Genomic DNA, 57,671 nt, shown 5'->3' on the forward strand with positions numbered 1-57,671 from the left:
TTTTAGTTCAAAGAGGCTGGTTGATTCGCATCAAACGAGGGGTTTATGCTGTTGCCAATCTTGAGTCTCACAGCTTCTCAAATATTTCCCCCTTGGTGGTCTCTCAAGTTCTTGTTCCCAATTCCTATGTGTCGTTTGAGTTTTCCCTGAATTACTACGGGCTTTTTGATCAGTTACCTCGCAAGGTGACGGCGGTATCTACCGCAAACCCCAAGATGTATAATTTCCAAAACCTTGAATACCAATTCGTAAAAACAAAACCTGAAATGCTGACCGGCTTTATCCAAATAACGGTTGATAATCAGCAAGCGAAAGTTGCTGAGCTTGAAAAGGCCTTGCTTGATTTTCTTCAGTTTAGAAAGGATAGCTATACAGTCGACCTGATCCTGGAGAAATTAAAAGAAGCTAATGGCGAAATCAATCCCCAAAAAATGGCCGACTATGCAAGTCTCTATCCGATCACCATTCAAAGAAGAATCGGTTTTCTTTTGGACATCTCAGGCATTGATTCAAGCCGGCTTTTCGAGAATATAAAAAACACGCCTGGGTTTGCAAAGCTCACAAAGAATTCTACCAAATTTAATTCCAAATGGAGACTCTACTATGAAGATCGATTTGTTAAGTAAATCCCAGCTCTCCATTGCAAATAAGAATAACTTTCGCTATCCCTTAGCCATTGCCGAAAAGGATTATCTTTTGGCGGTTGTTTTGCAAATAATCTACAATTCACCACTCAAAGACACGCTCATCTTTAAAGGCGGCACGGCGATTCACCATCTCTACCTTAACCAGCTGAGGTTCTCCGAAGACCTTGACTTTGCGACAGCTCAAGCTTTAACTATCGACGATATAAAAGAGGTTTTTGAGCCATATGATTTTTTGGAGGTCGTGAAATTCTATCATTCAGATTTTGCCTTAAAGATTGAGCGATTAAAGTTTACCGGTCCTCTGGAGCAGCCCAACTCAATAAAAATCGACATCGACTTAACGCAAAGACTCATTCTGCCAGCTCAAAAAAGAGCGTACCGAAATATTTATGGGGTGTCGGCCACGGTTTTAAGCATGGATTTAAAAGAAATTTGTGCCGAGAAAGTGCGGGCCATTAATGAGCGGGCAAGATATCGAGATTTTTATGACCTGGCTTTAGTTTTAAAAGAACACAATATTGAAGCAAAAGAGATCGTTGAGATACTAAAGCAAAAAGAACTAAGAAAGCCATTAAGTAAAAACTCGATTCTAGGGAATCTGCAAATAACCGAAGAAGCAAGGCAATCCGGCGCTGAGAATCTTTATTATAGGGAAGAGATTGCTTTGAATGAGATAAAGAAGGCATTGGATGGGCTTCTTTATCGTCTTTAGACAAGACACCCCCATGCATTACCGGTATCCATGCTTAAAGAAAGGGTTTTAGGACATGCAAATATCTATCAACGACTTGGAAAGTCTGATAGATCCGACAATCCTTCAAAGAGGCAAGGATTATTTTAGGCGGGGCCTGGTGACAGACCTAGAAGAGGTTGAAGAAGATAGATGGTCGGCTTTGGTTGAGGGCACCGAAACCTATGAGGTTGCTGGTCGGCTCATCGAGCACGAGTATCTTCGGGTTCATAAAATAAATCTTCCTCTGCCTGCTTTATTGGCGGCACTGTCTGTCAAACCGAATAGTAGTGATCTCAACACTTTTTCAGACCCTTTCTCATTTGCTATACTTGATGGAAAACGGTGTCCTCTGTTATGAAAAAATTTCGGTCGCTTTTATCGAAAAAACGTGTTTGCGAGCCATTGGTGAACCTGCAGGGTTCGCATGTCAGGAAATACCGAGCTTTTAGAATATTTCTTGACCATAACCATACCGCGCTTTCCGCCATTGCGGATCTCGAACAGGCCTACTACAGCGGCAAGCCTTTTTCCTTATCCTGGGCAGGCTCGCGCTATGAAGCCCTGCTGGAAGCGGCTCTCGGCGTTGTGTACGCGCTTGCGTCGCTCGAGGGCAGGTCGGTTTCGGTGCTCGAAACGACTCTTTCCGGAATCGACACGCTGATCACGAAAGAACTCACTTCCCGATACTCCGCCGGGCCAAGTGACCCGGTCATCCCCTTTGAGCGAATCAAAAGGGATGATGTTCGCATAACGGGCGCAAAGGCCGCGAATCTGGCAAGGATCGGTAATAAGCTTAGCCTACCGGTTCCGGTCGGCTTCAGTATTACGACTGTCGCCGCCGAGAGGTTCCTATCGGAAAACGGCCTCAATCAACTTATCGCGAAAAACCTCGCGCAGGTGTCACCGGACCAGCCTGAGGCGTTCGAGCGTCATGCGGAGACCATCCGTGCCGCGATCATCGCAGCGGACGTTCCCCCGGACATTGCCGACCAGATCATCCGGGCCTACCGGGATCTGGAAAAAAAGACCCAGCCCGGGGTTCGCGTCGCGGTGAGGAGCAGCGCCATAGGAGAAGATACCGAGGCCACGTTTGCCGGCCAGTATGAGACCGTGCTGAATGTAGCGGAAGGCGACATTCTCGATGCCTACAAGCGCGTGCTCGCGAGCAAGTACTCCTCCCACGCCGTCGCCTACCGCCTGCGCTACGGTCTTTCCGACCGGGAAACCCCCATGGCTGCCGGCGTTGTGGCCATGATCAATCCTAAGGTCAGCGGCGTAATGTACACCAACTCGCTTTTCGGCGGCATCGGCGATATCGGCATCAGCGCGGTACGCGGTCTTGCCGGACGGCTTGTCGACGGCAGCGCCTCGCCCGACCTTTTTGTTGTTGATCGCGAATCGCGGCGGATCAAGGAGCGTAGGTTGACGAGACAGGAAATCCGTATGGTGAACCTTGAAGCAGGCGGCACCGCTCTTCAGTCGGTACCCGAACCCGAACAGAACGTTTCATCGCTCGACGATGATGCCGTGCAAAGGCTCGCGGAGTACGGCGTCAAGCTCGAAGCGCTTTTCGGAGTTGCCCAGGATGTGGAATGGGCCCTCGATCAATCGGGAGACATACTTATCCTTCAGTCGCGGCCCCTCGGTGGAAGCCCTTTATCCGGCTCCGTCGCGCCGGCCGGGGAAATCAGCGGTTACTCAGTCCTGTTATCCACCGGAAAAACCGCCTGTCCCGGTATGGCCGCGGGCCCGGTCTTTGTCCTGCGTGAGGGCGTTCCCGCCGAAAGCGTTCCGGAGGGGGCGGTGCTCGTGGCGCGGACCGCCTCGCCGAACCTCGCGAAGCTCGTCGGCAAAGTAGCCGCGATCATCACCGACATCGGCAGCGCCGCAAGTCATCTTGCGTCGGTCGCGCGTGAGTTCGGGATACCCATGATTGCGGACGCGGGAAATGCCTCTACGACTCTGAAGACCGGGGACTTAGTAACCCTGACAGCGGAGCCTCCGAGGGTTTATGCAGGCATCGTCGAAGAGTTGACCGCACTGATACGGCCCACGAAGAAGCAGGTCTTCGACAGCCCCATACACCGCAAGATGCGCCGCGTTCTCGACTCGATCTCTCCGCTCAATCTTACCGACCCCGCCGACCCTTCCTTTTCTCCCGAGGGGTGCAAAACAGTCCACGACGTCATCCGGTATACCCATGAGCAAGCCGTCCGATCGATGTTCGGCTTGACTGACGAGGCTAAAGTAGTGCGTTCGATCGAACTCAAGGCGAAAAGTCCCTTTGAACTGCGGCTGATCGACTTGGGTGGCGGGTTGAAACAGGGGCTTACCACCTGTCATGAGGTCACGCCCGACGATGTCGAGTCCTTCCCGTTTAGGGCGATCTGGAAGGGATTCACCCATCCGGGCGTGAGCTGGGAGGGTTCTATCGGCCTGAACATGAGCAAAACGCTGACGCTCCTGTCTGCGAGCATGACATCGGAATTCGGCCCTTCTTTGGGAGTGGTCAGCTACGCCGTCCTTACCGGGGAGTACATGAACCTCGCCGCGAAGTTCGGCTACCATTTCGCGACGGTCGATGCCCTGGTCGGCGACAACAGCAGCCAGAATTACATATCGCTCCAGTTCTCCGGTGGCGCGGGGAGCTACTACGGCAAGTCGCTCCGTATTGCCTTCCTCGGCAGCGTCCTCGGAAAACTTGGCTTCCAGGTCAAGATGCGCGGCGACCTGATCGAGGGGTCGATCACGGGCTATGACCGGCCGTCGCTTGAGGAAAAACTCGACCAGACAGGACGCCTATTTGCGTCCTCGCGCCTTTTGGATATGGCGCTTTCGAATCGGTCCGACGTGGAGCGATTAACCGAGGCATTCTTCAAAGCCGATTACGACTTCCTCGAGTCCGGGCGGGACAAAGGATTAGCAAATTTCTATACGCATGGCGGATCATGGAAAGAAGCAAACGAGGCCGGCCGGCAGGTCTGTATACAGGACGGCTCTCGCGCCGGGTTCACGATCTCATCAGGCGTGGCGGGCGCCATGAACAGGCTTGTGGGGCAGGCGTTGCAGGAGTTTCTCGACAACGTCGAGGCCTACTACTACTTCCCTTTGGCAATCGCGAAGGACATTCAACTGTCGAACGGCGCGGTGCGCGTCCGCGTGAGGCCGGTGAGCGGCAACATCGATCGGGCAGGGGGGCTCGTCTTTGGTATGAGAAACGTGAGCAATTATTTCGTCTTCCGGATCAACGCTCTGGAGGACAACGCCATCCTCTTCGAGTTCATCAACGACAAGCGCGTAGAGCGGGCAAGCGCCCGTGAAAAGATTACCCCGGGCCGATGGCGCGATCTCCGCGTCGAGGTCAAGGGGCACGGCATTCGCTGTTTTCTGGACGACCGTGTAGTGCTGGAATATGAGGCCGATAAACCGGTCCAGGGCTATGTCGGCTTCTGGGCCAAGGCGGATTCCGTAACGCTCTTCGACGGACTGGCCATTGAGACCGAAACCGGTTCAACGAAGATCGGCTGCTGAGGGATGACAGAGAAGGGAAGTTCAATGCGCGCGGTATGGAAGACGGACAAGGGGAGACGCAAGAGGGTGAACGAGGACGCCGTTCTTGTCGATGAGGACGCCGGTCTTTTTCTTCTTGCCGACGGCATGAGCGTTCCCCGTGCCGGGCGTGTAGCAAGCCGCCTGGCTGTACGAAAAGCCCATGCGTTCTTAAAGGAACGGCTTGCAAAAATGCCTGGTGCCGATATCCCGCCCCTGCTGAGCCAGGCTGTCGAGTATGCCCATGAGGCTGTGCGGGAAGCGTCCGCGCGGCGTCATCTGCTCTGGGGCATGGGAACGACGCTCCTGGTCCAGCATATCAGGGGTGAAACGGCCTGTATCGGCCATGTCGGCGATAGCAGGGCGTATCTCCTCCGGAAGGGGCTGGAACTTATCACGAAAGACCATATCTTGGAGATCCGGGTTGACCAGGACGTGATGATACGCGAGCTTTTCTTCTTCCATAGGACACGCGTGCTCAGCCGGTCTCTCGGGTCGTCGGAGGGCGTCGTCGGCGATATACATGTTCGCGAGCTACAGCCGGGCGACATAATGCTCCTCTGCTCCGACGGACTGACCGATATGTTGTCTGATGAGACGATCGGGGAGATTATGGTGAGCTTTGGAAGTGATATAAATGCTTCCGCCGAGGCTCTGATCGACGCGGCTAACCGCATGGGTGGCCGCGACAATATTTCAGTCGTGCTAATCATGGTATAAGAGGAATCCGATAAAGGGTGGGTGCGGTGAATGCTTTAGGGATACCCCGGCAAACCATCAGGGGATTTCTTAGTACGGCACTCGTCATATTGACATAAGCATGTAACCAATCGAGCCCGCAAGCAGGATATTGCGTAAGTTAAAAATTACTTAAAGAATTTACGGAAGAATTGAGGCTTGACCGTGCGCGCACTATCGAAAATTCCGCGTTATTGGACTGACACTATTGACCGATGGCCCCGTTTTAGATATTATATCAATGTTTATTGATATAATATCCATTGATATGAGGAACCTATGGAAAAGTGCTGCCTTGAAGGGTCTAAAGAATTCAGCAGGCTCGAACAACTTTCAGACTATTTAAAGATTATCGCCGACACCAATCGCCTGCAGATTCTCTGCCTGCTGAAGAAGGGTGAGCGATGTGTCTGCAATATCCACGAACCGCTGGGTATGCCGCAAAATCTTGCCTCGCACCACTTAAAGATCTTGCGTGACGCCGGCCTGGTTATCTCCCGCAGGGAGGGCAAGTGGGTTCACTATCGTATTGATGTCGAGAAGTTCGACTACTTGACCAGTCTATATAACGAAGTAATCCTGGGCGGCTTAGACGAAGAACAGAGTACCGAGTTTTTTAAGAATAATTTAGGCTAATTGGAGACATGGGATGGAGACCGATATTAAGACCTGCAATCCGGCGCGAAGCGGGCTTTCTTTTCTCGATAGGTTTCTGACTCTTTGGATATTCTTAGCGATGGCCGTCGGCGTCGCCATGTTTTTTGTAGCACCGGGCGTCATAGACGTCATTACCAGATTCCAGGTGGGGACGACCTCGATTCCGATTGCCGCCGGCCTCATCCTTATGATGTATCCGCCGCTTGCCAAGGTGAAGTATGAAGAGTTAGGCGAGGTTTTTCGAAACCGAAAAGTTCTTGGTCTATCGCTGGTTCAAAATTGGGTCGTCGGGCCTATTCTTATGTTCGCGTTGGCGATAATATTCCTGCGCGGCTATCCCGAGTATATGGTCGGCCTCATCATGATCGGGCTGGCGCGCTGCATCGCTATGGTCATCGTCTGGAACGAACTGGCTAAAGGCGATACCGAGTACGCGGCGGGCCTCGTAGCCCTTAATTCTATCTTTCAGGTTCTTTTCTATTCGGTCTACGCGTACGTCTTCATAACCGTCCTGCCGCCGTTCTTCGGCCTTGAGGGCATCGCGGTCGACGTCGGCATCGGACAAATCGCCGAGAGCGTCTTTGTATACCTCGGTATTCCGTTTATCGCCGGTATGCTGACACGCTTCGCGCTCCTTCGGGTAAAGGGAAGCCGGTGGTATGAGACGAAGTTTATTCCGGCGATTAGTCCGATAACCCTGATTGCGCTGCTCTTTACGATAGTGGTCATGTTCTCGCTCAAGGGCGAGACGATCGTTCGTATCCCGCTCGATGTCGTGCGCATAGCCATACCGCTCTTTATCTACTTCGTCCTCATGTTTCTCGTCTCGTTTTACATGGGCAAGAAAGTCGGCGCCGACTATTCGAAGAGCTGCACGCTCTCGTTCACGGCGTCCGGCAACAATTTTGAGCTGGCGATAGCGGTAGCGATTGCGGTCTTCGGTATCGACTCAGGAGCCGCTTTTGCGGCCGTTATCGGGCCATTGGTCGAGGTACCGGTCCTCATCGGCCTCGTAAATGTCGCGCTCTATTTTCAGAAGCGCTACTTTACGGTAGACGAGGTATGCCCGGTTAAGTAGTCCAGCCCCACAAAAAGACCGCGCCGCGCTAACAATACCGCGCAAGTAACCACTTAGCGTATTTTACCAAAAGGCGATAACTCACGCGCGAAAAGTGAGGCGGGTTCGGCTCATGTTGCATCGACGGGCCGTTGGGGAATTGCCCAACCACCTTAACCCTGGTAATATTCGAGTAGGGCGGGAAACCCGCCAAGGCATAGAAACCATAACCGGTTTGACACGCTCTTGGATGTAAGGCAATGGGCGCTAATGGGTATGACGATTGGCCAAAAGAATAAATTTTATAGCCTGGTCGCAAGCGTGCTTGCGGTAGTCATCGGCTTGGTGGCCTCTGTCGACCTGCCCGAAGGTTTTGAGAACGCGCTCCAGTCTAAGCAGCGAGTCGTGGTCGATCGCCCTCAGGGCTCAATCTTATTTGGGCGGCAAGACGCGCTCGCCAGAGCAGACAGCGTTTTTATCGGCGCAATAAAACGCAAAAAAGCGTTTTATGATGAAGATTTTATTATTTTCTCACTCGGCGTTTCTCGGCCCGGCCCGTCGCTTATACAGCGTATCAACGATGCCTCGGCCGGCAAATATCGTTCCTTTTACAGCCGGGGTACTTTAAGCCGTCGTCATCTTGTTCTTACGAAATACCGCGATTTTGTCGACCTCAACACCCAGCAATACGGACGTTCCCTCCATTGATACGCGTTTGCTTTTTGAAACGTCATATCGAAGGAGGAGAAGATGGAGTTATTTTCTGTCGCCGGAAGGCGCAAGTATATCATGCCCGTGGCCATTATTCTACTGGTGGTGCTTGGTTTTATTGCGTATAAGGCGACGACGAAGCAATCCCCTGAATACACGGAAAACGTTGAACAGATAAAGCGCACAATTGCTTTTGGATGGCCGATAAAAAACCTGGCGAGGGTAGAAGGCAATAAGGAAGACGTTCTGGAATGGCGGAAAAAATTATCGGAAATTTACAGCAATGAGGAACAAGAACTAACGAAACAGCAACGTTTTATAACGATTGCGCTCGATAATAAGGCAGAACCAGGGGCTGTGCCGGAAATCTATACAAAATACTATACCGATGACAACGTGGCCGTTGTCGGCTTTAATGTTACGGGGTTTGAGTTTGAAGAAGCTCAGATCAAGCAGGACAGGGCCACTGTCAAGGGTGAAGTCGAGTATTCGATCAGGCGACGCACTCTCGCGCAGGAATATGGAACGCTGGGATCGAATAGGTATGAATGGCAACTCGTTAAGACCAAGGGAAAATGGCTGATCGTTAAAGAGACCATACTCACAGAGGACGAGCAGTAACACGGGCGAGTGTCTTTCGTGTCGAGGGGCTATCCGGACAGCGGGAAGTCCTTATTGCTTTCAGCCACGAGCGAAACGACGAGACCGTAAATCGGGGGGAGCTTACCGCTTCCCCCGACCTTTTACTCTAGGGTTTCGTGGTCGTTTTTGTGGATATTTCAGTTTCCGCACGTAAGATAGGAACTTCTAATTATTGGGTAGCATATTGTCGATATATCCGATGTTATCTTTGCTGAAATGGTGGTTTTAGGTTGAATAATTGTACTAACTTATATCCAAGAATAAAAAAGCATCCGTTTAAGATCATCGCGTTCGACTGGGACGGTACGGCTGTGGCCAACCGCGAAGTCGATGCGCGGCCCGTCGCCGACATCCTCGAAGAGCTGATGAGGTTCGGCGTCCAAATCGTCGTCATAACCGGAACGAACTTCGGCAATATCGACCGCCAGTTCTCTTCTCTCATCAGCGGGCCGCACAAACAGAATCTGTATGTCTGCACCGATAGGGGTTCCGAGGCCCATGGTTTCGATGAGGACTCGAAACCGGTACTCTTATACGGACGCAAAGCCACCGACAAAGAAGAGGCTCTTCTAAGCAAAGTAGCCGAAGCGGTCAAAAACGATATCGAGTCTCGCTCGAACGTTGCGATAGATATTGTGTACAAGCGCCTCAACCGGAGAAAAATCGACCTTATACCCGAATGGGAGAATCCTCCGAAATCACAAATCGGCGAACTTTTAGAGAAGACCGAAGCGCGCCTGGCGGAAGGCGGTTTCACCGGCGGGATAAAGGGCGCGTTCGCTATGACCATCGAGTATTCGAAAGAACTCGGTCTTGACGATGTCAGACTGACCACCGATGTCAAGCATATCGAGGTCGGGCTTACCGATAAGTCGGATTCCATCGACTGGGTATTGGAGGAGCTTTCACACAAGCGAAACGTACCCTATACGGATATCCTGGTTCTAGGCGATGAGTTCGGGCCTATAGCCGGTTTTGAGGGGAGCGACTTTCTGACCTATAAGCAGGACGCGGAAGGTATCGATTATGTCTCCGTCGGCAAGGAGCCCAACGGGGTGCCGGAGGGCGTTATACACGTCGGCGGCGGTCCTGATTGTTTTCTGCGGCTAATGAAGGAACAAGCCAAGATTTATCGAAAACTCGCGCTCACCGAGGACCCCACGTTTCTTTTGGTTAGAGAAGGATTCGATGATATTCGCGAACGCGAGGTGGAATCGTTGCTAACGGTGGGCAACGGCTATCTCGGCGTAAGGGGCTCTATCGAAGAGCGGGTGCCGGGCTCGGAGCCCGCAACGCTCGTAGCCGGCGTCTACGACCGCGCGAAAGAGGGCGAGATTGAAGAGCTGGTCATAGTTCCAGACTGGCTCCATACACGAATATTCGTCGGCGACGAACAGCTCCGCCTGGACACCGGACACATCGTCGAGCACCGGCGCGTGCTCGATATGAAAAAAGGCATTTTGCGGCGGGAATGGCGCCACCGTGATGAGAGGGGCCGGATAACATCCGTTAAGTTCATGCGGTTCGCGTCGCTGGCCGACCAGCATGTGCTGGCGCTCAAAATATCGATAACCCCCGAGAACCACCAGGGCGAGATTCGCGTAGAGACCGGAATCGAGTTATGCCGGAAGATGGCGCTGGCGGCCATACCCGCCGATAGACGTGAGATCGAGGGTGATACCGGCGTGGTCGCGGTCTCGAAGACCAATTTTAGCGACATCACCATTGCGCAGGCGCAACGGAGTCGCATATCGACGGGAATCGTCAAGCCGGATTATCATACTCACATAGAGGAGTGCGGCGCCGGAGAATACTTGAGCTGGCAGGCGGAGGCCGGTCAGACGGTCGATATTGAAAAAATCGTCAGTATATATACTTCGAGGGATACCGATGACCCTGAGCATAAGGCGGTCGATGCGCTCGGGGATTGTTGCGCGCGCGGTTTCAACGAGCTTCTGCTCGGGAATATCGATGCCTGGCGCGCGCGGTGGGATATCGCGGCGATAGCTGTCGAAGGCGACGCAGAGGTACAGAGTTGGCTGAATTTTGCCGCTTATCATTTGATTATAGCGGGCAATCCTCACGATGAGCGGGTCTCGATAAGTGCGCGAACGCTTACGGGCACTATCTATAAGGGGCATGTCTTCTGGGATGCGGACATGTTCATGCTGCCGTTCTTTGTCTACGCGCATCCACAGACGGCGCGCGCGATGCTCATGTATCGCTATTACACACTGCCGGGGGCGCGCAAAGAGGCGCAAGACTTGAGCCTCAAGGGCGCGCTCTATGCCTGGGAGTCGACGGTCACCGGCGAGGAGATGACGCCGGAATTCGTCATAACGCCGACCGGAGAGGTCATCCTGATTCTTACCGGCAAGATGGAGCAGCACATCAATACCTCGGTCTCCTACGGTGTTTGGTCGTACTGGACGGCCACCCGCGACGAGGATTTCTTTGTCAACGCCGGTGTCGAGATACTCATTGAGACGGCTCGCTTCTGGGTGAGCCGGGCCGAGGAGAAAGACGGTGAATTCCATATATATAATGTCTGCGGACCCGATGAGTATCACGAAATCGTCAACGACAGCATTTATACGAACCTTAAAGCGGTATGGAGTATCGAGCGCGCCGCCGATTCGGTGGCGTATTTGAAAGACGCTCATGCCGAGAGGTGGTCGGCCTTGAAAGAGAGAATCGGCTTTGACGACAGCGAGTTGCCGGAATGGGATAAAGTCGCTACACATATGTATAGGGACGCGCATCACGGGAACAATCTAATCGAGCAGTTTGCGGGATATTTCGCCCTCGAAGATATCGATGTCTATGAGTACGAGCCGCGTACCGTACCGCTGGACATGCTGCTAGGCAGGGAGGAGACGGCCCTGACGCAACTCGTCAAGCAGGCCGATGTCGTAATGCTTCTTTACTTGTTGGAGAGCGATTTTACTCCTGAAGCAATCGAGGAGAACTATAAATATTATGAGCGGCGGACCGGTCACGGCAGCTCGCTTTCGCCGAGCATGTATGGGTTGGTCGCGGCGCGTCTGGGACTTGAACAGCTTGCCCGGCGCTATCTGCGCCAGGCGGGCACTATCGATTTGGCCAACAATATGGGCAACGCGTCCGGCGGTGTCCATGCCGCGGCTCTCGGCGGTCTATGGCAACAGGTTGTTATGGGGTTTGCGGGCGTGCGCGTTCAGGCCGGCGGAATTTATGTTTATCCGAAACTTTTGAAAGAATGGACTCGATTAGGGTTCAAGTTGATGTTCCATGGTAATGTGCTCGAATTCGATATCGAACGCGACAGTCAAATCACTGTTGTCGTGGGCGAGAAGTCGGGAGCGAGTATCGGCATATTTGGCGGCTCTTTGCAGGCATTACAGCCCGGAGCGGTATATAAATCGCTGTGGGACGGTAATACCTGGCGTGAGTTTGCCAAAGTGGAAGAAGGTGCGACATGAAAAATAGACCGGCGGTTATCATACCCTTAGACGGCTCCAAGACGGCGACCGCGGCGCTCGGCGCGGCGCAAGCGATGGCGATGGCGATGGCCGCGGTCCTCCATATCGTTTACGTTAGCGAAGAGGTGATGGAGGAAAAGGAACTGTTCGAGACGCTCAAGGTAGACGGTCTTGACGTCGAGGATTTCACGATCCGCAGCATTACCGGCGCAACAGTCGTCGATGCGATACTGAAATTCGCCGCAAGCGTTGAAACAGAGATGATAGTAATGTCGAGTCACGGCTGGACATACAATACGCAGCATCTGCTGGGGAGCAACACGATGGGGGTAGTGCAACGCGCCATTGACCCGGTTCTGGTGATTAGCCCCAGTATCACGGCGCTCCCGGATTCGGCCTGGAGACCGAAGAAAATACTCGTCCCGCAAGACGGGTCTCCGACGTCGGCGGCGGTCATCGACAGGGTTTTTCGACTTGCCGAGTTGATGAGCGCCGGCATAGATATTTTAAACATAGGCGTTCTTGGGACGAAACCGCCTTCCGAGGCGGGCACGATTACCGTGCCTAGATACTTGGATTACCCTAGATATGATTGGCCCGCGTGGGCGCGGGAGTTTGTCGAGAGGTTCTACAAACATCTGCCACCCGGCGTCGAACTGCGCATTTTTGAGCGAGAAGGCGACCCGGCCGATGTCATGGTCAAATTCGCCTCCGAAAACGGGGACGATTTCGTAGCGTTCGGGTGGCATGGACATTTAGAGAACGACCGAGCACTAATTGTCAAAAACTTGATTCGAAAGACCGACGTTCCGCTTATGTTTATCTGGTCGAGATAAAAACCCGGCGCGCTCTTGCCGGCATTCGCACCAGCCTTTGTCTTGCCGAGCGGCTGGTTATTTAGTACTATATTAATAGCTTTAAAACAAGAGAGGGTTTCCGCGGACGGCAAAACGCATCATAATAAGTAGTGAATCTATGGGGTCGAGCGCAATGCCGCGATAGTAGAGGCCGCGATAGTAGGGCAAAACATGGGTCAAGAGCTAAAACTAAGAGTGACGATTATCTTTGCGCACGTGCCCCGCTCGGGCTTAGGGCCGCGCTTTACAGCCGGGAGCTGTTTCGACGATGATTTCGCCAGTCAGGCATATGCGCTCCATGATGAGCTGGTCGAGAGGTTCGCGGACCAAATCGAGTGCGTTCTTCATAACATTTTCTTCGATAACCCCGCTGACGTTGGAGACTTGGCCGATAGAATCGTCTGGGACGGTTTGAAGCTCCCGGTGGTCTTCATCGGTGACGAGCCGGAGCTGGTCGGATATATCGACGAACCGACCGTAATCGAGCTTCTACATGAGCGCGGCCTGGAATCTAACCGCCGGGAAACAGAAGAACCTTAGGTTTCGTCCGACCCCGAAACAAAACCAAAACCATCCGAAAAACCAAGCCGTTAGCGACAAAGCCATTGAAATATCCGCGCTGGGAGTATCGGTGGCGTGTTGAACGGGTTGAGTTCGGGTATATATGCGGCAATGAAATCGGTGCATATGTCAAGCCGGTCTCATCCGTGACGCCGCGACACGGTGTCCTCGGAGAGTTTTCGGAGTCGAATGGAGGTGGATGCGTGTCGGATGAAGAGATGTCGGTGTTTCCTCGCTTGAGTCGGAGGGAATTCCTCAAGTACTGCGGGATGCTAGCCGCGTTGATCGGCGCGGGCGAGTCGGCGATACCTGATATCGCCGCGGCGCTTGAGAGACTCGTAAAGCGCCCGGCTGTAGTATGGTCGCTTTTCCAGGAGTGTCTCGGGTGCTCGGTTAGCCTGTTGCAGAGCAGGACTCCGGATGTCGCCAACCTGATTCTAAGGCGGATATCCCTCGAATACCACGAAGCGGTCATGGCCGCCGCGGGCGACCAGGCGCATAAGCACTTTGAGGATATGGTCGAAAGCGGTGATTTCTATTACGTTGTCGAAGGCGCTATTGCGACAAAGATTCCCGAAGCGATAACCATCCATGGCATTAACGCTATGGAGCACGCTAGGGAAACATACAAAAAGGCGAAAGCTACGATTGCGATTGGCAGTTGCGCGACCTTTGGAGGTATTCAGGCCGCGGCACCCAACCCGACCGGCGCCAAGGGGCTCACCGCGTTCTTAAGCGAAGACGCGGGCATAGCCAACCCGGTCGTTGTGAACATCTCACGCTGCCCGGGCAATGCCGAAGACATGCTCGCGGCGCTAACATATGTTCTTCTACACGGAAAACCGCCGGAACTCGATGCGGTCGGGCGACCGGTCTTTCTCTATGGACAGCTCATCCACGACAATTGCGAACGTCGGGGCCATTTCGACGCGGGCCGGTTCGTCGAAGTCTTCGGCGACGAGGCCTCGCGGGAGCGTTGGTGTTTCTATAAGGTCGGCTGTAAGGGACCGCAGACATTCGCGCCGTGCCCGACGACCCGCTGGAACGGCCACTTAAGCTGGTGTGTCCATAATGGGCCTTGTATCGGCTGCGCCGAGCCGGAGTTCTGGGATAAACTGGCCCCGTTCTATGAGCGCGCGCAGAACGTCCAAGTCCCCGGTATCGGCGGGATATCGACGACCAGGATAGGCATGGCGCTCGGCGCCGCTACAGCGGTCGGGCTGGGCGCGCATCTCATCGGGCAAGCGGCGACAGGGCGTTTAGGTAAGGGAGGACCTCCCGAGCCGGAGGAACCGCCGAGAGGAGGTCGTTCATAAATGGCAAGAAAAAAAGTTATCATAGACCCTATAACGCGTATTGAAGGGCATCTTCGCATCACCTGTGTCGTCGAGGACGGCAAAGTGACCGAGGCGTGGAATACCGCGACCCTCTTTCGGGGGTTCGAGATTTTCATGAAAGGGCGCGACCCGCGGGACGCCTGGCACTTCTCGAGCCGCATCTGCGGCGTCTGCCCGACACCGCACGCCTGGAATTCAGTGCGCGCAACGGAAGAGGCTTTCGGCATCGACAAGATGGACGACAATACCCGCCTCATCCGAAACATGATGGAGGCGACACAGGTCGGCTACGACCACATCCTGTGGTTCTACATCCTCAACGCGTTCGATTTCGTAAACGTCCCCAACGCGCTCAACGCGAAACCGACCCTGCCGACGCTCAAGGCTGTCCGGGAGCGCGTGCAGGCGGTCGTCCAATCGGGTCAACTCGGCCCGTTTTCGAATATGTATTGGGACCATCCCGGCTACAAATTACCGGCCGAACTCGACCTCGAGCTGACCGCGCATTATCTGCAGTCGATCGATGTCCAGCAGGCCGCAAATGACGCCGCCGCTTTTATGGGCGGCAAGTACCCGATGATAATGAATTACGCGCCGGGCGGCGTCACCCAGCTCCCAGGTCTCGATGAGATACTCTATTATCAGGGCCGCATGCGCGAGGTCAAAGACTTTATCGATAATGTCATGGTGCCCGATCTGCTGGCAATCGCGCCGTACTATATCGATTTGGCGCAGACCGGGAAGGGAGTCGGTAATTATCTGACATGGGGCCTCCTCGATGAGGAGAGCCAAGACCCTTACGATAGGCTTTTTCCGAGGGGGGCGATTTTCGACGGAAAGCTCCAAGTCGAGAAGGTCGACCCGGATGAGACCCGGATGTACACGAAGTACTCGTGGTTCGGCGACGATGTGGGCGGCGGCAAGCACCCGCTCGACGCGGGGCAGGAGCCGATAGAGTTTACCAAGCTCGACCCGCTCGACAACGAAGGACCGGTCGAGGGCAAGTACGACTGGACGCAGGCGGTGCGCTACGGCAAGGACGACCGTCCGATGGAGGTCGGCCCGCTCGCGCAGATGCTCGTCGCCTACCTCTCGGGGCGCGAGGACACGAAGAAAGTCGTCGATGACACGCTGGCGGCGATAGGGGCCGCCGGCAAACCCGAGGTGCTCATGTCCGACCTCGGACGTATCGCGGCGCGTGTTTTGAAGGCCAAGGTCAATTCGGACAACGCGCTTCGCTGGTCCGACGAGCTGCTGGCAAATATCAAGGCCGGCAAAACAAAGGTCTTCGAATCGAAACCGGTTCCCGCTACCGGCGAGGGGAAAGGCGGCTGGGACGCGCCGCGCGGGGCGCTCTGCCACTATATGCGCATCGAGGACGGCAAAATCGACGCTTACGCCGCGGTGCCCCCGTCCAACTGGAACCTCTCTCCGCGCGACGACAAAGGCGTGCGCGGGCCGGTCGAGGAGGCCTTAGTCGGGCAGAGCGTCATCGACCCGGACAGGCCGCTCGAGATTTTACGCGTAGTCCACTCGTTCGATCCGTGAATGGCGTGCGCGGTTCACGTGATTGAACCGAAATCCAACCGGATTCTAGAGTTCAGAGTCGGCTAGGGGGGTAGCGATGCGGGAAGATGAGACCAGACAGTTCAAACTCGGCATCAGCAAGCATGAGACCAGGGAAGAGCACCCGTTAATGGCGGTAGTGACCCACGGGGTACACCTTATCTCGATGATCGTTCTCATCTGGACGGGCTTCTTTATCCACTCGCCGTTTTACCAGGGGTCGATGATTATCAACAAGACGTTTCATACTATGTTCGCGTTTATCTTAATCGCAACCGGCGTGGTTAGGATGGACTGGGCGTTCTTCGGCAAAGGGTCGGCACCTAGCGGCGGGCGCGCCAAGATTCGCGATTATAAATTCTTTCTTCCGCAGAAGGAGAACCGCGGCAAGCTGTTGCCGATGATTAAGTACTATCTCTTCCTGCGAGGGACGCACCCGAGAACGCAAAAGTACAATCCCCTCCAAAAGACCGCTTACGTCTCGTTGATATTATTTATCACAGTCCAAATAATCACCGGTTTTTCCCTGTTGACCGCGACCGCACAGTTTTTCCTGCCGTTGACTTACCTGTTGGGGGGAACAGCCACGGTACGTTCCATACACTACCTGACGATGTGGGGATTTATCTTCATCACGATGATTCACGTATACTTGGTGCTGACAGAGACCATCCATGAGCTGCCCTTGATGTTCCTATGGCGAGAAGCCCGCGTCGCGGAAGAGCGTCATGGACTCGAGCGCGACGAGTCGGGGGAGTGATGGATATGCCCGGTTTCAAACCGGCGCCCAGGATTACGGTGCTCGGCGTTGGGAATACTCTGATGGGCGATGACGGCGTCGGAGTTGCCGTCGCGCGCGGGCTTGTCGCGGAACTCGAGGACTCACCCGTAAGCGTCGTCCTCGGGGAGACCGCCGGCATGGGGCTTATGAGGCATTTTAGGGAGTCGGACGTGGTTATCGTCATCGACGCGGTCGCCGCCGAAGCCGAGGCCGGCAGCATCTTTCGTTTCAATGCCGACGAAGCGGACATCGTCCATTTAAGGTCTAACAACATCCACGGCATGGGTGTCCCGCACCTTATCTCTAACGCTCGCCTCGTGGGGGCGGACCCGGAGGTCATCGTCTTCGGCGTCCAAGTGGGGGATGTGCGCCCGCGCGATGAGGTACTGACCGAGCCGGTGGCCGCGGCGGTGCCGCGCGTGCGCGCGCTCGTCATCGATGAGCTGGTCAGGTTTGGCGCCGCCCGCCCGTAACGGGCGCCGTAGCGGGCGCTCGATGGATAGATCGGCCAATCGTTTCCTGGAACGCGCCGGACCAGACTCTTGTTTGACTCGTATGATTTATGAGTTGTTTATTACTCCGCCGTGCGCTTTTTAAGCTCTGCGAGCGTATCCTCTAGCTTCCTTAGCTCTTCACCGTAACCGGCCCAATCTCCGGCACGCGATTTCTTCTGCGCGTTATCGAAGAATTTCGAGGCCTCGTCGGTAAGCTCTTTGATGGAACTCGGCGTTTCGGGCCGCGCGGGCTCTCCATCCTTGGCCGGTCGAGGCGGCTCTTTGCCTTCGCCAAAGATAGCGTTGAGCGCCGTGCCCAGGTCGGATTCCATCACGATCTTAGAGCCGTACGCGACGATTACCCGCTTCAGCTCCGGCAGTTCCGTCTGCTCGGCCTGGAGATAGAGCGGCTCGACATAGAGGATCGAGTCCTCCACCGGTATCACAGAGAGATTACCCCGGAGAACTTTTGACCCGCTCTGATTCCACAGTGAAAGCTGCTGCGATATTTCGGGTGTCTGGTCGATGCGCGCCTCTATCTGGAGCGGCCCGTAGACGAGCTTTTGTTTCGGGAACCTGTAGACGAGGAGCTGCCCGTATTCGGCAGGGTCGCTCTTAGCGGCCATCCAGGCGATCATGTTGTTCTTCTTCGCGGGCGTAAACGGCGTCATTATCATGAATTTTTCTCTATCCTCACCGGGAAGTTTCATCATCATATAGTATGGCGAGACCTCTTGTTGCGCGTCGCCGATGATTTCCTTAGGGATACTCCACAAATCTTCCTTGTTGTAGAAGACTTGCGGGTCGGCCATGTGGAAGGTCGCGAACATCTCGCTTTGGACGGCAAAGAGTCCTTCCGGGTACCGGATATGAGCTTTAAGTCCCTCCGGCATCCGCGAGCTGTCTTTAAACAGCCCCGGGAAGGCTCTCTGATATGTTCTTATGAGCGGATCCTCCTTATCGAATACGTAATAGTCGATTGTCCCGTTGTAGGCGTCGATGACGACCTTAACCGAATTTCGGATGTAGTTATCGTCGCCCGCGAACGGCTGTGAATACGGATAGCGGTCGTCGACGGTGTAGGCATCGAGCATCCAGAAGAGCCTTCCTTTGTCTATTACGATATAGGGGTCTTTCTCATATCTGAGAAACGGCGCTACGAGCCGGACGCGCTCGCCGATATTGCGGTTAAAGATAATTCTGCTTTTATCCGTGAGCGAATCCGCGAGAAGCAGCTTCATGCTGTTAAAGCGCCAAGCAAAGGCGGCTTTTTTTAATAAACCATCCATCGCCACACCGCCGGTTCCCTCATACATTGTATAGCTGTTCTCGTTACCCAACGGGTAGTCGAATTCGCGTGTAGTGGTGCCGATGACGATGTAATCGTTGCTCGTCTCGCCGAAATATATTTCGGGACGCGTGACATTCATGCTCGGTATGTCGGTCTTAGGCGGGATGTCTTTTAATATCAGCCTCGGCATGCCGTCTTCCGTGAACTCGTTGACTCTGTTCGCCACTATCCCGTACCCGTGGGTGTAGACCAAATGCTGGTTCATCCAAGTTTTGGCGTTGTCGGAAAGGCTGTCGATATTGAGTTCTCGCGCGGATATCGCTACTTGCCGTAGGGTGCCGTCGATCAGGTAACGGTCGACGTCGACATCGGAGAAGTTGTAGTAAGGGCGAATACTCTGTATCTGGTTATATGTTTTGAGAAGCGGTTGCCAATCCCAGAGGCGGATGTTGTCGATGGTCTGCCGGTTTTTGTTCAGGTCCTCAATGGTAAGCACCTGCTCGGCCGGGAAGAGCTTTTCCTCTATCTTGTCGAGGCCGTACGCGCGTTTGGTAAACTCGATCGACCTCTTTATATAAGGCGCCTCTTTGTCTATCTCGTCCGGTGAGACGCTGTATTGTTGCACCAGAGCCGGGTAGACGCCGCCCGCAAGGACGCTTATGCCCATAATAAACGCGATGCCGGCGGCCGGCAGTCGCCAGCCCTTGAAATGCAGGTTGACCATGAACATCACCGCCGCGATGAACGACGCGTAGAAGAGCACGGTCAGCGCGGGCAGTTTGGCGTGGATATCCGTATAGCCCGCGCCGAAGATGACGCCGGTGTTCGAAAGCAACAGGTCATATGAGTTCAATTTGTACGAAAGTCCGAGTAAGACGAAGAACAAACCGAACAGGACCGAAAGATGGGCTTTCGTATGCGGCGCGAATCTCCGCATGTCCGGACGGAGTGTGATGCCGCCGTTTATCCAGTGTACCGCGCTCGTAAGGATTATTGAGATAACGATAGTCTGAAAACCAAGACTGAGCAAAGCCCGGTAGAACGGGACTGAAAAGACATGAAATGAGAGGTCGAGATCGAAGACGGGGTCTTTAATCCCAAACGGGACCTGGTTGAGGAACTTTAGCACTATATCCCAATAACCCGTCGCCGAGGCGCCGATTATAAACGCGAACCCGAAAGCGATCCCAAACAACAACAGGTTAAAGAGACGCATAAAGGCCGGCGATTTAATAAGCTTCAGTATCTCGTAAAGAGGGTCGTCTTGCGACCCGAACCAATACGGGAAGGGCGGCGCCATTTTTCTGGCTATGAGCATGTTGGCGTAGAGAAAGACAAAAAAGGCAAGGCCGGACGCGACCCAAAGCCCTGTCTTGAGCGAGAGTATTTCGACAAAGACGCCGTCATAGGCGACCTCCTTAAACCAGAGCCAATCGGTAAAGAGGTTAACGAGCGCCTTTGAGAAGAGTATTATCGCAAAGAGTACGGCGAATAGTGCGTAAGTTATTACCTTTCCAGTTTTCAAGGTAGCCTCCGGTTTAGGAATGGAGCCGGCGGCGGTCGTGCCTGTTGTCTCAGGGCGTTTGGGTTGCTGTTGGAACCGGCTTACTTTTATTTAACTAGAAGCCGGACTCAAAAGCAAACCCGAGTCGTATTTTTAAGCGCCGGCAAGAAGCGAGTAGCCCCGGAAAGATAACCGACTCGGCCGGTCGTCGGGGATTGTATATAATTCGAATATTTTCGATAGAAATTTTGCGAAACGGATAAAGCGCGGGTGCGATTCGCCGATATTCGATGAGAAGCCTACTAGGCGTGCAGTTTTCAGCACGAACATTTGCGGAAAACAAATATACAATAACACTGGAGGGAACATTTCAATGAAGCTAAAGACAAGAATGATGCTGGTAATCGGCGCGGTACTCCTGGGAACCTTGGTCGCCACCTTTGTTTTCGTGGCGAATTCCCAGAAGACCCAATCGGAGTCGCTCTATTACAACCAGGCGAAATCGATTAATTCTTCGCTATCGTTGGTGAGGACGGTGGTATCCGGACATGGCGGCGTTTTCGCCAAGCAGAAAGACGGCTTCGGTGTAAGCCCGTTCTTAGCGGGTATTCCCGGTATTAAAGCTGAAATGACCAGCGCGAAAGGTGATAAGTTCGCGTTGATCAACGGGTTTAGCTTTATGCAAGCGATGTCGGATATTTCGCAAAAAGAAGGCAAGGCCGCGTTTACATATCGTGTTCCGAGCGACAAACCGATCAATCCGATCAACAAGCCGAGCGACAAAGAGCTTGAGGTTTTGGGGAGCATGAAGGGCGGCGCACTCACCGAGGAGCATACCAAAGTTGTCGGCGAGGACGGCAAGAAGTACTATGTTTACAATGCCGCGATGGTAACTAAAGAAGAGTGTATGAAATGCCATCCGGAATATACCGTGGGTAAAGTAGACGGTATGGTGAGCATTTCGCTCCCGATCGACGAGGCCGAAGCGCGCAATGCCGCAAGCATGCTTAACCTCGGGTACATTTTTGCCGCCGCTCTTCTCGGCGTAATCGGGGTCACCTATATTCTAGCCGGCCGCGTTACGGCGCCCATAAAGCATCTCGCCGACGTCGCCGATAAGGTCAGCAGGGGTGAGATGGATGTCGTCATCGACATCGACCGGAAAGATGAAATCGGTGAGCTGGCCGAAGCGTTCAACAGGCTCATCGCCAGCATCAAAATTCTCAATATGACGAACGACCAATAATCGAGTTAACCAAAGATCTTGCGGGGGATACGATGTCGGATTTATCGAAGCAGGTTTTAAATATAGCGGTGTCCTATTTGGGGCCGGCGGCGGAACGCTTTCTTGAGAGGCAGTGCAGTGCTCATCTAAACACGTCATTCGAAAACCTCTCGGCCGGCGAAATCCCCGAATTGGGCAGATGGATCACCATATCCGCCGGCCTGGTAATAGGCAAGGATAAGGCCGAGGAATTCTCCAACAAGGTCTTGGCGCTTAAGTAGAGCACTAACAACGAAGGCCTACCATAGAGGGCGGGTGGCGCAAAGCCATCCGCCTTTGTCCTGTTGCGCGCCCGGCGGCGAGCGGGCATCCAAGCTTAGGGTGCCTCCGCCGGCAATCCTATCTTTGGTGTTCGAAGAGCGGCAGCACCAGCGGGAGTACCGCGGCAATATCATCGATTATGTGGTCTGGACAGCTTCTCAGTATCTCGAGGCCGTGGAACCCATAGGTTACGCCTACCGTCAATGTGCCGGCGTTCCTTCCGGCGGCGATGTCGACGTCGGTGTCGCCGACCATGACCGCCGCATCGGGTTGTGAATTAAGGAAGGCCAACGTCTTCAAAATTGGCTCGGGGTGCGGTTTTAAGTTCTCGACGTCTTCGAACGCGACAACGTGGTCAAAATAAGTCGCCAATCCGGTAAGACTCAAAGTCGCCAGGGTCGACGTCCTGGCTCGTGTCGTGACCGCGCCGATTTTCAAGCCGGACCTCTTCAAAGCCTCCAACGTATCCCGCGTGCCCGGATATGCCCGCGCTAAATCGATATGCTCGACCTGGAATGCGCGGTGCATAGCGCTCAGCCCCGATACATCCTCGACGCCGGTTAGTATCTCGTAACACAGGTCCAGCGGTTTTCCCACCAAGCGCGCTATCTCTTCGCGGCTTTTCTCGGGAAAACCGGCGTGCTCCAGAGTGTGCTCGAAAGCTTGAAAGATGAATTCGCTCGTGTCCAGCAGGGTTCCGTCGACATCAAATAGAATAACTTCAAATACTTGCATGGAAACATTATATCAAATGGGCTGCCCCGCGATAACCCCCAATGTCCGTCGCGGGCGTTGCGAGCCCAATGCCGGCGACCAGGCCCAGGTTGCGCGGCGGCCCGATTCGGCGGGCGTTGCGCCAAATATTCACCTGTCGCGGTGGTGAGAATATACGGTTCTGGGAATAACAACAGTATAAACCGAGTGAGTCCGGCTATGTCCATCAATAAAGGACGGCTTCGATGAAACTAATTTACTCCTACGACGAGGTGCGACCCGAGCAGATACTCTTGGCCGGCGGCAAGGGGCTAAACGTCGCACTCATCCATCAAGCGGGACTATTGGTGCCCCCGGGGCTCATACTCTCGGCCGATGCGTTTCGCATGGTCATTGCGGAGCGAGGGCTGGGTGATTTGCCGGCGGCGTTTTTCGGCGCCGGCAAATCACCCGACGTTATCGCGGAGATTTGTGAGAGATTAAAGGACGCGGTAGTCGCGGTCGGCATCGAGGACGAGATACGGGCCTCCCTCATCCGGGTTTTTGAGGAACTTTCGCCGACAAGTTCGGTCGGTCTTATAGTTCGCAGTTCGGCCACGGTCGAAGATTCGCCAAAAGCAAGCTTCGCGGGCCTTTTGTCGTCCTTTCCCAACGTGCGCGATTTCGACGACTTATTGGTCGCGGTGCGCAAATGCTGGGCGTCGGTTTTCACTCCGGAGACACACATCTACCTGAGGGAACAAGGCTTACTCGGGGCGGATGTCGGTGTAGCCGTCTTAATCCAGGCTATGGTCCCGGCCGAGCGTTCGGGCATCGTGTTCTCCAAAGACCCGGTGTCGGGCGACAACGACAAAGTCGTCATCGAGGCTATTCTGGGCTTCGGCGAGGAAATAGTCTCCGGCGAGGTCACCCCCGAGCGCTATCTCTACTCCAAAAAGCGGCGGATGACGGTCAGCCGCAAGCTCGGTCGCCAATCCGAGTTCATCTCACCCACAGGTGAGAGAAGAAAGGTCTTCGAAGAGCTTGAATTGACCCCAAGGCTCAGTGAGGAAGAGGTGTTCGAGCTGGCCGGCGCGGGGATTAAGCTTGAGGATATCTTTGGAAGACCGCAAGACATCGAGTGGGCATATAGCGGCGGCGAGTTTTTCATTTTGCAGTCAAGGCCTATCGTCATCGGCGAGCGTTACGAGAAGCTCTTTCCGCAAATCGGCGAGCACACGGTGTTGTTGAGGGGCAGCGGCGTAAGTCCGGCGATGGGGTCGGGCAGGGTTAAAATCATCGGGCCCGACGAGATTCCCGACACCGACCGCAACACCGTAATCGTCGCGAAGCGCATAACCAATGACTTAGCGGTTCATCTACGGCGCGCGGCGGCGGTCGTCACCGACGAAGGCGGGGCCACGAGTCACGGGGCGAATATATTGCGCGAGTTCAACGTGCCCTGCGTGCTGGCTACCGCAAACGCTACCGAGAAGCTCAAAGAAGGCCGGCTGGTAACGGTAGATGGTTTTAGGGGTGCGGTATACGAGGGAGACCTGGCGGTTCGGACGAACCGGAGCGGTGATGTTCCCGACACCCTAACCAAGGTCTTTATCTCGGTGCTCGTTCCCGAGAAAGCGCGCAACGTCGCGCCGTTCGCCGACGGAGTCTCATCCTTGCGCAACGATTACTTCATGCTCGAATCGGGAGTTCACCCGATCAAGATGATCAAAGAAGGTCTCGGCGTCTATCTTGAGGAGAGCATCGCCAACGGTATCGTCCAAACCCTCCAGCTGTTTAAAGGCAAACCGGTCTGGTATAAGACTATGGACGCGCCAACCGATGAGTTCAGGCGCCTAAAAGGCGCGGACGACCCCGAAGAGCGCAACCCGCTTTTCGGTTGGCGCGGCATCGGGCGAGAACTCGAAGAGCGCGAGATGCTCGAACTGGAATTCACGGCGGTTTCCAGGGCGCTTGAGATAACCGGCGGCGACTTGGGCATCAAACTCCCGTTCATCCGCTTTGTCGACGAATTGCGCGCCGCTAAAGAGGTCATGCGCGATGTGGGATTGCGCCCGCACGAAGACGTCAAGGTCGGGATATCCGTTGAAAATCCGGCGACGGTATTTACCTTGCTCGACTTTATCGATGAGGGCATCGATTTTATCAGCATCGGCATGAGCGACCTCGTGATGTGTACGCTGGCGCTCGATAGGGAGAGCCAAAAGGTAGCCCGCATATTCAGGCCGAACCATGCCGCCGTTTTGCGTCTGCTCGACGAGGTGGCTACTGTCGCCGGCGAGCACAACATCTTCACGTGCGTAGCCGGGGAGAGCGCCCGCGACCCGTCGGTCCTTCCGTATCTGGTCGCCGCCGGCTTCGAGGCAATCGGCGTTTCGCCGGCTTTTTTCTCGGAGGTCAAAAACGAGATAGCGCGGATAGAGGCGCGGATAGAGGGAGGCCTTCGCGATATATAATTCATTGGCGCGAGCGTTTGAATCCGTTAAATCAAGGGAATCATCAAAATGTAATGATATGTCTCCGTCTCAAGCTGGGTTGCCGGAGACATGGGTTGTCGGTGTAGAGGTTTTGGGAGGTGAGAGCAGTGCAAGGCAGGCTTAACTGGCTGGACTGGACCGCGATGACCGTAGCGGTTATCGGAGCGCTAAATTGGGGTTTGGTCGGGTTTTTCAACTTCGACCTGGTCAGGGCTATCTTTGGCGAAGGTAGTCTCGGGACATCCGCGATTAGTGCGGCATCCCGCGTGATTTTCGCGGTCGTAGGCGTCGCGGGTTTGTACTCTATCTACTCGCTGACAAAGGTAGCTTCGGCGCAGTCGCGCTTGATGCCCATTGAAGAGCGGGAGCGCATGAGAAAGGTCGCGTAGCCTATATTCGTGTCCTGATAGCAAGGCGGGCGCGACGCGCCCGCTTTTTTCCTATTATAAGGAGAAATCGATATGCCGGAGTTTGTAAATCCGTTTTCTGGTATGGTGTCGCGCAAGATGACCAAGGATGAGCTGATTAGGGCGATAAGGCTGAATATCAGCGCCGAGCATGAGGCGATTCACCTGTATATGGCGCATGCCGATGCTACCGACGACCCTCTCGCCAAAAAGGTTCTAACCGACATCGCCAACGAAGAGCGTGAACATATCGGCGAGTTTCAGCAACTATTGCGCATTCTCGACCCCGAGGAAGATAAGTATTTAGATGACGGTGCCAAAGAGGTCGAGGAGATGCGCGGCGAACTCGAAGAGTGATCCTCGCGTTTTATATAAGCTGTGACTATTCCGCGATATATGCGGTGGAGAAAGCCAAAATCATCCCCAAGACGGCTTTCTTGATTTTGTCGTGCCAGAGGAATACCATTAATTGCAAAACAGCACGTGTAAAGGAGTTTAAATGTCCACTAAGTGCCCGGGTTCGGATATGAGAAACATCACCGCGGGTGTTTATGCCTGTCCCGGCTGCGGTGAAGCTGTAGAGATCTTTTCGGATGAGATGAGAAGACGGTGTCCGAAATGTAAAGAGTGGGTCGCGAAAGAAGAGACGCCGTCGTGTGTTCAGTGGTGCTCGTCCGCGCGCTCATGTCTCGGCGAGGACCGCTGGCAGGCCGTCATGGAAGCGCTCGGCAAAGACCCCGACAAATAGCCGCATCTCGCAAAAAACCTCGAATCCGCTATCGAGAATCCTTTTATGCCGCCGATAACATTTTTGTACGTGAAAATGACTTTCCGGCGAGGAGGCAAAGGATGTCAAGTTCAAAAGGGTTTGGAGCAGGGGATACGGATTTAGCGAAAGCTAAACGCTATATAAGGTCGACCGGGAAGGTCTCGATCGCGCGATCGTATTTTAAAGAAACACATTGCTCGGTCGAGAACGCCGAAATCGACAGCGAAGGGCTATACTGTTTTGAGAAACTCATACGAACGGCGTTCATCGCAATCATGGGCGAAGACGCGGTACTCGGTCGCCAGGACGGGTTTATAGAGTATATAAAAGGGTTGAGCGATAATTTCGAGAGCCCCATTATTAATGACTGGTCGCCCGAGCAGTCGTCATCGCGGGCGGGCGATTTCATGGTCAGTTTCTATAATATCTACAGCTACCAGTGGAAACGACACGGTCGCCCCGTCGACAAATCGCTAACATGTTTCCTTACGATCATGCGCGAGTGTCTCGACTATAGTTATACTCGCTTAGGGGAGAAACTCGATTCTTTGCCGGCGGGCATCAGGAGTAATATCGATAAGGCGTTCTTCTTGACCAACGGTATTATCGATAGCTGGTATGATGAGAAGGCAGGGGAGCTAGAGGCGGCATAGGGCTCAATCGATAGTGCTCTAGCGGTCTCCCATTTTCTTTAGGATACGGATGAGTTCCGCTTGCTCGTCAGGCGTGAGTCTTTCGATATAGGGCACCATGATGGCGCGGTGCGCTTCGCGTGAGCGCTCGACTACATCGCGTCCCGCGTCGGTCAAATGCAGGCGGGTGACCCGCCGGTCGTTTGCGCACGGCGTTCTGGTCACGAAGCCGGCCTCCACCAGCCGGTCCACCGTTACGGTAGCCGTCGGCTGTCTCACGCCCACGTTCGCCGCGAACGTCGATATATCACAACCTTCGTTAGCCGAGAGAATACGGAGCGCGTGGTGCTCGGCTCGTCTTATTCCGAGAATCTTGCTTACGTGCTGCGGTCGCGATTTTCGCAGCACGCTCAAAAGCCTCTCCAATATCTCATCCGTATTGCGATCTATCGACTCCATCTTGCATTTCTCCTAAAACTTAGATAAACTAAGTATATCATGCTTCCATGAATTGTCTATAGCTTCATATGAGCAGGTTAGCAAGGTATAGATATTATCGGAATAGATGATGGCTTTAATTATATTGTTTAGATACTAGAACTTATAGGTATACTATGGAATGTTTTGCAGGCCCCGGATTTATGGCCGCAACAGCTTGGAAGGAGCACGAAAATGGCTTTTAATGACCGTTTCCTAAGGGCATGCCGGCGCGAGCCCGTCGATGCGACACCGGTTTGGCTGATGCGCCAGGCCGGTCGCTACATGAAGGAGTATCGCGACATCCGCGCCAAATACGATTTCTTGACGATGTGCAAGAAGCCCGAGGTTGCCGCCGAAATAACGCTTCAACCTATCGACGCGCTCGATGTCGACGCGGCGATTCTCTTCGCGGATATCCTGCTTCCGTTTGAAGGAATGGGCATCGACCTGGAGTTCGCGAAAGGCGAAGGCCCGGTCATTCATAATCCGGTGCGCGGCATGGCGGACGTCGCCAACGTTCGCGTTATCGACGCGGAAGAAGCGACGCCGTATGTCGCCGAGGCTATTAAAATACTCCGGCGGGAGCTTGAAAACAGGGTTCCGCTGATAGGTTTCTCCGGTGCTCCGTTTACGCTCGCAAGCTATGTCATAGAAGGCTCGGGCTCGCGAGACTATCGCTACGCGAAAGCGATGATGTACGAGGCCCCTGCGGCGTGGCACGCGCTCATGGAGAAGCTCGCCGAAATAGTTACCCGGTACTTGAAGATGCAGATAGCCGCCGGTGCCCAGGCCGTACAGATGTTCGATTCTTGGGTCGGCGCGCTAAACCCGAACGATTACCGGGAATTCGTGATGCCATACAGCGCGCTCGTCATGGATAACCTGGCCGACGCCGGTGTCCCGCGAATCCATTTTGCGAACAACGCCTCGACCCTTCTCGAACTCGTATCGGAAGCGGGCGGCGACGTGGTCGGTATCGACTGGCGCGTCAATCTCGACGAAGCTTGGCGCAGAATCGGATATGATAAGGCCATCCAGGGCAATTTCGACCCCATCGCCCTCTTCGGTCCCGTTGAAAGCATCGAAGCGCGGGTAAAGGATATCCTTGACAGAACGGACGGGCGACCGGGACATATTTTCAACCTCGGCCACGGCATCCACAAAGAGACACCGGTCGAGCATGCCAAAGCGCTCGTCGACGCCGTGCACAGGTTGAGCAGGAGGTAGGGATAAAGCGGGTACTCGCTCAGGGCTTTAGCCTGATATTCCCTCGCCTTGAGGGTGAGAGGGTCACCCGACAACCAGTGACCGCCCGGAAGGAGCGTTAGCTTTGTCTTCAGAAATAACGACGTCTCACAACGAGACTATCGGTGTCATGCTCATGGCCTTCGGCGGCCCCGATTCGCTCGATGCCGTCGAGCCGTTCATGGACCGGCTCATGAAGGGGAGAAAGCCGACACCCGAAATAATCGAGCGCGCCAAGAATAAATACCGGCTCATAGGCGGCAAATCACCGCTGCCGGCCATCACGCAAAGACAAGCCGACGCGCTCGAAGCTGTGCTCAATGAGACCTGCGCGGGCGCGCGCAGGTTCAAAACCTATGTCGGGATGCGCTACTGGCGCCCGTTTATCGAAGAGACAATCGAGAAAATGGCGGACGCCGGCATAAAGCGGGCATTCGCTATCAGTATGTCGCCCCACCACTCGCGGGTCAGCACGGGCGCTTATGCCGAGGAGATCGAGAGGGTGGTCGGCGAGCGCGGGTTGGACATAACGATAGAAATGCTTGAGGGTATCTACAAACACCCGGCTTTTATCGATGCGATTGCCGAGAAAGTCACGGCCGCGATAGAGAGGTTTCCCGAAGATAGGCGCATGGGGGTCAAAATCGTTTTCAGCGCGCATGCTCTTCCGATGTCGTATATCGAAGCGGGCGACCCTTATGTCGATGAGATAAAGATTACCATTGATGAAGTCTTAAAGAAGATAGCCCCGCATTCCTGGCGTATCGCTTATCAGAGTAAGGGCAACATTCCCGGTGCGTGGTTGGGCCCCACAGTCGAGGAGGTCTACGAGGACATCGTCGAGGAGCGGTGCGCCGATGTGCTTATCGTTCCCGTCGGTTTCGCGGCGGATCACGTCGAAACGCTCTGGGACTTGGATATCCACCACAAACGCCAAGCGGAAGAGCTGGGGCTCGCTTACGAACGAGCCGAAGCGCTCAACGACTCGCCCAGGTTTATGGAAGCGCTCGCGGATATGGTATGCGCTGCCCTAAACCGCGAAGAGACCGGACCCGCACACTAACGGCGGTTAGCCTATAATGAGGTGTTAATTTTGAAAAAAACGGCCATAATCGGAGGCGGAATAACCGGTCTTTCGGCGGCTTTGACAATCGAGAACGCGCGCAAAGAAGGCGCCGATGTCGATTATATCGTCCTCGAGAAGAGCCTTCGGCTCGGGGGTAAAATCCGCACCGAGCGGACGAAAGAAGGCTTTGTGGTCGAAGGCGGCCCCGATTGCTTTGTCTCGACCAAGCCGTGGGTCTTCGAACTGTGCCGGAAACTCGATTGCGAAGATACCCTCATCGGCAGCAACGATGAGCTTAAGAAGACCTTCATTCTCGTAAAAAACAAGATGCGCGAGATGCCCGACGGCATAATGATCATGGTTCCGACAAAAATAATGCCGTTTTTGACGACCGACCTTTTCTCCTGGCCGGGTAAAATCCGCATGGCCATGGACTGGTTTATCCCGAAGAAAAAAGTGGCGGGCGATGAGACCCTGGCGAGTTTCGTGGACCGTCGTCTCGGACGCGAAGCGCTCGACAGAATCGCCGAGCCGCTGGTAGCCGGGATACACGCCGGGGACCCCGAGACTATGAGCCTGGCAGCGACCTTTCCCAATCTTCTCGATATGGAGCAGAAATACGGCAGCCTTATCAAGGGGATGCTGGCCGCGATGAAAGCGCGGCAGGGAGGTGCGTCGCATGGAGTCGCCGCTGCGAAACCGAAAGGTCCCCCGCGAACGTTTTTCATGTCGTTCAAGCGCGGCATGCTCGACCTCGTAGAGGAGGTCTTGAGCGCGCTCGATAAAGAGAAAATCATGCTGGAAGCCTCGGTCGACCGGATAACGCAGGCTAGGCACGACGATGGGAATACGCAATATCGTCTACACCTAGCGTCGGGCTCGACAATCGATGTCGACGCCGTTATCATAACGTCCCCGTCTAACGTCGCCGCGGACATCATCGACGAACTCGACGGCTCGCTCGCCGGCGCTCTCCGCGAAATTCCGATGGTATCGTCGGCCACCGTCTCGCTCGCGTTCCGCAGAAAGGACGTCAAGCACGACTTCAAGGGCTTCGGGTTTATCGTGCCGATGTCCGAGGGCCGCAAAATCATGGCCTGTACGTGGAGTTCGAGTAAATGGGGCGGACGCGTGCCCGACGATGAGCATGTCCTAGTGCGTGTCTTTGTCGGCGGCGCGCGCAACCAGCATCTCGCCGCTGTTCCCGATGACGAGATGCGGGCCATGGTAAAATCCGAATTAAAGGACTTGATCGGTATCGACGCGGAGCCGGTCGATACGTGGATATTCAGGTGGCCGGGAGGGATGCCGCAATACACCATGGGCCATCTCGACAGGGTCGCCAAAATCGACGAACTCGTCGCCAAACACCCCGGCTTATATGTCGCGGGCGGTTCATATCGCGGGGTCGGCGTGCCCGATTGTATAAACTCGGGCGCTAAAGCCGCGGAATCCGCCATGGCGCATATATAATCACCTCATCAGGCGAGTTCTTTGCCGGTTCGTTTCATGTTATTATGTTAACAATCGTGTCCGGCATTTTGCCCGGCTTACCGACGTTGGTTTCTATACGGGGGCAGGTTGGCGTCTGATGAAGACAGCAGACTCAAATGGCGTGGCGACAAATAATATGCTCGTTAGAGGCTATACCGTTCAGGTTATCGCTGCCGCAGCCGTTCTCGCGGGGCTCTACGCATCGAGCCTCTACAACTACCTTCTCTTCCACAGCCTAGTCGAGTTGTTCAGCGTTGTAATAGCGGCGGGCATTTTCATGGTAGCCTGGAATTCCCGCAAATTCATAGAAAACGACTACCTGCTCCTGCTGGGCATCGCGTATCTATTCGTCGGCGGAGTCGATCTAATCCACACGCTCGCATACAAGGGGATGAACATTTTTCCGGGTTTTGACGCCAATCTGCCGACCCAGCTCTGGATACTGGCGCGATATATGCAGAGTGTCTCGCTTCTGCTCGCACCCGTCTTTCTCGTCCGGAAGCTCAATTACCGTGTCGCCGCAATCGCTTATGCGGGGGTGTCCGTTCTGGCGCTTCTCGCTATTTTCGAGTGGGGCATATTCCCCGATGCGTTTATTGAAGGAACCGGTCTGACAACTTTTAAAGTCGCGAGCGAATACATCATCTCAACGATATTGCTCGTCTCGCTCTATCTGCTCTACAAACGCAAGGCGTTTTTTGACGCCGGGGTTTTGCGTCTCCTTGCGGCGTCGATTCTCGTCACCGTCGCGTCCGAGATGGCGTTTACGCTCTACACCGACCCCTACGGGTTCTCCAATCTGACCGGGCATTTCCTTAAGATAGTCGCGTTCTACCTCGTTTACAGAGCGCTCATCGAGACCGGCCTGGCGCGCCCGTATAGCCTTCTCTTCAGGAATCTTAAGCTGAGCGAGGAGGCTTTGCGCGAGAGCGAAGATAAATATCGCAACCTCTTCACAAGCATGAACGAGGGGGCGATTCTTCACGAGGTCATCTATGACAAAGACGGCCGCGCCGTCGATTATCTTATTAAAGACGTCAATCCAAGGTTCGAATCTATTCTGGGCATTAAGCCGGCGGACGCCGAGGGCAAGAGGGCGACCGCGCTGTACGGCACCGACGAGGCGCCATATCTCGATGTCTATGCGAAGGTCGCCGAGACCGGGGAGCCGGTCCAGTTCGAGACCTATTTTTCACCGATGGACAAGCACTTCAGCATATCGGTCTTCTCCCCGGCCGCCGGCCAATTCGCGACCATCTTTACGGATATTACGGCGCGCAAGCGGGCTGAAGACGAGATACGCTTGCTGACCAACCGGATGCGCTTGCTGCTCGAATCGACCGATGAGGGTATCTATGGAATCGACCTCGAGGGCAGGTGCACCTTCTGTAATCTGGCGGCGGCGGAGATGCTCGGCTATGAGCCCGAAGAGGTTTTAGGTCGCAAGATGCACGAGCTTATGCGCCACAGCAAGAGCGATGGCTCCCCGTACCCGGTCGAAGAGTGCCCCGTGTACAACGCGGCGCGCACCGGGCACGGCGCACGCGTCGATGATGAGGTCTTTTGGCGCAAAGACGGCGGCGCGTTTTCCGTGGAGTACTCATCGTACCCGATCTTTGAGGATACCGCTATCAGCGGAGCGGTTGTGACCTTCATCGATATCACCGAGCGGAAACAGGCGCAAGAGTTAAGCGACGCTCTCAACAATATCAACGCGGCAATCAACTCGACGCTCGATTTCGACGAGATCATGGAGCGAGTCGTCGTAGAATCGGCGAAAGCGGTCGGCGCGGAGACGGCCGCCGTCGTTTTGCGCGAAGACGACGGCTGGGTGGCCAGGTATGTCTTTGGGCTCGAGCCGGAGATGGTGGGCGCGCGACTTACCGACGAAGAGTGTCCGCATGCTATGCTCGCTGTAAGCCGGCGCGCGCCGGTCGCCATCGACGACGCGTACAACGATGAACGTGTCAACCGGAGAGTCATGGAAAACCTTAATATTCGCTCGGTCTTGGTATCCCCGTTACTCGTCAGAGACGAGGCCATCGGTGCGCTGTTCTTCAACTATCACTCGGGGGTCGTGCATTTCTCCGAGGCTCAAGTCGATTTCGCCAACAAGCTTTCGGCATCGGTCTTGCTCGCCCTTGAGAACTCGCGCCTCTATGAGGCCGAACGCAAAATCGCCGACACGCTGCAGACCGCCATATTGACCGTCCCAAGGGAGATTGCCGGCGTTGATTTCGGTTATATGTATCGCTCGGCTACGGAAATAGCCAGAATAGGCGGGGATTTTTACGATATCTTCGAACTCGGCGAGTCGCTTATCGGATTTGTGGTCGGCGACGTATCCGGTAAAGGCCTCGCGGCTGCGACGACCACATCTGTCGTCAAAAGTACAATCCGAGCCTTTGCCTATCGCGACCCCGACCCGCGGCATGTGCTGACACAGACGAACCATGCTATCGAGCGGCAGATGAAAGAAGGTCAATTCGTGACCGCGGTCTATGGCATAATCAACACTTCGACCGGTGAGGTCGCGATGGCGAGCGCCGGCCATCCCGACCCGTTTCTATGCACAATGCGCGGGTGCTTCAAGGAAGTCGCGAGAAGAAACCCGCCGCTCGGTGTTTTCACAGACGTTGAGTATTCGGAGTTTACAGCGAAATTGTGTCTCGGAGACACGCTGGTCCTATATACCGACGGGCTGGTGGAAGCGCGTCATGGAAGCGAATTCTTCGGCGACGAGCGGGCGGGAATAGTGCTTGATACCGTATATGCCGCTCCGACCGGAGATATGGTCGAGGCGCTGCTCGCCGCCGCGTCGGAGTTTTCCAAGCACAAACTGACCGATGACATCGCCGTCGTCGCGATCCGCTACGTACGGGGTGATGCCTGCGACGATAGTGGGGCCGACGCGGGAGGCGGTTAGGTTATGCCGGCGCTCGCCATGGCGTTGGGGGCGTTGGGCCTATGTTTTCTTACGTCCGCTGTTTGATGTATAATCGTTCTGGGAGTTATGTGATGTGCTAATCGCGTGATCTTAGCTTATGTGCCGGACTTTGCGGTAACCAAAGAAAGATATGGCCGATGGGGAGGGGTATGTTGCCCCTTTCGGTTTAGAGGATAAACTTAGCCGGCCTATGGCGAACGAGCGGGATATCGGGGGAAAGAGCGTGGCCTGCATACGGGTGTTTATCGTCGACCAAAACACAATATTACGGGAAGCCTTGAAAGCGATACTCGGTCCGGAAAATGATATTGAGATAGCGGGCGAAGCCTCGAATGTAGACGAGGCGTTGACGGGAATCACCAGCGACAATACCGATATTATTCTAACCAGCATATACTTGCCGGATCAGGGCCTATGCAGGCTTCTCGAGTTCGCGAACTCGTCGGCTCGGTTCATCGTGTTCTCTCTCGGGCGCCCCAAGGAAGCGCGGACTCTACTATTCGACCTTAAGGTCTCCGGCTTACTTAAGATGAACGCCGTTATGGAGGATATCAAGCAAGCGGTTAGGACGGTAGCTTCCGGCGACATATACATAGACCCCGTAATATCGGATGCGTTGCTCGATGGGAACATAGAGAAAAAAGGGGTAAGGCTTTCAAACCGGCAACTGCAGATCTTGAAGATGATATGCGAGGGGTTTACAAATAAACGTATCTCTTTTGAGCTTGGAATTAGTGAAGACACCGTCAAGACGCATGTCCGCAGCATTCTCAAAAAGCTAGGCGCGGCCGATAGGGCGCAGGCAGTCTCGAAAGCCTACGAGAGCGCTATATTGAAGTAGGGCAAGTCCTCTCAACCAGTAACCATCCGTTGATTTTTTGTACCCATCTTAAGCTGTCTCCGCCAATCGTTTCAATCCCAATAAATGGAATCTTCTTGACAACATACCATGCGGGGTATTATATTAGTAATCACGTTAGTATGAGGCGACCCGGTGTCGCTTGGTATTAGCGGCGTTTCAAATAAAGTTAACAGCGGCTATTTCGTAGACTTATGATTAGACAGTGCTCGATTTTGTGATGAGGCCGTCGCCTTAGCCTATTTGGAGGAACTTTCCGTGAAGCAGTTATTTAAAGCCCTTGCGAATCCCGCCAGGGTTGAGATTCTCAAAGTGCTCAGTGCCGCCCAGAAGGGGCAGGGTGCGCATATCGCCAACGGTGAGACGAGCGTGAATATAATCGTCGAAAAAATACCGTTGTCGCCATCGACCGTCTCTCACCACTTAAGCGTTCTCAAGAAAGCCGGTGTCGTCCGCGCGCGGAAAGAGCGTCAGTGGATATTCTACTCCATCGACAGAGAGCCCCTCGAGAAGATGAGGGAGTTCCTGGCCGAACTGTAGTCGCAAGCTATGGTCGCAACTCTTGCCTTACCCCCGGTGGGCTTTATCCAACCCATAATTGCGCACAATCCCAAGGTTAAATCGCAGCAAAATTCGGCATAAAGAAGTAAGACTTCAATTCAAGGATAAGCTTAGTTTTCTTAGGGGGTAATATTATGGCCGATACGAGAAAAACCCGTGTTCTGGTAGTTTTCTACAGCATGACGGGAAACACAGCGGCGCTGGCGCGCTCGGTAGCGCAGAGCGCTGAGGAGCATGGCGCACAAGTCAGGATGCGCCAGGTCAAAGAACTCATTTCGCACGATGTCATCGAGGCGAATCCGAAGATGAAGCAGGTAAAAGAGGAACTCACCGATGTTCCAATCGCCGCCAATGATGACCTGGAGTGGGCCGATGGTATCGCGTTCGGGACGCCCACAAGGTACGGAACCATGACGGCGCAGATGAAAGAGTTTATCGACCAGACCGGAGCGTTGTGGGCGGCAGGGAAGCTAGTCGACAAGGTCGCCGGGTTCTTCACGAGCACCGCAACACTTCACGGCGGTCAAGAGAGCACTCTGTTGAGCATGATCACGCCGGTCTTGCATTTCGGGATGATCCCGGTGGGCGTGCCGTATAGCGACGCACAGTGTATGTTTGAATTGACTGTAGGAGGAGGCTCCCCGTATGGAGCCTCGTCGGTCTCCGGACCCAATGCGGACAGGCCGCCGACTGACAACGATCTCATCGTCGCGCGGGCGCTCGGCGCGCGCATTACGAAGATCGCCTCACGCATGGTCGGTGTCACGGAGGAGAGAAAAGACGCGTAACGCGCGCTGCCGATGCTTTGCCGGTGAACTATAATCGCTCGCTTGACATTTATGAGTGGGCGATTTATTGTGATGTTATGAGCATATGCTCATAACTCTTGAGAGGGGCACGCACATGCCGAGGCCGGTCAAGTGTCGCCGGATAGAATCAAAACCCGATGTCGAGCTATTTAAGCCGCGAGGCATACCGGCGTTCATGCTCGAGGAGGTCGTGCTCGGTTTCGAGGAACTCGAAGCGGTGCGTCTGAAAGACCTTGAAGGGCTAGACCAGGCATCGGCCGCAGCGCGCATGGATATCTCAAGGCCGACGTTTCAGAGAATCTTGCGCTCGGCCAGGGCAAAGATCAGCGACGCCCTGGTCAATGGGAAAGCGATTCGCATTGAAGGAGGCGTCTACGCGATAACAGCAGATGTCCGCAAATGTTGTGCCTGCGGGCACCGGTGGCACGCAAGAGAGGCCGAGGGATGCCCGGTGTGTGCGGGGAAGCTATAAGCAAAAGGCTTTGAAACGACGCAGATGCTTCGCCGAAGTGACGGAGCACCCATAGAATCAACAGGAGGTAGTTAAGATGAAAATAGCAGTATCTACGGAAGATGGCGCGCAAGTCTGCGGCCATCTAGGGCATGTCAGTAAATTCTTGGTATATGAGGTGGATAACGGGTCGATTGTCTCAAAAGAGATTCGCAGTGTAACACCGGTACATAACCCGCAAGACCATCACCAACACGGAGAACATGACCATAATCGCGCGAACCACAATGGCGACCACCACGGGGGCTTAGTCGGGTCGATATCCGACGTCTCCGCGGTCATCACCAACGGCGCCGGAGGCGGCATGATCGCGGCGCTTAAAGGTGCGGGGATTGACCCGGTCGTCACGCCGGAGAGCGACCCCGACGTCGCGGTCATGGCGTATATCGCGGGAACGCCGGCACGGTCGAGCCAGGGCTGCCGCGGCTGCGGTGGCGGCCACCACAACCATTAAGTCGAAAAAGCTTTATTCTAAAAGAGGTTTCTGTCGATCTATCGATAAATGGGAATATCGGAGAACCTGCGATGGCTAATGACTACACGCTCAGAAATCTAAGACAAGATCTGTGGCCGGTTTTTAAAAGGATGCCGGCCTATGCCAAGCTTATCAAGCTGCTGGCTTCGGACCCGCGCCTCTCCGGTAAGCAAAAGACCAAGCTCGCCGCGGGGCTGGGCTACATGGTCTCGCCTATCGACCTCATCCCCGGCTTCATCCCGGTTCTGGGCCAACTCGATGACGTCCTGGCCGTCCTTATCGTCTTGCGCAATGTTTTGCGTTCGTCCCCCCGCGAGATAGTAGAGCCGTATCTTATCCAGACCGAGTTGACCCGCGAGCTAATCGACGAAGACATCGGCACATCCGCACGCGTCTTGCGAGCCGCCTCTATCACATTAGCCAAGAAGACCGGCCGCGGCATCGTTAAGGCGGGACGCTTCGTTGGGAATAAAGTAAAAGAAAAATTAACCAATGCTGTTAATAAGAATAAGCAATAGTTTTGTTTAGTGCCGCATAATTACAGCACAGAAGTTCGGTAAAGCCTCTATGTCTAACAGCCGCTTGCAAGCGCACAGTTACTCCTGAGAAATCCCCTGAGGTTAGAATTATTTACTTTTTAAAAATAAGATTATATAATACTAAGATAAGCAAAGGCTAATATTAAGTTTTAGTGATTCATCTACCGCGTTTCTGCCTCTCTCTTTGTGGATATATGAAAGGAGCCCCAATGACAAGAACACGAGAAGAGATCCTACAAGACCTGGCGGGTAGCGTCCTTAATATGGATGAGGACCTCGCCGTAAGAACCGCCCGCGAGGCTATCGAATCCGGCCTGGATGCCTACGACGCGATCTCGAACGGATTGGTGGTCGGTATGAACAAGGCCGGTGACCTCTATGAGGAAGAAGAATACTTCGTTCCCGAGCTTCTGATTTGCTCGGACGCGATGTATGCGGCGCTCGATATTCTGAGGCCGCGGCTTAAGAAAGAGAATGCTGAGGATAAGGTCGGCTGCGTTATCGGGGTCGTCGAAGGCGATACGCACGACATCGGCAAGAACCTCGTCAGGATCATGCTCGATGTGGCCGGCTTCGACATTCACGACCTCGGGCGAAACGTTCCGCTCGCTGACTTTGTCGAAAAAGCGAAAGAGGTCAACGCGGAACTCATTTGTCTTTCCACGCTTATGACGACGACGATGGACGGCATGGCGACGGTGATCGAGATGCTGAAAGAAGAGGGTATCAGGGATCGCTTTAAAGTCTTGATTGGCGGCGGTCCGATATCAAAGGCGTTCGCGGATAAAATCGGCGCGGACGGCTACGCCGAGAACGCCGCGACGGCAGTCAAAGTCGCCAAGGAAGTCTGTGCCAAGTCCAAATCTATGTTGTAATCGGTCGAAAGGAGAAGACGATGCGGACGATGACGAAGATTCCTCAAGACACCCAGACGTCGCTCGAGAGAGTGCTCTGTTACTTACAAGGTGAAAAACCCCAGCGAATCGCGTGTTTTCCAATAATCTTGAACCACGCCGCCCGCGTGTTGGGCGAGCCTGTCGGCAAGGTTATACGCGACGGCGAACTCTACGGCAAAGCTCATGTCGCTGCTTACAGGAGGTATGGCAACGACATAATACTGTTCCTCTCGACCACGTCCACTTTGGCGGAGGCGATGGGGACAAAGATGGTCTTCTTTGATTGGGATGCTCCTCAAATCTCTGAACCGCTCATTCAAGAACTCGATGATATCAAGAAGGTGCGCATGCCTGATTACCTAAGGGACGGGCGGCTTCCCGTATATCTCGAGGCAACCGAGCTTGCGGTGAGCGAAGTGGGGCACGAGGTGCCGGTAAGCACCGTCTTGGCCGGGCCTTTTACTACGGCGGCGGCGCTCCGCCCGATCGAACTCTTCACGCGCGATCTCTACAAGAACAAAGAGTGGGTTCATGAGCTTCTCGAGATTTGCACGCAGGCCGCAATCGGCTTTATCGATGAGATATTTAAAAGAAAATCCATCCCTTACATCGTTGAGCCGATTGCATCGGCAAGCATTGTGAGTCCGAAGATGTTCAGAGAGTTCGTAACACCTTACCTTAAACGCATAGCCGACCACATTCATGCTAACGGCGGCGGCCTGCCCGCCTGCCTTCACATCTGCGGCAAGACGAAGCCCAACTGGGAGGCGATGCTGGAGGCGGATTACGATCTCTGGAGCCTCGATGCCGTCGATATGGGCGAGGCGAAAGACGCAGCAGGCCACCGGGTCGTCTTTGTCGGAAACGTAACCCCGGCTAATCTGCTGAAGAACTCGCCGGAAGAGATCGACGCCGAGGCCAAGTTGGTCTGCGAGAAGGCTCTGGATGCTCCGCGGGGCTTGATCCTCGGCTCCGGCTGTGAGGTACCGATTGATACCCCGCCGGAAAACATCGATGCGCTGATTAACGCGGCCCGCAAGTACGGCAGATTCGATAACTAAGCGGGGAGAGTCTTGAACGAGAGAGAGCGCTTGATCAGTGTGTTAAGAAAAGAGCCCGCCGACCGGCGTCCTTTTATCTGTCCCGGCGGCATGATGACGATGGTCGTCACCGAACTCATGGAGAAAATCGAGTGTTACTGGCCGGAGGCCCACATCGATGCCGAGAAAATGGCGGCGCTTACTATGGCGGCGAACCGCTTAGCGGGTATTGAAAACCTCGGTGTGCCGTTCTGTATGACGGTCGAGGCCGAGGCGATGGGTGCGGAGGTCGACCTCGGCACTAAAGACATAGAGCCGAGGGTCGTCGCGTATGCCGCAAACTCGATGGCGGACATGGACGCCCTGTCGGCGATCGATGTTATGAGTGGGCGCGCGAAGGTGTGCGTCGATGCCGTAAAGATATTGAAGCAAAAGGCGCCGGATGTTCCCGTTATCGCAAACCTCACGGGACCTGTAAGCTTGGCGACGTCTCTTGTCGACCCACTCGTCTATTACCGGGCGCTGCGAAAAGACAAAGAGGCGGCGCATGCGCTTACCGGGCGCTCGACCGAGAGCCTTATAGCGTTCGGTGACGCCATGCTTGAAGCGGGGGCGGATGTTCTCTGCATTGCCGACCCGAGCGCCACCGGCGAAATAATCGGGCGCGAAGCGTTCGGTGAATTCGTGCTACCGTACCTAAACGAGATGCTCGACCATTTTCGTAACGTCTTCGATGTTCCCGCCATCGTTCATATCTGCGGCGATGTGCGAAGCCTTGGAACGGCGCTCGCCGATATTTCCGCCGAGGCGATCAGCGTCGATTCGGTTGTCGGCATAAAGACGCTCAAAGAACTTATCGGAGGTAAAGTCACCATGGGCAATATCAGCACGCGCTTGCTTGAGAAAGGCGAGCCGGACTCGGTGTTTAAGTCGGGCATGAACGCACTCGTTAGCGGCGGTGTCGATATTCTTGCGCCGGCGTGCGGTATCAGCCCAAAAACGCCGATTCGGAACATCAGAAGCCTCCCGAAGGCTATCGCGCGAACCAAACCCCAGGCGCCCTGTTGTTAGATCAAAGAGGTGTTGGAGGAGCCTGATCGATGGAAGAATTCGAGGTACAATTCCTGCCGCAAGGCAAGACGGTACGAGTTCGCAAGGGTATGAGCGTGCTCGATGCGGCGCGCGAAGCCTTTATCGACATCGAAACGTCGTGCAACGGAAAGGGCACCTGCGGGAAGTGCCGCATCCGCTATGTCGAGGGGACGGCGGGTGCGCCGCACCGCGACGAGCTTATCCATATCGGCAAAGAAGACCTCGATGCCGGGGTTCGTCTGGCATGCAGGACTACTGTCTCGGACAGGGCATCCGTTAACGTTATCGACGAACCGAAGAAGAAGCACCGCATCTTATCGGAAGGCTTCATGCCGTCGTTTACGCTCGACCCCAACATTCGCAAGGTCTACGTTGACTTGCCAAAGCCGTCGCTTGAAGATAATGTCGACGATATCGGGCGCCTTGAGCGGGCGCTCGGTCTTCGCATTGCGGATAGTATGCCGATAAGTCTTCTCCGGGAACTCCCCGGCATATTGCGCGAGAATGATTTCAAGTTGACGATAGTCCATTCCGGCGGGGACATCATCGCCATAGAGGCCGGAGATACGTCCGCACGGTGCTACGGGGTCGCGGTCGATATCGGGACTACGACCGTCGTTGCCTCGCTGGTCGATCTTGACTCCGGAGATGAGCGCGCTTCGGCCTCGATGATCAACCCGCAGAAGAATTACGGCCTCGATGTGCTCACGCGAATCGGGCACATCCGGGCACATCCGGGAGCGTTGCATGTACTTAGCGGCCTTATCCGGCAAGGCATTAACGCGCTCATCGGCGAGGTGTGTGAAACGGCCGGCGTCGACAGGCAATATATTTATGAGGCGGCGGTCGCCGCCAATTCAACGATGATGCATTTGTTTATCGGTGTCGATGCGACGGCTCTCGGCTCGTCGCCGTACGTTTCGGTATTTACGTCCGCCCGGAGCCTGCCCGCGGCCAAACTCGGCCTGGAAATATCCGAATGTGGAACCGTCTATTGTTTGCCCGCGGTCTCGAGCTATATCGGCGCCGACATTACCGCCGGGCTTATCGTCGCAGAGCTTGATAGACAGGAACAGAAAGCGCTCTTTATCGACATCGGCACCAATGGCGAGATAGTATTTGGCTCGAAGGACGGCTTGTACGCCTGTTCGTGCGCGGCCGGGCCCGCGCTCGAGGGGATGAACATCACTTGTGGGATGCGGGCTGCCGAGGGCGCCGTCGAGAAGGTCTTTATCGATGACGTTGTATCCATTCATACGATCGGGGACAAGCCCGCTACCGGGATATGCGGCAGCGGGATTATAGACGTGGTCGCCGAGCTTATCAAAGCGGGGGCGATAGCGCCATCAGGCAGGCTCGCCAAGTTCGCTGATGGCGAGGCGCCGCTCGCATGCCACGCGCACCTGCGAAATGGTAATAAGGGGGTTCGCTTTGTGCTCAGCGACGCGTGTGAGACACGAAGCGAGGTCGCTATTACCCAAAAAGATATCCGGCAGGTACAGCTTGCCAAAGGGGCGATTTTGTCCGGCATCGTGTCGCTGACAAGTCAGCTCAATATCGGCGTGGCCGATATTGAGCGGGTCTATGTCGCCGGCGCATTCGGCCGGCACGTTCGATTAGAAAGTCTTGCACGCCTGGGAGTGTTTCCAGATGAGTGTCTCGACCGGGTCACACTGGTCGGGAATTCGGCGAAGACCGGGGCGATGCTCTGCTTGTTATCGAAAGAGAAGCGGGAAGAGGCGACCCGCGTTGCGCGGCGCGTTCACTATATCGAACTTTCGTGTTACCCGCGTTATGACCGCTTGTTCGCAGAGTGCCTGGCGTTTCCCAAGACAAAAGGGGAAATTCGTTGAGTTTAGGAATCGGAATCGACACCGGCGGAACCTTTACCGATAGTGTTATCGTCGAAATCGACTCAGGGCGGGTGATATCAAAAGCGAAGGCCCTGACGACTAAACAAGATTTAAAGATCGGAGTGAAGAACTCCCTTGATGGCCTCGACAAAAGTCTATTTCAGCAGGTGAGGCTGGTGTCGCTCTCGACTACGCTCGCGACAAATAGCGTCGTCGAGGGCAAGGGTTCTCGGGTCGGCCTCATCATGGCGGTTCCTAATCCCGCCACCTTCGCATTTCAAACCGACGTACCCCCCGAAGATATAGCGATTATAGCCGGCGCCCACAATAAGAACGGCGAGGTCTCGACCGGTCTTGATATGGCGGGGGCCACCGAGGCGATCCATGGCATGCTCGATCGGGTCGATGCCTTTGCGGTCTCAAGCTATTTCAGCATCTACAACGCGGAGCATGAGGTAAAAATCAAGGAACTCGTGACGTCGGCGTGTTTGCGACCCGTCGTCTGCGGCCACGAACTCTCCGGCCATGTCGGCATGGTCGAGCGAGCCGCGACCGCCGTGCTCAACGCGCAACTCTTGCCTGTTATAAGGGAATTGATCGAGGCTGTCAAAGACATGCTTGCCGATAACGGGATAGCCGCTCCGCTTATGGTGGTAAAAGGCGACGGTACGCTCATCGCCGAGCATATCGCCGTCGATAAGCCGGTCGAGACAGTGCTTTCCGGGCCGGCCGCGAGTGTCGTCGGCGCATGCGAGCTTACCGGCTTAAGAGACGCTATTGTGGTCGATATGGGCGGCACTACAACCGATATAGGTATCGTCCGCTCGGGCGTGGTTACGACGAGCGATGAGGGCGCGGTTGTCGGCGGACGGCAGACGCGTGTGCAAGCGGTCGATATGTTGACTGTCGGTTTAGGGGGAGATAGTAAGATCGCGGTTGCATCACCCCAGGACATACGGATTGGGCCGCGCCGGGCCACCCCGCTGTGCTCGACGGCGTCTCAATTTCCCGCTATCAAGGATGCCCTTAGCGCAATGCTGTCGGTGCGTGGAAAGAGGTTAAACGAGTTCGACCTCGATTTCTTTACCCTCATAAAGCGCCCGGGGTTTGTGCTCTCAAAACATGAGCAGGCTTTGATCGACGCGCTCGACGACAGGGTTCTTCACCGAGATCTGATATATGAGCAGATCGGCCCGTTTGTCGATGTCGAGCGCTTTGTCGAACTCGGTTTTGTGGCCGAGGTCTCGTTTACGCCAACCGATGCTCTTCATGCCGGGGGTGAACTAGATATCTGGGATAGCGAGGTCGCGAGCCTTGCCGCCGACGTTTTGGCGGGCAAGGCGGGCTTGGGCCGGGACGAGCTGCTTGAACGCATTTTTCGCGAAATTATCGAGCGCCTGAAGCTTCATATCACCACAAAGGCACTGTTTGATGACGATGCGCCCGGTTTGTTCCGGTCTGATACGGCGCTCAAATTTCTCGATTATCTGTTGCGTCTCAATGGCGAGAGCGGGGTCTCGGCCGACCTGGCACTAAAGCGACCGATCATCGCTGTCGGTGCGCCCGTGGGGGCATATTTTCCGCAAGTCGCACGAGAGCTAGGCACGCGGCTGGTCATTCCCGAGCATTCGGAAGTCGCCAATGCGGTAGGCGCCATAACCGGAAGGGTAATCGAGCGGGCAGAGGCATATATTAGGCCCGACAAACAGAGCGGGTTTGTTGTTGTCGCTACCGATATACACACACGATTTGGCGCGCTCGATGACGCTGTGTTCTTTGCCGAGAACTATGTTCGCTCCGTCGCCGCGGAGCGTGCGACACAAAGCGGCGGCTCAAGCATCGACGTCACCATCGACAGGGAAGAAGTGGAAGCTCCGTTAGCAAGCGGCTGGGGTGATGCCGTCTTTATGGAGCTTAAGCTTATTGCGACCGCAACTGGAAAACCGCTGACTTAAGGCTTACAAGCGACCAGCTTACACTTCGCCAGTTCTTCCTGGAGAATCTTTGAATCGGCTACGGTCGTTTCGAGGGTAAGATTAAAATCTCCGCAGAACTGCTCGGCTTTAGCCAAAAAGTGATCGTTATCGCCGACCCCGGTATCGATATAAAGCCCCCGCCTGTAATGGGTAAACAGCCGCTTTGCCATTTCAAGAGGGTCCTTTCCATGGCGCACTGCGCGATCGAGTTTAAGCTCTTTAATCACCATGTGCGCGCCTATCTCGGCCCAGCCGGGAGTCATGAACCATGTGCCGACCTCTTTCTTTACCTCTTCTCCATACCGTTCGGGGGTTAACAGCATAGAGATGCAGTCGTCGTACTGCGGCAGCACGACCGGGATATCGACTTCGTGCTCGATACCTTTGAGCGACTGACAGTAGCCGTAACCGAGAAAGACAACATCGACTTCATCTTTGATGAGGTCGATGTGATTCTTGATCTCCTGCTTCATCTTCTCGGGATAGATATGAAGCGCGGCCTGCAGGTAGACGACCTTTTCCACTTCCGGGGTTTTTTCCAGCAATATATCGAACTCGCGCTTGATCATATCGCACGCGATTACACCGAGTTTCATCCAGACTCCTTTCCGGGGTAATAACCAATTACGGATATTTCCACGTCTACCTAGCAATATATGATAATATGATACTAATAATAACCCAAACTATAGCTAATTAACAATAACGCTTGTGCTTAAAAGCATATGGCAACTGAGCAACGGTCAATATCCCATTTATAATAGAGTATCCCTTTGTCTAAACCATCACTTAACTCTGAGATAAGGTCTATGTTTATCAGAAAGACCAGTCAATATAGCAAGTAAGTGCTTTACTTGTATAATAGTTTATTATATAATATATAATAAACTATAAGCTTCGAAGGACATACTTTTACCACTCGAAGGAAGGGCTTCTAGATCTTTGTCCAAGAATCATAACCCTGCTAAGAAGGTTAGGAGGAAATTACTAATGTTAAAAGCCCTGAAGCGGGAATCGGGTAACGATAGGAATAGTCTCATCCGAAGCGACGTAACTGTCCCCGGCCACGATCCTACAGTAACGGCTGAAACTAAGATTTCGGTTACGAATATCAACCATTACTTCAAATCTTCCAACGGAAAAGCCACCCATGCCCTTAAGAATATAAGTCTCGATGTCGCCGACCATGAGTTCGTCGCTATTGTTGGTCCGAGCGGTTGTGGTAAAAGCACGCTTTTAAACATCATGTCAGGTCTTTTTAAGGCAACAGAAGGAAACGTATACTTTGATGGGCAGCTTCTACAGGGGATTACTCCTAAGATAGGCTACATTTCCCAGGCGGATGCGCTTATGCCATGGCGAACTTTGACTGAAAATGCCGAGCTGGGCCTAGAGATAAAAGGAATCTCCAAGGCAGAGAGACGCGAGATTGCCAAAGATCTTATCGAGAGAACTGGTCTCAAAGGCTTTGAGAATAGCTATCCGTATGAACTATCAGGGGGAATGAGAAAAAGGGCCTCGATAATCAGGACACTCGCGCTCGACCCGGAGGTATTTTTCATGGACGAGCCGTTTGGGGCGCTGGACGTGTTCACGCGCGAGATGCTGCAGGACGACATTTTAAAGCTCTGGCAGGAGACGAAGAAGACCATCGTCTTTGTTACTCATGATTTGGCCGAAGCCATTACCCTTGCCGACCGCGTTGTCCTTATGACCGCTCGGCCTTCTACAATTAAGGCTCAGTATGACATCCCATTATCACGGCCGAGGTCGGCGCTCGAAACGCGCTTCGAGCGCCGTTTTGTCGAATTGCAGAAGCTCATCTGGAACGATTTAAGAGGTGAAGTTATGAAAGCGAGAGGGAACGAAGCGTATGAATGCATCGAGCTATAGACAGCGCGTAAGTGTCGCAGTAATGAGAATACTACTCATAGGCTCCTTGCTCACAGCCTGGGAATTGCTCGCGGTCTATAAGATTGTTGACATATTCTTTATTAGTCAACCGTCAGCGATTTTTAGTGATTTAGTGAAAGCTTTCATTTCGCGAGAGATACAGCCCCACCTTTGGATTACCTTGCAGGAAGCGATGGCCGGACTCTTGATCGGTACGGTAACCGGAGTAGCCCTAGCTTTTGCCCTTGGCAAACTAGAGGTACTCGCCTATGTGCTGGACCCTATTATTATAGCACTCTACGGTATACCGAAGTTGGCCCTAGGTCCGATTTTCATACTTTGGTTCGGGCTTGGCATAGAGTCAAAAGTGTTCCTCGCGACCATCATGGTTTTTTTTCTCGTTTTCTTTAACGCGTTCGCGGGATTTCGGAACGTTGATCCGACTTTGATCGATGCCGTAAGGCTTATGGGCGCGAGCAACTCCCAAGTTATGAGAAAAGTAGTTTTCCCCTCTTCTGTCCCCTGGATTCTCGCGGGAATTAAAGCGGGCTTGGGGGCGGCGCTGCTCGGTGCGATTGTCGGCGAGTATATAGGGGCGAATGCGGGATTAGGTTGGATGATAGAATATGCGGGCGGAATGTATGATATCACTCGCGTGTTTTCCTGCATCATCGTGCTCATGGTGATCATGGCAACCCTTAACAGTGGCTTGAGAGTTCTCGAAAAACATATGCTCAGGTGGCGCCCATCGAGCGAACAGACATCATTATGAAAGGGGGCGGGTAGCGACACGCTAATTTTTTATTATGTGAAGGGTTTATTTAAGAGTTTTTTTGGGGGAAGTCCTGTTTATTTAAGGAAGGAGTAAGGCGAATTGAAGAGAGTGTTAAGCATTATCGGCGTACTTATAATGGCCTTTACAATCATGTCGATGGCCACCTCATGCGCTAAACAATCGAGCACAAACGAGAGCGCAAACGAACCTGCGACGCAAAAACCGGCGGAGAAGAAGGAGCTAACGAAGATTGTCGTTGCTGAGCCGGGGAGAGGCGAATCATGGCTCCCCGTATATCTCGCGTCTACGCTTGGCTACTACGAAGACGAGGGCCTCGATGTCAGTTTCTCTTCGTTTAAGGGTGGGCCGCTCGTAATAGCGTCGCTTCTAGCCGGCGATACACAGTTTGCACTCACCGGCTACGAGCAGGTTATGAAGACCTATGAAAAAGGCAAAAGCACCAAGATGCTTTTGGCTACGACCGCTAAACACCCCTGGGGCTTCGTGACCGCCCCGAACATAAAGAGCATTTCTGAGCTGAAGGGAAAGACAGTAGCGGGTGGAATGCCGGGGTCCTCTCCAATGGCGTTTGCGAGGGCTTGCGTTAAGCTGGGTGGCCTCGACCCCGATAAGGATGTCTCGTTTGTTGACGTACCTAAGGGCTCGGAAGTAGCGGCGATGGAAAAAGGCGATATCGCCGGGTACGGGTTTGCCTGGGGCAGGGTCAAGATCGAACTTCTCAAGCGGGGAGGCAATCTCCTCATAGATTGTACCGACCCGGAGTGGCACAGGAAGGTCTTGGGTTCTGACGAATATCCGCTGTACGTTATCCAGGTGACCGATGAGTTTATCGAAGAGAAACCCGAAGTAGTTCAGGGGTTTGTAAGCGCTGTCGTCAGAGCTATGATATGGCAGAATAATCATTCAATTGGGGAGATAGCGGAGCAAGGCGCCCCAATGTTTCAGCTTACCGATAAGGAGATCTTACCGCAAGTTCTTGAGGAGACGATGAAGACTCAATCTAAAGACGGCTACTTTACCGAAGCAGGACACGACGCGGCAACTAGGCTGTCTCTCGATGTGGGTTTGATTACAAAGCCCGTTGATATGGAAAAAGTCGTCGATGAGTCGTTTCTGAATAAAGCCCACGATAAGTACGGTAAGTAATTAGTATATAAATCACTTATGCATATCCAAATATTCTGGGGACTTTTAAGTAATGAATTTCTTGCGAATTCAAGGTGAGTTCAAGTTCGGTAAGCTGGTTTGCTCGATTATGTAGGTTGGAGTGATACTCAGAATATGTTGTGGTTTAAAGAAGAATTCGCGATACTGGCCGCCAGGTTCATGATCATGCTGGGCGTGGGCGTGCTGATGACCTCGATACCGGTAATCATGCTCGATATGAAGTGCAGTCCGAGCGAGTTGGGCACGGTGCTTGCCATCTTCGGCTTCGCCATGACTTTTATGCAGCCGTTTGTCGGCAAGCTTAATGACAGATACGACAAGGAAACGCTTGCAATAATAGGCTTAATTGGTTTTAGCTTATCGCTATTTACATTTGCCTGGTCTGCCTCGATTTCACAGCTTTTGATCGCCAGGGTGGTTCAGGGCGCTACTGCGGCGCTGGTGGCCACCAGTACGATAACGATTGTGGCCGAAGTGACCCCATCCCAGAGCATGGGAGCGGTTCTGGGCCGCCAGGGTTCGTCGATGAGCGCCGGCCTTGCGTTTGGTCCGCTCATCGGTGGGATTATGACCGACGCTATATCCGCAAGGGCACCAATTTACTTATGCGCCGCGCTTGCCGTTCTTGCCGCTATTGTTTTAAGGCTTAAAGCTCGCTCACCTAAACGTGATGACATCGAAGAGTTGAACGAGCTTGAGTTCGATTTTAACGAAGAAATGGTCGCAACACCGAAGCATGCGCGGCATCAAGGGGGCGAGTTATAGGTATGAAGTCACCTGCGATCGCTTGTAGAAGACAAGGGAGTGGGGTTGTTTTATGAAAGTGCCGGCGCGCATCGTTGAGAAGGATATATTGACGTCGTCTGAGCGAATGAAGGCTCTTGTAAGTAAAAAAGAGTTGGATAGAGTACCGGTAAATCCTATGGCATCCGTGTATACGGCACTACGAGCGGGCATCTCCGTTAGAGAGTTTTACCTTGAACCTGAAAAAGCCCTCCGAGCCCAAGAATTGTCAATCGAGATTCACAAGTATGATGGAACACCGTCTTATAGTATACCGGATTGGAGCGGCTGGGATTTCGGGGGCGAGTTCGCCTTTCATTCTTCACCCTTGCATGCCTTGCCGTTTTTAGCAAAAAGGGCGGCACAAAGTGCGGATGATGTTAAGAGACTTAAACTACCCGACCCAAAGATCGCACCGGGCGCCGGCAGGATGCTGGTCTTTGCTCGGCTGGCGAGGGCAAGGGGCTATACGGTATCGATTTACGGGGGGTCGCCTATGGGAATCGCCGGTTCGATTGTCGGGCCCGAAGTATTACTTCGCTGGTTTTACAAAGAACCTGAAATGATTCATAAATTGCTACGCTTATCCACCGATTACCTGCTTCTAGTGGCAGACCTCTTTATAGATGAGTTTGGGGCAGAAAATTGCTCGGCGTTCTGCACATATCCCTTAGAAGGTCACGCAGTAGTATCGCCAAAGATATTTGAGAATTTTAGTTTACCCTACGTTATTGAGATGCACGAACAGCTTATTGGTAAGGGTGTAAAAAAGTGGTTGATCCACCTCTGCGGTGAGCACTTTCACAATCTTATGCATTGGAAGAAGATTCCATTAGTGTCAAGAAGCGTCTTTACCATAGGCCACGAGATGGACATAGAGAAGACCGCAGAATTTTTTGGTGAAGACTATATTATAGGCGGTAACGTCTCGACAACTCTTTTGCAGTTGGGGAGCGCTGATGAGGTGTTTGAGGAGTGCGGGCAGATCATTGATAAAATGAAGTACCATTCCGGCGGATTTATTCTAACTCCCGCATGTGCTTTGCCTCCCAAGACGCCACCGGAGAATGTGCAGGCAATGGTGGACGCCGCTCGTATGTTTGGCAGGTATGACTATTGAGAAAATCCACGCAGCGATGCGGATAAATTAGATGAACGTCTTTCTAATATAAGGGGAGAATGATATGAGCGAGAGCGGTGTAATAAGCAGGAGGTATCAGGCAACCGAGGACACACGTACCGTGCAGGCAGTGTGCGCGATCTGTAACGGCGGCTGTGGCATGGATATAACCTTCGAAGGTGATGCTATCGTTGAGATAAAGGGGAGAAAGGAACACCCGGCAACCCGGGGGTACCTATGCCAAAAAGGGCGAAATCTCAAAGATATTTTTGAAGCGCCAGACCGCTTAGTGCATCCACTAATAAAGACGGCCTCAGGCGAGTGGCGGGAGATATCCTGGGATGAGGCGCTTGATATTATAGCGGAGAAGCTCAGTGAGGTGAAAGCCAAGCACGGAGCTGAAGCCGTTGCCGTACACGTAGGCCAAGCAGGGGTGAGAAAGGAATTCACCCCTTATGTACAGCGGTTCTGTGCTGCATTTGGAACGCCAAACTTTTCAACGGCAGGAAGCCATTGCCATATTTCAAAAGTTATCGCGAACGAACTTGTTTATGGGGCTCTTCCTGTACCAGACTACACACACACTAACTCCATTGTTTTGTGGGGTTATAACCCGCAAATATCTTGTCCACCACAGATGTTTATAATCAACGAGGCTCTCGATCGCGGAGCTAAGCTCATAGTGGTCGATCCCAAGGCAACACCGCTGGCACGAAAGGCTGATGTGCACCTGCAGCTGCGACCGGGAACCGATGGCGCCCTTGCCCTTGGGCTTTTAAACGTTGTTATTTCCGAAAATCTCTACAACAAAGCCTTCGTAGAAAAATGGACGGTTGGATTTGATGAACTCACCTCTCTGGTAGGTGAGTATGCCCCTCAAAGGGTAGAAGAGATTACCTGGATTCCCACGCAAAAGACACAAGAGGCCGCCAGGCTTTATGCGACCTCCTCACCGGCATGCAGTTACCCCGGTATTGCGGTTGAGCTTCAGACCAATGGGGTCCAAGCCGCACGCGCTATCGCGATCCTACAGGCGATCACCGGCAATCTCGACATAAAGGGCGGGGCCATATTTGCTCCTGGGGCTGCGCTCTCATCGCTAAAACTTACAAACACTTGTAGCACTCCTGCTATCGGTGAGAACCGGTTCCCCATCTTTTGCGAACACAATGACAATGCCCAGGCCAATATCTATGCCGATGCCATCCTTGACAAAACGCCATATCCCTTAAGGGCACTAATAATTAGCGGATCCAACGCGGTTATTACATGGCCGAACGCCAAGAGACTTATTAGTGCTCTTGAGGACATCGAATTTCTTGTGGTAATGGATCACTTCATGACGGAGACAGCAAAGCTTGCCGATCTCGTACTTCCCGCGGCATCGTTTCTGGCCCGCCCGGAGATTTGGGATCATACAAGCATCTATGGGGCATTACGAATCGGACTGAGCCCCAAGGTGAGCGAGGATAAAAAGCGCATGACGGATTGGCAGTTTTGGACGGCGCTGGCGAGAAGAATGGGCTATAACGATGAGTTTCCATGGCAGAGCGAAGAAGAAGCTCTAACATATAGGCTTGCCCCCCTTGGCGCAACGGTTTACGAGCTGTCCGATAATGAGAATGGGCATATCTACGGTGAGCATAAGGAGAAGGCGTACGAGAAAGATGGGTTTAGGACCCCATCGGGTAAGGTTGAGATCTACTCCAAAGAGCTTGAAAAATACGGTTACGATCCGCTGCCTGTCTATAGAGAGCCCCATGAGAGCCCTGTCTCGATGCCAGAGCTTGCTCGAGAGTACCCGCTTGTTTTAACGACTGGTAAGCGAATGCCAAGCTATCACCACTCGCGCTATCGCAATATAGCGTCGCTTCTAAAACTTGCTCCTGATCCTGAGGTGGAGGTCCACCCGGAAAAGGCAAGAGAGCTTGGGATTAATGAGGGGGAGAGGGTCATTGTTGAGTCCCTGAGGGGAAGTGCCGAGTTTGTGGTAAGACTGACCGATGAGATCGACTCCAGGGTGGTCTTTATCCCGCACGGCTGGGAAGACGCGAACGCAAATATGCTGACCGACAACGAGATTCTCGATCCCATATCGGGTTTTCCCGCCGACAGGGCGCTTTTGGCGAAGATCAGGAAAAAGGGATAACCGGCCCGCTCCGCACTCGTTTCTATATGTCCGATTCATCGGGCCGACAAAGCTTCTCTGCAATAAGCCCCATAAATGGGCAATTGCGGATATTTCAATGAGTTACAAAATCCCTGAAATAAGAATGCCAATGGACAGGCTTGTCTAATTGATAACATAATGTTATATATAAAATAAGTGTTTTAGTGCAACGCTATACTATTCGATCAACCGGCAAGACAAGAATCAAGGAGGAAACACATGTCCGAAGATTATCGCAAAATGTGGGAAGACCTCGGCCTCGACCTCGAAGCCCACGACCAACTGCTAGCCGTGATACCCCAGATGTACGGGGATATCTACATGAGCCAGCAGAATCGCCCCGAAGGGATGTCCTATCTCGACTTTGTCATGTCGGAGATCCACGGCTTGAGAGTCAAGGAACTCAATGACCTGCGCGAGGCGGGCGGCAAAGTCGTAGGCGCATTCTGCCTCTATGTGCCGGAGGAGGTCGTGCTGGCCGGCGGCGCGGCTTGTGTCGGCATCTGCGGCGGCGCCGACTGGGGCGCGGCCGAGGCCGAAAAAGTGTTGCCAAGAAACCTCTGCCCGCTCATCAAGTCGTTCATGGGCTTTAAACTAACCAAGGTCTGCCCATATTTCGAGTCGAGCGACATGATAGTCGGCGAGACCACCTGCGACGGCAAGAAGAAGACCTACGAGGTTCTCGGCGAGTATACCAATGTCCACGTTATGCACACGCCGCAGACCAAGGACGAGGCGAGCCGCACGCTCTGGCTTGACGAGGTGAAAAAATTCAAAGAGACGATGGAAGAGCTTACCGGAAACACCATCGACGCGGCGGCGCTTGCGCGGGGGGTCGCAAGCGTAAACGCGAAGCGGGCCGCACTGAGACGTATGAACGAGGCGCGCAAAGCGAGCCCGGTACCGATAAGCGGCAAAGACGCGCTCCTTATCGAGCAGGTCGCGTTCTACGACGACCCGCTGCGTTTCACCCAGATGATAAACAAGGTAAGCGACGAGCTGGAGCAGCGAATCGCCGATGGTGTCGGCGTGGCTCCAGAAGATGCGCCGCGCATTCTTATCTCGGGCTGCCCGATGGCTATCCCGAACTGGAAGATGCACCACATCGTCGAGTCGACCGGCGCTATCATCGTCGGCGAAGAAGCCTGCATCGGCCACCGCTATTTCAGGGATATGGTCGACGAGAGCCCGAGCGACCTCGACGGCGAGCTTGCAGCCGTCGCCGACCGCTACATGAAGCTCGACTGCGCATGCTTCACGCCGAACAAAGAGCGACTCGACAACATCACGCAGCTCGTCAAAGATTACAAGGTCGACGGCGTTATCCACTATGCGCTCCAGTTTTGCGACCCGTTCACGGTGGAATATAACAGCGTGGAGAGGACGCTTAAAGAAGCCGGTGTGCCGGTTCTAAGGATCGAAACCGACTACAGCATGGAGGACGCCGGCCAGCTCTCGACGAGGGTCGAGGCGTTCATGGAGCGGATCAAAGAGGCGCAAGGAGCGATTGTCTAAGTGTTTGTGGGCATAGATATCGGCTCGCGCTGTATCAAAGTAGTCGCGCTTAATGGAGAGGGCATCACCGACTTCAAGGTCATAGACACCGGTTTTAACCCGCACGAGCGCTCGCTTGAGCTTATCAAACCTTATAACGCGCAAAAGATAGTGGCGACCGGTTACGGTCGCCACTTCGCGCGCGAAGACTTCGCGGATAGCGTGATAACGGAGATAAAAGCGCACGCCGTCGGTTCGCGCTACCTCTTTCCCGGCGGACGCACCATTATCGACATCGGCGGGCAGGACAGCAAAGTCATCGCCCTCGACGAGCGGGGAAGAGTCGCCGATTTTCAGATGAACGACCGCTGCGCGGCCGGCACCGGCAAATTCCTCGAGGTCATGGCGAAAACACTCGGGTTCTCGCTCGATGCGTTCGGGGGAGAGTCACTCCAAGCGGACAAGGCGGTCAAGGTAAACAGTATGTGCACTGTCTTTGCGGAATCGGAGGTTGTCTCACTTCTAGCTAAAAAGGAAGAGCCTCGAAATATCGGCCTCGGCTTGCACCAGTCCGTCGTAGAGCGGGTCGGCTCGATGCTCCATCGCGTCGGTATCGCCGATGATATCGTCCTCTCCGGCGGGGTCGGCTACAATGTCTGCATACAAGAACTCTTTGAGCAGAAGCTCGGTCGCACGGTCTACCGCCATGAACATCCCGAGATAGCGGGCGCGCTCGGCGCCGCGCTCACCGCCCGGGAACAATCATAAAGCATCGACCGAACCTAATTTCGTTCTTAGTCCAGCCAGTTCATCGGGTTCTGCGGTGAACCGTTTACCCGCACCTCGAAATGGAGGTGCGGCCCGGTAGAAAGGCCGGTGGAGCCCGCGTTCGCGATGACGTCGCCTCTCTCCACATCCCGGCCCACGCCGACACGCAACTGTGAATTATGCGCATATAGTGTCGAAAGGCCGCCCCCGTGGCTTATGACCACGGTTTTACCGTAGCCACCCATTCTACCGGCCACAATAACGGTTCCGCTATGCGACGCGTAGATGGGAGAGCCGTGCGCCGCACCGAAGTCGACACCGGTATGCATACGCGAGTAGCCGAGAATCGGGTGACGCCGCATACCGTAGCCGGATGTGATCGATTCCGAGCTGGGTTTCATGAAGCCGACCCCCGAGATGCGCCGGCTATAGGCGTGGTCTATCGAGCCACCCTGCTCGAGCGTTCTGATTTGCGCCGCGACCAGCCGCGATGACGACTCGAGCATATCTTCCGTTATCTTCAGCCGGTTCTGCTCGCGCTCGATGCGCGCAAGCATGTTTTCCTGGCGCTTTAACTCGTTTCTGAAAAGCTCATGTTTGGCGGCGACTTGCTTGCCGGCCTTGCGTACCTCGTTTTCTTGGTCGATGAGGACGAGGCGGTCTCTAGCGACGACCTTTCTGTCGGTCTCAAGCCGGTCGCGGTGTTTTTCCGCGGCTACCTTGATCTCATAGACATCCGCCACGAGTTTGGCATCGTGTCTCGCAATCATCTCCACGTAGCCGATTCGCCTAAACAAATCGCCGAGGTCCGATGCGCCCAAAAGCACCTCAAGAGTACTCGTGGTGCCTTTTTTATAGATGGCGGTGACCCGTTTATTGAAAACAGCCCTCTTGTAGGCGAGCGCCTTCTCGGTGACGATTAGTTCCGCTTCGGTGGCCGCGAGTTCTTTCTCTAGTTTGGCAAGTTTGAGTTCTAACCGGTTCCTAGCGGCGACCTTTTGATTGAGCCGCGCTTTAAGCCCGTCTAGCTGATCCTGGATTTCGATGATTTTGCGGTCGTTGGCCTGCATCTCGCGCACGATGTCGGCTTCGCGGTTCTCCGTCGCATCGAGAAGCCTTTCCGTGGTCTCCAGGCGTTTCTTTATATCGACCTGTTCGCCGCGCTTCGAGTCTAACCGGGACGCGAAAGACGGAGTGGCCGCAAGAGAGAGCGCCGTGATGCTTACTATGATTATTCTTGTACGATAAAACCTCTGAAATAACCTCATGCAGTTATAGAATTTAACCATTGGGTTACGGCTAGTCAACCTTCCCGCAAAGCAATTGATATATCAGGAGGGCCCGACCAGGGATGAGGGGTGAAGAGGGCGCTAACTTGCCGGTAACAGACAATCCATTGCTACTGCATTGCGTGCGCTTGTTTTACGAGCAAATCAAGTGTGCGCCCTTACTTAAAAACAAGCCACTCGTTGCCTTTGCCCTTTTTTGTGTGGACGAGATGGAATTCGCCTTCCAGCCGCTTGCCCTTGAGGACGATTTTGAGACTGCTGGGCTTCTTCTGGGCAACCTCAAAGGTGCCCGAGTCCCAAATAGCGACGGTGCCGGCCCCATACCGGCCCTCAGGAATCGTTCCTTCGAAATCGATATAGTCGACCGGGTGGTCCTCGACCATCATAGCGAGCCGCTTGACCCCCTTCTCTGTGGATATCCCCTTAGGGACGGCCCAGCTCTTAAGAACCATCTCCCCCGAGGGCTCATCCGACTCGAAGTAGTCGGCCGGGAGTTCCAGTCGGAAATCATAATGGTGGCGGACGGAGTGATGGTCGTGGACGACAAACCGCCCACCATGCTCCGCACCGGATTCACCGCTCGGCTCAGGGGTCTTATCAAAACTTCTTTTTTCTCTATATTCTTCGAGTGCCATGAAGATATTATATGGAGAAACGCCCGTCGAAGACTAGCTTTATATTTTCGCACGCCGGGGAGTATTGTTTAAAGCCTATCTGATTTAGGAAACATAGGCTTAAACATGAAAGGCTGGCGAAAACAGATGGCACGACCGGAAGAGAGTTCAACACCGCCGATGATGGTCCCGTACTTCGCTCTCACTTCGACCCGAGGGAAAGAGGTAACGCTGTGGGACTTCAAGCAGCGTAAAAACCTGTTGCTCTACTTTTTTAACGGCGCGGATTGCCGGGATTGCCGCCATACCTTGATGCGCTTGCGCGATGATCACAGCCGGTTCGAGCAGTTAAGTACTGAGGTCATTGCCATCGGGGTCGATGAGCCGGCACCACTCAGCGCGCTCGTCGATGCACTACATATACCTTTCCCGGTTCTATCCGACGCGTCGGGAGCCGTTGCTTCAAAATATGGCTTACTCGAAAAGCCGTCGGCCAAACCAATGCCCTCGGTCTTTATTGCGGACAGGTACGGCGCGCTGGAGGCATCCTGGGTAGTCGAGCGCGAATCGGAACTCCCCGACCAAGACGAACTTCTCGCCAAT

At 54.1% G+C, this 57,671-nt stretch carries 52 protein-coding genes (2 of these 52 cut by a window edge); 46 read left to right on the plus strand and 6 right to left on the minus strand.

Annotated features, from left to right (window positions below):
- The 15 genes from KGZ93_10080 to KGZ93_10150 all read left to right on the plus strand — a co-directional run.
- Positions 1 to 626, plus strand: partial view of a type IV toxin-antitoxin system AbiEi family antitoxin domain-containing protein gene (locus KGZ93_10080; protein MBS3909948.1) — the 3' portion only. Its footprint begins 142 nt before the window's first position; only the last 626 of its 768 coding nucleotides appear in the window; its start codon lies beyond the left edge, outside the window; it ends in the stop codon at positions 624 to 626.
- The gene (locus tag KGZ93_10085) at positions 604 to 1,359 is read left to right on the plus strand and encodes a nucleotidyl transferase AbiEii/AbiGii toxin family protein (GenBank protein MBS3909949.1); all 756 of its coding nucleotides are present in this window, start codon (positions 604 to 606) and stop codon (positions 1,357 to 1,359) included. Before KGZ93_10080 ends, KGZ93_10085 begins: the two co-directional genes overlap by 23 nt.
- A gap of 375 nt (positions 1,360 to 1,734) precedes the next feature.
- On the plus strand, positions 1,735 to 4,911 hold the full coding sequence (locus KGZ93_10090) for a pyruvate, phosphate dikinase (protein MBS3909950.1): 3,177 nt from the start codon (positions 1,735 to 1,737) through the stop codon (positions 4,909 to 4,911).
- Between the two features lie 24 nt (positions 4,912 to 4,935).
- Positions 4,936 to 5,649, plus strand: coding sequence for a serine/threonine-protein phosphatase (locus tag KGZ93_10095; protein MBS3909951.1), 714 nt, complete (start codon positions 4,936 to 4,938; stop codon positions 5,647 to 5,649).
- 297 nt (positions 5,650 to 5,946) lie between these two features.
- On the plus strand, positions 5,947 to 6,303 hold the full coding sequence (locus KGZ93_10100; protein MBS3909952.1) for a winged helix-turn-helix transcriptional regulator: 357 nt from the start codon (positions 5,947 to 5,949) through the stop codon (positions 6,301 to 6,303).
- Between the two features lie 13 nt (positions 6,304 to 6,316).
- The gene (arsB, locus tag KGZ93_10105; protein MBS3909953.1) at positions 6,317 to 7,402 is read left to right on the plus strand and encodes an ACR3 family arsenite efflux transporter; all 1,086 of its coding nucleotides are present in this window, start codon (positions 6,317 to 6,319) and stop codon (positions 7,400 to 7,402) included.
- 255 nt (positions 7,403 to 7,657) lie between these two features.
- Positions 7,658 to 8,089, plus strand: coding sequence for a hypothetical protein (locus tag KGZ93_10110; GenBank protein MBS3909954.1), 432 nt, complete (start codon positions 7,658 to 7,660; stop codon positions 8,087 to 8,089).
- A 42-nt stretch (positions 8,090 to 8,131) separates the two neighbouring features.
- The gene (locus tag KGZ93_10115; GenBank protein MBS3909955.1) at positions 8,132 to 8,713 is read left to right on the plus strand and encodes a hypothetical protein; all 582 of its coding nucleotides are present in this window, start codon (positions 8,132 to 8,134) and stop codon (positions 8,711 to 8,713) included.
- A 251-nt stretch (positions 8,714 to 8,964) separates the two neighbouring features.
- On the plus strand, positions 8,965 to 12,195 hold the full coding sequence (locus tag KGZ93_10120; protein MBS3909956.1) for a hypothetical protein: 3,231 nt from the start codon (positions 8,965 to 8,967) through the stop codon (positions 12,193 to 12,195).
- Positions 12,192 to 13,031 carry a universal stress protein gene (locus tag KGZ93_10125; GenBank protein MBS3909957.1) on the plus strand — a complete coding sequence of 280 codons (840 nt, stop codon included), beginning with the start codon at positions 12,192 to 12,194 and terminating at the stop codon, positions 13,029 to 13,031. The genes KGZ93_10120 and KGZ93_10125 overlap by 4 nt, the downstream gene beginning before the upstream one ends.
- A gap of 192 nt (positions 13,032 to 13,223) precedes the next feature.
- Positions 13,224 to 13,592, plus strand: coding sequence for a hypothetical protein (locus KGZ93_10130; GenBank protein MBS3909958.1), 369 nt, complete (start codon positions 13,224 to 13,226; stop codon positions 13,590 to 13,592).
- Positions 13,593 to 13,816: 224 nt separating this feature from the next.
- A complete protein-coding gene (locus KGZ93_10135) occupies positions 13,817 to 14,929 on the plus strand; it encodes a hydrogenase small subunit (GenBank protein ID MBS3909959.1) in 1,113 nt (370 codons plus the stop codon).
- Positions 14,930 to 16,498, plus strand: a complete 1,569-nt coding sequence (locus KGZ93_10140) for a nickel-dependent hydrogenase large subunit (protein ID MBS3909960.1) — start codon at positions 14,930 to 14,932, stop codon at positions 16,496 to 16,498.
- 76 nt (positions 16,499 to 16,574) lie between these two features.
- The gene (locus tag KGZ93_10145) at positions 16,575 to 17,276 is read left to right on the plus strand and encodes a cytochrome b/b6 domain-containing protein (GenBank protein ID MBS3909961.1); all 702 of its coding nucleotides are present in this window, start codon (positions 16,575 to 16,577) and stop codon (positions 17,274 to 17,276) included.
- A 5-nt stretch (positions 17,277 to 17,281) separates the two neighbouring features.
- Positions 17,282 to 17,770, plus strand: coding sequence for a hydrogenase maturation protease (locus tag KGZ93_10150; GenBank protein ID MBS3909962.1), 489 nt, complete (start codon positions 17,282 to 17,284; stop codon positions 17,768 to 17,770).
- Positions 17,771 to 17,871: 101 nt separating this feature from the next.
- On the opposite strand, the gene KGZ93_10155 is transcribed toward KGZ93_10150, so the two are convergent.
- Positions 17,872 to 20,607: a UPF0182 family protein gene (locus tag KGZ93_10155; protein MBS3909963.1), complete on the minus strand. Its 2,736-nt coding sequence runs from the start codon at positions 20,605 to 20,607 to the stop codon at positions 17,872 to 17,874.
- A 352-nt stretch (positions 20,608 to 20,959) separates the two neighbouring features.
- On the opposite strand from KGZ93_10155, the gene KGZ93_10160 reads away from it, so the two are divergent.
- Positions 20,960 to 21,832: a DUF3365 domain-containing protein gene (locus KGZ93_10160; protein ID MBS3909964.1), complete on the plus strand. Its 873-nt coding sequence runs from the start codon at positions 20,960 to 20,962 to the stop codon at positions 21,830 to 21,832.
- 32 nt (positions 21,833 to 21,864) lie between these two features.
- Entirely contained in the window at positions 21,865 to 22,092 is a 228-nt protein-coding gene (locus KGZ93_10165) for a hypothetical protein (protein ID MBS3909965.1), read from the plus strand.
- Positions 22,093 to 22,210: 118 nt separating this feature from the next.
- Here the strand turns inward: KGZ93_10165 and KGZ93_10170 are convergent, their stop codons facing one another.
- Positions 22,211 to 22,867, minus strand: coding sequence for an HAD-IA family hydrolase (locus KGZ93_10170; GenBank protein MBS3909966.1), 657 nt, complete (start codon positions 22,865 to 22,867; stop codon positions 22,211 to 22,213).
- 224 nt (positions 22,868 to 23,091) lie between these two features.
- On the opposite strand from KGZ93_10170, the gene KGZ93_10175 reads away from it, so the two are divergent.
- The 5 genes from KGZ93_10175 (at position 23,092) to KGZ93_10195 (ending at position 27,152) form a co-directional block, all read left to right on the plus strand.
- Positions 23,092 to 25,302: a hypothetical protein gene (locus tag KGZ93_10175; GenBank protein MBS3909967.1), complete on the plus strand. Its 2,211-nt coding sequence runs from the start codon at positions 23,092 to 23,094 to the stop codon at positions 25,300 to 25,302.
- Positions 25,303 to 25,430: 128 nt separating this feature from the next.
- Positions 25,431 to 25,712 carry a DUF378 domain-containing protein gene (locus KGZ93_10180; GenBank protein ID MBS3909968.1) on the plus strand — a complete coding sequence of 94 codons (282 nt, stop codon included), beginning with the start codon at positions 25,431 to 25,433 and terminating at the stop codon, positions 25,710 to 25,712.
- A 72-nt stretch (positions 25,713 to 25,784) separates the two neighbouring features.
- Positions 25,785 to 26,087 (plus strand): manganese catalase family protein, encoded by a 303-nt coding sequence (locus tag KGZ93_10185; GenBank protein MBS3909969.1) that lies wholly within the window; start codon positions 25,785 to 25,787, stop codon positions 26,085 to 26,087.
- Positions 26,088 to 26,229: 142 nt separating this feature from the next.
- Entirely contained in the window at positions 26,230 to 26,478 is a 249-nt protein-coding gene (locus KGZ93_10190; protein MBS3909970.1) for a phosphohydrolase, read from the plus strand.
- A 101-nt stretch (positions 26,479 to 26,579) separates the two neighbouring features.
- A complete protein-coding gene (locus KGZ93_10195; GenBank protein ID MBS3909971.1) occupies positions 26,580 to 27,152 on the plus strand; it encodes a hypothetical protein in 573 nt (190 codons plus the stop codon).
- An 18-nt stretch (positions 27,153 to 27,170) separates the two neighbouring features.
- On the opposite strand, the gene KGZ93_10200 is transcribed toward KGZ93_10195, so the two are convergent.
- Complete coding sequence (locus tag KGZ93_10200) at positions 27,171 to 27,590, minus strand: MarR family transcriptional regulator (protein ID MBS3909972.1); 420 nt, start codon at positions 27,588 to 27,590, stop codon at positions 27,171 to 27,173.
- Positions 27,591 to 27,803: 213 nt separating this feature from the next.
- On the opposite strand from KGZ93_10200, the gene hemE reads away from it, so the two are divergent.
- The 15 genes from hemE to KGZ93_10275 all read left to right on the plus strand — a co-directional run bounded on the left by hemE (position 27,804) and on the right by KGZ93_10275 (position 44,953).
- Complete coding sequence (gene hemE / locus KGZ93_10205; protein ID MBS3909973.1) at positions 27,804 to 28,838, plus strand: uroporphyrinogen decarboxylase; 1,035 nt, start codon at positions 27,804 to 27,806, stop codon at positions 28,836 to 28,838.
- Positions 28,839 to 28,941: 103 nt separating this feature from the next.
- A complete protein-coding gene (locus KGZ93_10210; protein MBS3909974.1) occupies positions 28,942 to 29,919 on the plus strand; it encodes a ferrochelatase in 978 nt (325 codons plus the stop codon).
- Between the two features lie 30 nt (positions 29,920 to 29,949).
- Positions 29,950 to 31,395 (plus strand): protoporphyrinogen oxidase, encoded by a 1,446-nt coding sequence (gene hemG, locus KGZ93_10215; protein ID MBS3909975.1) that lies wholly within the window; start codon positions 29,950 to 29,952, stop codon positions 31,393 to 31,395.
- Between the two features lie 118 nt (positions 31,396 to 31,513).
- On the plus strand, positions 31,514 to 34,342 hold the full coding sequence (locus KGZ93_10220; protein MBS3909976.1) for a SpoIIE family protein phosphatase: 2,829 nt from the start codon (positions 31,514 to 31,516) through the stop codon (positions 34,340 to 34,342).
- 211 nt (positions 34,343 to 34,553) lie between these two features.
- A complete protein-coding gene (locus tag KGZ93_10225) occupies positions 34,554 to 35,204 on the plus strand; it encodes a response regulator transcription factor (GenBank protein MBS3909977.1) in 651 nt (216 codons plus the stop codon).
- Between the two features lie 276 nt (positions 35,205 to 35,480).
- Positions 35,481 to 35,762, plus strand: coding sequence for a winged helix-turn-helix transcriptional regulator (locus tag KGZ93_10230; protein ID MBS3909978.1), 282 nt, complete (start codon positions 35,481 to 35,483; stop codon positions 35,760 to 35,762).
- A gap of 155 nt (positions 35,763 to 35,917) precedes the next feature.
- Positions 35,918 to 36,571, plus strand: coding sequence for an NAD(P)H:quinone oxidoreductase (wrbA, locus tag KGZ93_10235; GenBank protein MBS3909979.1), 654 nt, complete (start codon positions 35,918 to 35,920; stop codon positions 36,569 to 36,571).
- Positions 36,572 to 36,686: 115 nt separating this feature from the next.
- Positions 36,687 to 37,064, plus strand: coding sequence for a DUF134 domain-containing protein (locus tag KGZ93_10240; protein MBS3909980.1), 378 nt, complete (start codon positions 36,687 to 36,689; stop codon positions 37,062 to 37,064).
- 76 nt (positions 37,065 to 37,140) lie between these two features.
- On the plus strand, positions 37,141 to 37,557 hold the full coding sequence (locus tag KGZ93_10245; protein ID MBS3909981.1) for a hypothetical protein: 417 nt from the start codon (positions 37,141 to 37,143) through the stop codon (positions 37,555 to 37,557).
- A gap of 71 nt (positions 37,558 to 37,628) precedes the next feature.
- Positions 37,629 to 38,096 (plus strand): DUF1232 domain-containing protein, encoded by a 468-nt coding sequence (locus KGZ93_10250; protein MBS3909982.1) that lies wholly within the window; start codon positions 37,629 to 37,631, stop codon positions 38,094 to 38,096.
- A gap of 230 nt (positions 38,097 to 38,326) precedes the next feature.
- A complete protein-coding gene (locus KGZ93_10255) occupies positions 38,327 to 38,992 on the plus strand; it encodes a corrinoid protein (protein MBS3909983.1) in 666 nt (221 codons plus the stop codon).
- A 20-nt stretch (positions 38,993 to 39,012) separates the two neighbouring features.
- Entirely contained in the window at positions 39,013 to 40,074 is a 1,062-nt protein-coding gene (locus KGZ93_10260) for a uroporphyrinogen decarboxylase family protein (protein ID MBS3909984.1), read from the plus strand.
- Between the two features lie 12 nt (positions 40,075 to 40,086).
- Complete coding sequence (locus KGZ93_10265; protein ID MBS3909985.1) at positions 40,087 to 41,124, plus strand: MtaA/CmuA family methyltransferase; 1,038 nt, start codon at positions 40,087 to 40,089, stop codon at positions 41,122 to 41,124.
- Between the two features lie 29 nt (positions 41,125 to 41,153).
- A complete protein-coding gene (locus KGZ93_10270) occupies positions 41,154 to 42,998 on the plus strand; it encodes a DUF4445 domain-containing protein (GenBank protein ID MBS3909986.1) in 1,845 nt (614 codons plus the stop codon).
- Complete coding sequence (locus KGZ93_10275) at positions 42,995 to 44,953, plus strand: hydantoinase/oxoprolinase family protein (protein MBS3909987.1); 1,959 nt, start codon at positions 42,995 to 42,997, stop codon at positions 44,951 to 44,953. The genes KGZ93_10270 and KGZ93_10275 overlap by 4 nt, the downstream gene beginning before the upstream one ends.
- Here the strand turns inward: KGZ93_10275 and KGZ93_10280 are convergent.
- Positions 44,950 to 45,570: a DUF1638 domain-containing protein gene (locus KGZ93_10280; GenBank protein MBS3909988.1), complete on the minus strand. Its 621-nt coding sequence runs from the start codon at positions 45,568 to 45,570 to the stop codon at positions 44,950 to 44,952. The genes KGZ93_10275 and KGZ93_10280 overlap by 4 nt on opposite strands.
- A 394-nt stretch (positions 45,571 to 45,964) precedes the next feature.
- Here KGZ93_10280 and KGZ93_10285 point away from each other — a divergent pair, with 394 nt between their 5' ends.
- From KGZ93_10285 to KGZ93_10320, 8 genes are all read left to right on the plus strand, one after another.
- Positions 45,965 to 46,867 carry an ABC transporter ATP-binding protein gene (locus tag KGZ93_10285; GenBank protein MBS3909989.1) on the plus strand — a complete coding sequence of 301 codons (903 nt, stop codon included), beginning with the start codon at positions 45,965 to 45,967 and terminating at the stop codon, positions 46,865 to 46,867.
- Entirely contained in the window at positions 46,848 to 47,639 is a 792-nt protein-coding gene (locus tag KGZ93_10290; GenBank protein MBS3909990.1) for an ABC transporter permease, read from the plus strand. Before KGZ93_10285 ends, KGZ93_10290 begins: the two co-directional genes overlap by 20 nt.
- Positions 47,640 to 47,741: 102 nt before the next feature.
- Positions 47,742 to 48,809, plus strand: a complete 1,068-nt coding sequence (locus KGZ93_10295; GenBank protein ID MBS3909991.1) for an ABC transporter substrate-binding protein — start codon at positions 47,742 to 47,744, stop codon at positions 48,807 to 48,809.
- A 135-nt stretch (positions 48,810 to 48,944) separates the two neighbouring features.
- A complete protein-coding gene (locus tag KGZ93_10300; protein MBS3909992.1) occupies positions 48,945 to 49,595 on the plus strand; it encodes an MFS transporter in 651 nt (216 codons plus the stop codon).
- A 52-nt stretch (positions 49,596 to 49,647) separates the two neighbouring features.
- A complete protein-coding gene (locus KGZ93_10305; protein MBS3909993.1) occupies positions 49,648 to 50,733 on the plus strand; it encodes a uroporphyrinogen decarboxylase family protein in 1,086 nt (361 codons plus the stop codon).
- Positions 50,734 to 50,797: 64 nt separating this feature from the next.
- Positions 50,798 to 52,882: a molybdopterin-dependent oxidoreductase gene (locus tag KGZ93_10310; GenBank protein MBS3909994.1), complete on the plus strand. Its 2,085-nt coding sequence runs from the start codon at positions 50,798 to 50,800 to the stop codon at positions 52,880 to 52,882.
- Positions 52,883 to 53,122: 240 nt separating this feature from the next.
- On the plus strand, positions 53,123 to 54,418 hold the full coding sequence (locus tag KGZ93_10315) for a 2-hydroxyacyl-CoA dehydratase (protein MBS3909995.1): 1,296 nt from the start codon (positions 53,123 to 53,125) through the stop codon (positions 54,416 to 54,418).
- A complete protein-coding gene (locus tag KGZ93_10320) occupies positions 54,419 to 55,165 on the plus strand; it encodes a 3-hydroxyacyl-ACP dehydratase (protein MBS3909996.1) in 747 nt (248 codons plus the stop codon).
- Positions 55,166 to 55,191: 26 nt separating this feature from the next.
- On the opposite strand, the gene KGZ93_10325 is transcribed toward KGZ93_10320, so the two are convergent.
- Positions 55,192 to 56,433 (minus strand): peptidoglycan DD-metalloendopeptidase family protein, encoded by a 1,242-nt coding sequence (locus KGZ93_10325; protein ID MBS3909997.1) that lies wholly within the window; start codon positions 56,431 to 56,433, stop codon positions 55,192 to 55,194.
- A 179-nt stretch (positions 56,434 to 56,612) separates the two neighbouring features.
- Positions 56,613 to 57,089 carry a 3'-phosphoesterase gene (locus KGZ93_10330; protein ID MBS3909998.1) on the minus strand — a complete coding sequence of 159 codons (477 nt, stop codon included), beginning with the start codon at positions 57,087 to 57,089 and terminating at the stop codon, positions 56,613 to 56,615.
- Positions 57,090 to 57,215: 126 nt separating this feature from the next.
- Here KGZ93_10330 and KGZ93_10335 point away from each other — a divergent pair, with 126 nt between their 5' ends.
- Positions 57,216 to 57,671 carry the 5' portion of a peroxiredoxin family protein gene (locus tag KGZ93_10335; protein ID MBS3909999.1) on the plus strand. Its footprint extends 33 nt past the window's final position, so only the first 456 of its 489 coding nucleotides appear in the window; it begins with the start codon at positions 57,216 to 57,218; its stop codon lies off the right edge, out of view.

The organism is Actinomycetota bacterium (genome assembly GCA_018333515.1).
GTDB lineage: Bacteria > Actinomycetota > Aquicultoria > Aquicultorales > Aquicultoraceae > Aquicultor.

Coding starts and splice junctions, on each gene's coding strand:
- KGZ93_10085 (MBS3909949.1), top strand. CDS start 604: ATGAAGATCGATTTGTTAAGTAAATCCCAGCTCTCCATTGCAAATAAG.
- KGZ93_10090 (MBS3909950.1), top strand. CDS start 1,735: ATGAAAAAATTTCGGTCGCTTTTATCGAAAAAACGTGTTTGCGAGCCA.
- KGZ93_10095 (MBS3909951.1), top strand. CDS start 4,936: ATGCGCGCGGTATGGAAGACGGACAAGGGGAGACGCAAGAGGGTGAAC.
- KGZ93_10100 (MBS3909952.1), top strand. CDS start 5,947: ATGGAAAAGTGCTGCCTTGAAGGGTCTAAAGAATTCAGCAGGCTCGAA.
- arsB (MBS3909953.1), top strand. CDS start 6,317: ATGGAGACCGATATTAAGACCTGCAATCCGGCGCGAAGCGGGCTTTCT.
- KGZ93_10110 (MBS3909954.1), top strand. CDS start 7,658: ATGACGATTGGCCAAAAGAATAAATTTTATAGCCTGGTCGCAAGCGTG.
- KGZ93_10115 (MBS3909955.1), top strand. CDS start 8,132: ATGGAGTTATTTTCTGTCGCCGGAAGGCGCAAGTATATCATGCCCGTG.
- KGZ93_10125 (MBS3909957.1), top strand. CDS start 12,192: ATGAAAAATAGACCGGCGGTTATCATACCCTTAGACGGCTCCAAGACG.
- KGZ93_10130 (MBS3909958.1), top strand. CDS start 13,224: ATGGGTCAAGAGCTAAAACTAAGAGTGACGATTATCTTTGCGCACGTG.
- KGZ93_10140 (MBS3909960.1), top strand. CDS start 14,930: ATGGCAAGAAAAAAAGTTATCATAGACCCTATAACGCGTATTGAAGGG.
- KGZ93_10145 (MBS3909961.1), top strand. CDS start 16,575: ATGCGGGAAGATGAGACCAGACAGTTCAAACTCGGCATCAGCAAGCAT.
- KGZ93_10150 (MBS3909962.1), top strand. CDS start 17,282: ATGCCCGGTTTCAAACCGGCGCCCAGGATTACGGTGCTCGGCGTTGGG.
- KGZ93_10160 (MBS3909964.1), top strand. CDS start 20,960: ATGAAGCTAAAGACAAGAATGATGCTGGTAATCGGCGCGGTACTCCTG.
- KGZ93_10165 (MBS3909965.1), top strand. CDS start 21,865: ATGTCGGATTTATCGAAGCAGGTTTTAAATATAGCGGTGTCCTATTTG.
- KGZ93_10170 (MBS3909966.1), bottom strand. CDS start 22,867: ATGCAAGTATTTGAAGTTATTCTATTTGATGTCGACGGAACCCTGCTG.
- KGZ93_10175 (MBS3909967.1), top strand. CDS start 23,092: ATGAAACTAATTTACTCCTACGACGAGGTGCGACCCGAGCAGATACTC.
- KGZ93_10185 (MBS3909969.1), top strand. CDS start 25,785: ATGCCGGAGTTTGTAAATCCGTTTTCTGGTATGGTGTCGCGCAAGATG.
- KGZ93_10190 (MBS3909970.1), top strand. CDS start 26,230: ATGTCCACTAAGTGCCCGGGTTCGGATATGAGAAACATCACCGCGGGT.
- KGZ93_10195 (MBS3909971.1), top strand. CDS start 26,580: ATGTCAAGTTCAAAAGGGTTTGGAGCAGGGGATACGGATTTAGCGAAA.
- KGZ93_10200 (MBS3909972.1), bottom strand. CDS start 27,590: ATGGAGTCGATAGATCGCAATACGGATGAGATATTGGAGAGGCTTTTG.
- hemE (MBS3909973.1), top strand. CDS start 27,804: ATGGCTTTTAATGACCGTTTCCTAAGGGCATGCCGGCGCGAGCCCGTC.
- KGZ93_10220 (MBS3909976.1), top strand. CDS start 31,514: ATGAAGACAGCAGACTCAAATGGCGTGGCGACAAATAATATGCTCGTT.
- KGZ93_10225 (MBS3909977.1), top strand. CDS start 34,554: ATGGCGAACGAGCGGGATATCGGGGGAAAGAGCGTGGCCTGCATACGG.
- wrbA (MBS3909979.1), top strand. CDS start 35,918: ATGGCCGATACGAGAAAAACCCGTGTTCTGGTAGTTTTCTACAGCATG.
- KGZ93_10240 (MBS3909980.1), top strand. CDS start 36,687: ATGCCGAGGCCGGTCAAGTGTCGCCGGATAGAATCAAAACCCGATGTC.
- KGZ93_10245 (MBS3909981.1), top strand. CDS start 37,141: ATGAAAATAGCAGTATCTACGGAAGATGGCGCGCAAGTCTGCGGCCAT.
- KGZ93_10250 (MBS3909982.1), top strand. CDS start 37,629: ATGGCTAATGACTACACGCTCAGAAATCTAAGACAAGATCTGTGGCCG.
- KGZ93_10255 (MBS3909983.1), top strand. CDS start 38,327: ATGACAAGAACACGAGAAGAGATCCTACAAGACCTGGCGGGTAGCGTC.
- KGZ93_10260 (MBS3909984.1), top strand. CDS start 39,013: ATGCGGACGATGACGAAGATTCCTCAAGACACCCAGACGTCGCTCGAG.
- KGZ93_10270 (MBS3909986.1), top strand. CDS start 41,154: ATGGAAGAATTCGAGGTACAATTCCTGCCGCAAGGCAAGACGGTACGA.
- KGZ93_10280 (MBS3909988.1), bottom strand. CDS start 45,570: ATGAAACTCGGTGTAATCGCGTGCGATATGATCAAGCGCGAGTTCGAT.
- KGZ93_10285 (MBS3909989.1), top strand. CDS start 45,965: ATGTTAAAAGCCCTGAAGCGGGAATCGGGTAACGATAGGAATAGTCTC.
- KGZ93_10290 (MBS3909990.1), top strand. CDS start 46,848: ATGAATGCATCGAGCTATAGACAGCGCGTAAGTGTCGCAGTAATGAGA.
- KGZ93_10300 (MBS3909992.1), top strand. CDS start 48,945: ATGTTGTGGTTTAAAGAAGAATTCGCGATACTGGCCGCCAGGTTCATG.
- KGZ93_10305 (MBS3909993.1), top strand. CDS start 49,648: ATGAAAGTGCCGGCGCGCATCGTTGAGAAGGATATATTGACGTCGTCT.
- KGZ93_10310 (MBS3909994.1), top strand. CDS start 50,798: ATGAGCGAGAGCGGTGTAATAAGCAGGAGGTATCAGGCAACCGAGGAC.
- KGZ93_10315 (MBS3909995.1), top strand. CDS start 53,123: ATGTCCGAAGATTATCGCAAAATGTGGGAAGACCTCGGCCTCGACCTC.
- KGZ93_10325 (MBS3909997.1), bottom strand. CDS start 56,433: ATGAGGTTATTTCAGAGGTTTTATCGTACAAGAATAATCATAGTAAGC.
- KGZ93_10330 (MBS3909998.1), bottom strand. CDS start 57,089: ATGGCACTCGAAGAATATAGAGAAAAAAGAAGTTTTGATAAGACCCCT.